Origin of the sequence: uncultured Microbulbifer sp., from assembly GCF_947504145.1 — a bacterium.
GTDB lineage: Bacteria > Pseudomonadota > Gammaproteobacteria > Pseudomonadales > Cellvibrionaceae > Microbulbifer.
In genome coordinates this window covers 287,954-343,783 of record NZ_CANNGQ010000001.1, presented here as the reverse complement: position 1 = coordinate 343,783, position 55,830 = coordinate 287,954, and the positions used below count along the sequence as shown (strand labels likewise).

The window sequence follows — 55,830 nt, the reverse complement described above, 5'->3', positions numbered from 1 at the left end:
CACCCGGACCGAGCTCACCGTCCACGCGCACCAGCATGTTCTTCATCTTTTTCTGGATCAGACACTGGGTGGCCATCACATGCTCCACCTCTGAGGTACCGATCCCGTGGGCCAAAGCACCCAGCGCACCGTGAGTAGATGTGTGGGAATCGCCACACACCACGGTCATGCCCGGCAGGGTGACGCCGGTCTCCGGGCCGATCACATGCACAATGCCTTGGCCCGGGTCATTGATGCCGAATTCGACAATGCCAAACTCATTGCAGTTCTCGTCGAGAGTCTGCACCTGAATACGGGACACTTCGTCGCGGATACCCGCAATACCGCCGGCGCGCTCGGCGGCATCGGACGGCACATTGTGGTCCGGGGTGGCCACCACGGAATCCGTGCGCCACGGTTTGCGGCCAGCCAGACGTAGCCCTTCAAAGGCCTGAGGAGAGGTCACTTCGTGAATCAGGTGGCGATCGATATAGATCAGTGCGGTGCCGTCATCGCGGCTTTTGACCAGATGGTCTTCCCAGAGCTTGTCATAAAGCGTCTGTTTTTTTGTTTCAGGGTGTCCCATTGCCCCATCTCCTCTATGGATAACATGCCGGAGTCTAGGGGGGGCATTGAATAACATCAATTTATATTTATTATATGGCGCATTCGCTTTTGGAATACCTGAAGGCGACTATCGAGAAGATCCCATGGAAATCCAGTGGCTCAAAGCCTTCCTTGCCATCGCCGAGCAAAACTCCGTCTCCGAAGCGGCAGAACAACTACACCTGACCCAACCTGCGGTCAGCAAACGCCTCGCGTCGCTGGAACAGCAGCTGGGCGCTCCCCTGTTTGATCGCATCGGCCGCAAACTTCAGCTGACCAACGCAGGCCGCGCCCTCCTGCCCCGGGCACGCCACATCCTTAATGAAGTGAGCGATGCGCAACGGGAACTGCGCAGCCTTGGCGAGACTATCGGTGGCAGCCTGCGTATCGCCACCAGCCACCATGTGGGCCTGCACCACCTGCCGCCGGTACTGCGAGAATTCAGCAATCTTTACCCGGATGTGGCCCTGGATATCGACTTTCTGGATTCCGAGCAGGCCTACGAGGCACTGATGGCCGGCGAATATGAACTGGCAGTGGTCACCCTCGCGCTCAAGGATTACCCGAACCTCAACGCCCAGATCATCTGGCCCGACCCCTGTGTGGTGGTGGCCGCGCCGGACCACCCCCTGGCGCAGATGCCAGAGCTGGACCTGCCCGCCCTGGCACGCTACCCAGCCATCCTGCCGGATCTCAATACCTACACCGGGCGCCTGATCAAGCGCGAGTTCGACGCCCACGGGCTCAAGCTGACCGCCAAACTGGCCACCAACTTCCTCGAGACCATCAAGATGATGGCGGGGGTTGGGTTGGGCTGGAGCGTGCTGCCAAAGACCCTGATCGACGACAGCCTGGCCGAACTACCCATGCCCCAGCTCAGTATCGTGCGCAATCTGGGCATCATCTATCACCGCAACCGCACCCTCAGCAATGCGGCCAATGCACTGCAGCAACTGCTTTTCAAGGAGGCCCGGGGCCTGTAAGCGTGAAGAGACGGTGCGAACAGGTCGCAAATTCACGAATCCGGTCAGGGAAATTTCACAGAAAACAGGTAGAATCCGCCGCAGAATCCAACGGGAGAGACTCCAAAAATGAAAAAAATTACTCTGGCGCTCTGCGCCGCACTGGCGTCGGCTTCTGCCAGCGCAGACACTATTCTCGGGTTTGATGCCACCCTGGGTGCCTGGAAACCGGCATACAGCGGCGCGGTAGGTGTAGATAACTTCAACGTGGACGAATTTTCCCTCGCCGAAGACAACGCCACCTTTATACAGGCTGCACTCGAGCACCCGGTTCCGGTGATTCCGAATATCCTGGTAGCCCACAGCAAGATTGAAACCAATGGCACCGCCATGCTGAGCGAGAGCGTGACCTTCGGTGACGAGACCTTCGTGATTGGCTCCGAAATCACCGGTGATATCAATCTGACCCACACCGACGCGACCCTTTATTACGAGATCCTCGATAACTGGGTGAATCTGGACCTGGGCCTGACCGCCCGTCAGTACAGCGGCGAAATGTCGGTAACCAGTGACTTCCAGTCTGAGAACATCGAACTCTCTGGCGTACTGCCGATGGTTTACGGCGTAGCCCGCTTCGACCTGCCCTTTACCGGCTGGTCCATCATCGCCCAGGGCAACGGCACCAGCTATAACGGCGACCGCCACACCGACCTGACCGCCAAGATTCGCTGGGACTTCGTACCCGCACTGGACTTCGCGATTGAAGCCGGTTACCGCGCCATGACACTGGATGTGCAAGAGCTGGACGCCTTCCAGACCGATCTGGAAATCAAAGGCCCTTACCTGGGTCTGAACCTGCACCTGTAATCAGCGGATTACGTACAGGCACAAAAAAGGCGGAGCGCTTTCGGCACTCCGCCTTTTTTGTATTCAAATTGACACTCTGATTATTCAGACACGCCCGCAGGAATCTTCAACCCAAATTCCACATCGCCATTCTGTGCGCGCTGGCGCATCACATGGTCAATCAGCACCAGCGCCATCATCGCCTCGGCAATCGGCGTTGCGCGGATGCCCACACAGGGATCGTGACGCCCCTTGGTCACCACTTCAATAGGTTTACCATTGGTGTCCAGGCTCTTGCCGGGGATGCGCAGGCTGGAAGTGGGCTTCAGGGCAATATGCGCGATCAGCTCCTGGCCGCTGGAAATACCACCCAGTACGCCGCCGGCGTTGTTCGACTGGAAGCCCGCTTCAGTAATTTCGTCGCGGTGCTCGGTGCCCTTCTGCTCCACCGAACCAAACCCCGCACCGATTTCCACGCCTTTTACCGCATTGATGCTCATCAGTGCGTGCGCCAGGTCTGCGTCCAGGCGATCAAAAATCGGCTCGCCAAGCCCTGCAGGCACACCGCTCGCATGTACAGAAATGCGCGCGCCGATGGAGTTACCCTCTTTGATGAGCGCCTGCATGTAGGCTTCCATTTCCGGTACTTTGTCGGCATCGGGACAAAAGAAGGGATTTTCGCTGACTTGAGACCAGTCCAGCTTTTCGATTTTGATCGGGCCCAGCTGAGACAGGTAACCGCGCACTTCAATGCCAAACTGCTGCTTGAGCCACTTCTTGGCAATGGCACCGGCGGCAACGCGCATAGCGGTTTCCCGCGCAGAAGAGCGGCCACCGCCGCGGTAGTCGCGCAGGCCGTATTTGGCCCAATAGGTGTAATCGGCGTGGGCGGGGCGAATTTGCTCCGCGATATTGGCGTAGTCTTTGGAGCGCTGATCGGTGTTTTCGATCAGCAGGCCAATGGGAGTTCCGGTGGTCTTACCTTCGAAAACACCGGACAAGATTTTCACCTCATCGGCTTCGCGGCGCTGAGTGGTATAACGGGAGGTACCGGGCTTGCGGCGATCCAGTTCCAGCTGGATCTCTTCCGCAGTAATTTCCAGTCCCGGAGGGCAACCATCGACGATACAGCCCAGCGCTTGGCCGTGGCTTTCGCCAAATGTGGTGACACAGAACAGCTTGCCAAATGTATTGCCCGACATATCCGGTATTCCCTACCCCAGTGAATTATTCGATGAAAGGCGCGCATTATAGAGGAATCTCTATCCGCGCGCTCCGGATTCAAACGCTCACCTCAAACATGGGCCGGCAGGCCAGCAGCTCTTCGCGGGTCAGCACAAATACGCCGTGCCCGCCCTCTTCCAGCTCCGGCCAGAAAAACGGCACCTGCGGATAGGCCTCTTCCAGCGCCTCCCAGCTATTGCCCACTTCGCACACCAGAATACCCTCTGGCTGCAGGTGGTCCGGCGCCTCCAGAAGCAGGCGGCGGGTGAAGTCGAGGCCGTCGTCACCGGAGCCCAGGGCCAGGCCCGGTTCCGCACGGTACTCGGCCGGCATTTCCGCCAGATCCCGGGCATCGACATAGGGTGGGTTGCTGACGATCAGGTCGTAACTGCAGCCTTCGAGCTCAGCAAACAAGTCGGATTGCACCGCACGCACTTCGTCGTTCAGCTGATGGCGGTTGATATTGATCTGCGCCACGTCGATGGCATCCGCGGAAATATCACTGAGATCAACCCGTGCACCAGGGAAAGTGTCTGCGCAGGCGATGCCGATGCAGCCACTGCCGCAACAGAGGTCGAGAACGGCCAGAGGCTCCTGCTGCAGCCAGGGCTCAAACCGGTGACGGATCAGCTCACCAATGGGAGAACGCGGCACCAGCACCCGCTCGTCGACATAAAACGGCAGGTCACAGAACCAGGCTTCGTTGGTGAGGTAGGGGGCGGGCAGGCGTTTATCGATACGCTTTTCCAGCACAGCCATGACCTGACGGCGCTCATCCAGGGTCAGCCGGGCGTGTAGAATTTCCGGTTTGCTGTCCACCGGCAGGTGCAGGGCGTGAGTGACCAGCAGGACCGCTTCGTCCCAGGCGTTATCGGTTCCGTGACCAAACCAAAGGTTTTCGTCATTAAAGCGGCTCGTCCCCCAGCGCACATAGTCCAGAACTGTGTGCAGTTCGTGCAGGTTGGACTCGCGTTTCTCTATCATTGACCTGTTTCCTCGAATTTTGGCGCTTTACTACCGCCACGCAAAGCCTTAGGGTAGCGCACCCTCCGGAGTCTCCGTGACTCCTCTGTGCCGCCGGGCAACCGGCGATATCGACGCCCCGCCACCATCAGTGCCTGTGTGCCTGGCGAGCTGGCAACGCTATGTTAGTCCCGGGGCGAGACGTTGGAAGCTGACAGACATGAAAGAACAATACGCGCAAATTATTGAAGCCATCGGTGAAGACCTGGAACGCCCGGGCCTGAAAGATACCCCCCTGCGCGCCGCCAAGGCGATGCAGTATCTCACTCGCGGCTATCAACAGACCCTGGACGAAGTGGTCAACGATGCCCTTTTCCCCTCCACCTGCAGCGAGATGGTGCTGGTAAAAGACATCGAGCTCTACTCCCTGTGCGAACACCACTTGCTGCCGTTTATCGGCAAAGCCCATGTGGCTTACATTCCTGACGGCAAGGTATTGGGCCTGTCCAAGGTGGCGCGCATTGTAGACATGTTTGCCCGCCGTTTGCAGATTCAGGAACAACTAACGGTGCAAATTGCGGAAACCATCAAGCAGGTCACCGGTGCCGCCGGCGTGGGCGTAATCATCGAAGCCAAGCACATGTGCATGATGATGCGCGGTGTGGAGAAGCAGAATTCAGTGATGAAAACCTCCGCCATGTTGGGCTCGTTCCGCAGCCAGCAGGCCACCCGCAATGAGTTCCTGTCCCTGATCCGCTAATCATTAACCGTTAGCGTTTCACAACGCGAGGAGAGTCCGGCCATGCCGCATCTGGTGATTGAATATTCTCAAAAACTGGAAGACAGCATTTCCATTTCTGCACTGGTCAGCAACGGCCAGCAGGCAATGAGTGACACCGGGCTTTTCAATGCCAGTGCGATCAAGACCCGCGCCCTGCCCTGCCGGGATTTCGTGCTCGGCAAGAGCCACGAAGGCTCCAGCAATCTGTTTATCCACGCAGAAGTGCGCATTCTGGAAGGCCGCACGGTGCAGCAGAAAGAAGATCTGAGTGCGGCCATTTTCAACTATCTGTGCGAGGCCGCGCCCGAGGTTCCGGAAATTTCGGTGGAAGTGCGGGATATGGAAAAAGCCAGCTACTCCAAGCGCATCCCATTCTGACAGCCACCTGATAGCGCTTACTCGGCTTCGCTGAGATACGGCAAAAACCAATGGGCGATCGCTTCCGCGCTTTCTTCCATATGCAGGTGGTGCCCGCCGGGAAACTCACGCAGCTCGATACCCGGGTGCTGCTCGGCCACCGGGCGGATCCGCTCGATCATTCCCTGAATACCATCCTTACCGAGCGCCAGCCGAATCGGCATGACGGCACGATCCAGGAACGCCTGCACCTGGCCCTCATTCAACTTTGCCAGTGAACTGGCCAGCAACTGCGGGTCATTGCTCCAGGTAAACCCGTCCCCAACGCGGCGTACACCACGCTCTACCAGCCGGCGAGCCGCATCATCACTGAGCTTGAACAACCCGTTCTTACGCGCAGCGGTCGCCACCTCCAGGGAGTCGAACACTTTGGACTTGCGCGCGTGGTAGCGGGCGCGCTGCTCGATGCCCTTGCGCAGGGTTTCCGGCGCCTCCGCATCGGTTGTTGGTGGCGGCACCAGACCATCGATGAGCGCCAGACGCTTTACCCGCTCGGGAAAGGTGGCGGCGGCAATGGTGGCAATTACCGCGCCGCGGGAGTGCGCGAGCATCGAAAATTTCTCCCAGCCCAGCGCGTCGGCCATTCCCAGCACATCTTCGATTTCGGTCCACACGGTGTAATTGGCATCCCGGTGACGATGATAACTCTGCCCGTGACCGGCGAGATCGACCGCCACCAGATTAAGTTCGCTCAGGAACGGCGCCATGGCGTCAAAGCTGGCACAGTTATCCAGCCAGCCGTGCAGCGCCAACACAGGTACACCATCGGGATTGCCCCACTGGCGCGCGGCAATGGTATTGCCCTGAATATCGAGGGTGATGTCGCGGAAAACGGGATGGAGGGAATCGCTCATGTGGAATACGGCTTGGTCAGTCTGGAGCAAAGATGCTGACAGTGACCGGCTGCCGCCTCAATGGCCACAGGAGCCAGATTTAGTGGCCAGTGCTTTCGGCAACCGCGCACACAACCCGTCCTGAAACAAACGGCCAACTGCCAGCCACACCAGCTAGGGCTTATGCTGCAGCCACTCCAGCTCTGCGCAGTCGAGTGCCCACACTTCATCGGCTTTGACACACGCGAGGCTGGCGGTCCCCATCGGGTGTTCATCCCCGCTGCCGCAGAGACCGTTGACCAGGCTGCCAACCTGCGGCTGATGACCGACCAGCATCAGTGGGAATATGGACTCTTCCGCTTCTGCGATCGCTTCCAGCAATGTGCTCACCGGAGTGTCCCCGGTCAGCAGCTCCTGTACCTCCACGTCCAAACCGAAGGTCTCCGCCACAATTTTGGCCGTCTGCCGGGTTCGTACAAAGGGGCTGGCCCAGAGAGTTTTCACCTGCGCCAGTTCAGAGGCGCGCTCCCTGCACACGGCCGCTACTTCCGCGCGCCCCTCATCGGTCAACGCCCGGGTTTCGTCACTTTTACTGAAAGGCTCAGCGTGGCCGTGACGCATGACAAACAACAGCACTACCGTCTCCCGTCAAAGAATTGCAGCCGACTAAAAGGTGATCAATTACTTTTTATCGCCAGAGGGCTTACTTTCATCGTCTGCGGAAGCGGTTTCCGTTTCCTTCGCTGCCCCGTCTTCAGGCGCGGCCGCGCCAGTGTCTGAGCCCAGCTCGATAACACGGTCTTCTTCAGCTTTTTCTTTGTCGGCCTTTGCCGCCTTTTTGCGCTTGGCCGGCTTTTCCACTTTTTCGCTGGAATCCGCTACCGCGGGGTCGGCGCCTTGATCGGGCTCGGCGACTATGTCCTCAACCTCTTCGACCACATCAGCGGCCTCAGCTTCCGCAGCCGCCACCGCCTCCTCCGCACTGATAATTTCACCATCGATCTCTTCAGCACTTTCGTAGGTGGAGAGATCTTCCTCTTCGGATTCTGGCCATTCGGAAAATGGGAACGGCTTTTCCTCGGAGTTGTAGATCAGGAACTGCAACGACTGGTAGATATAGGAGGCAATCTGGTCGCCAAGACGGCGCAGGTTATCGTTGGCACTGCCGGTAAAAATAGCGAACAGGAATTGGGCGATGACCACCGCCAGCATGACAAAGCCAGCAATTTCCAGTAACACGGCAAACAGCACCATATAAATCAGGCGCAACCACTGGTTGGAGGAGGTCAGGTTCTGTTTCAGTTCTTCATTGCTCATTGGGCGATCACCAGTCCGTTGTTGGGCACCACAAAATAGAAATGGCCGGCAGGCGCCGGCCGGGCGAATCTCAGGGTTGTGGCCATTCCGCAAACGGGAATGGCTTCTCTTCACTGTTATAAATCAGGAACTGCAGGATCTGATAAATATAGGATGCAATCTGGTTGCCGAGTTGGCGAAGGTTGTCGTTCGGGCCGCCAGAAATAATGGTAAATAGAAACTGCAGCACGATGGTCGCCAGCATGACCACACCAGCTACCTCGAGCAGAATCACAAACAACACCATAAATAACAGCCGCAGCCAGTGGTCGGTGGAGGCGAGATTGTGCTTGATCTGTTCGTTATTCATTGCAGGTCCTAAAAGGAGTGTTCACGGTTTGGCCGAATAAGCCACATCAAAGGTCTGCTCGCCAGACATCAGCTCGCGAATGACCATGGGTATCGGGGTACCTTCAAATAATATGGCGTGAATAGCGGAAACCAAGGGCATATAGACGCCCAATTCATCGGCTTTGGCCTTAATCAGACGAACGGTATTCACCCCTTCCGCCACCTGGCCGATTTCCGTCACCGCTTCTTCAAGCTTTCTTCCCTTGCCCACCAGGTATCCCACCCGGTAGTTGCGGCTGAGATCCGACGAACAGGTAAGAATCAGGTCGCCAACTCCGGCGAGGCCGATAAAGGTCATCGGGTCCGCACCGATGGCTTCGGCAAAGCGCATCATTTCTGCCAGGGCGCGGGTAATCAACAGGCTGGTGGTATTTTGACCACGGCCCAGCGCCACAGCCATACCGGTGACGATGGCGTAGATATTTTTCAACGCGCCGGCCAGTTCAACGCCGAACACGTCGTTGCTGGAGTAAACACGGAAGGTTTCCGAGTGCAGCACTTTCTGAATGGTGCTGCACAGGGATTCGTCTTCACTGGCAATCACCGTAGCGGTGTAGTGGGCGGCGACGACTTCCTTGGCGAAATTGGGGCCACTCAGCACCCCCACGCGCATACCGTCGGTTTCTTCCCGCAGGATATCGCTCATCAGGTGGAACTGGTCGTGCTCGATGCCCTTGGTAAGCGAAATCAGCATGGTTCCCGGTGCCAGTACCGGTGCGGCGCGGTGCACCACTTCGCGGAACGACTTGCTTGGAATGGCCACAAACACGATCTGGCAGCCACGCACGGCCTGCTCCAGGTCGGCGGTGACATTCAGGTCCGGATGCAGCGCTACGCCAGGTAAGTAGTACTGGTTTTCGCCCTGTGCCATACAGGCAGCCGCGCGCTCGGGGTCACGCATCCACTGCCGGGTATCGTGGCCGTTGCCGGCAACAATATTGGCGATCGCGGTGCCAAAGCTACCGCCGCCGAGAATGGCGATGGAGTGACGGGGTTCTGAGGCGCTTGAGGGTACGTCTGTTGAGGTCATAACGCTCTGTAAATTTTGCTGTGCAGCGGGGGATTATACGGAGCCTGGTAGCAAGGCCCAACGACCGGGCGAGAATTTGGTCATTTTTGCCAAGTTCACCAGCAACTGTCGTCTTTTGACGACCTATTCGCGCAAAAAACCGGCAAGGAAATAATATAGCTCAGGCTGGGATCTGCGCGAGCGCGCAACAGTATCAACTGGAAAAAGAGCAGCGCTTCCCGGCGGCACAAAGCCGCCGGGAACACGGTTAGGCACTCGGGCGCTTAGCGGTTGAGCTCCAACAGCAGTGCGTTCAGACGGCGCACATAGTCCGCCGGATCCGCCAGCTGGTTGCCCGCTGCCAGATTGGCCTGGTCCATCAGAATATTGGTGAGGTCCGCAAAGCGGTCTTCGTCCTGCTCCTGATCCAATCGCTGTACCAGCGGGTGGCTCGGGTTCAGCTCGAAAATTGGCTTGCCTTCCGGCAGGGACTGTCCCGCCTGCTCCAGGATACGGCGCATCTGCAGCCCCATATCGTTGTCACTGGCCACCAGACACGCGGGAGAGTCCACCAGGCGCGTGGTTGCGCGCACATCTTCCACCCGCGCTTCCAGCACTTCCTTGACCCGCTCAACCAGCGCGCCAGATTCCTTCTCGACCTTTTCGCGCTCTGCCTTGTCGTCATCATTTTCGGCTTCACCCAGGTCCAGCGCGCCTTTGGCCACGTCCTGGAACTGCTTGCCGTCGAACTCCTGCATATGGCCAACAAACCACTCGTCCACCTGATCGGTGAGCAGCAGCACTTCGATGCCTTTTTTGCGGAAGACTTCCAGGTAGGGGGAAGACTTGGCGGTAGCGAAGTTGTCCGCACACACGTAATAGATGTGCTTCTGACCATCTTTCATACGACCGACATAGCTTTCCAGAGACTGGTCCTGCTTGTCGCTGTCGGTGTAAGTGGTGGAGAAGCGCAGCAGCTTGGCAATTTTCTCTTTATTGGAGAAATCTTCCGCCGGGCCTTCTTTCATTACCGAGCCAAACAGGTCCCAGAACTGCTGATACTGATCCGCGTCTTTCTTCGCCAGCTTGTCCAGCATATCCAGCACACGCTTGGTTAGTGCGCTCTTGATCGCGTCGGTGTTCTGGTCTTTCTGCAGGATCTCGCGGGATACGTTCAGCGGCAGATCATTGGAGTCCAGCACACCTTTCACAAAGCGCAGATACAGCGGCAGGAACTGCTCGGCGTCATCCATGATGAAGGTGCGTTGCACATACAGTTTGAGGCCGCGGGCGGCGTCGCGCTGATACAGGTCAAACGGCGCGCGGGCCGGGATATACAGCAGGCTGGTGTAATCCAGCTTGCCTTCGACACGGTTGTGGCTCCAGGTGAGCGGATCTTCAAAATCGTGGGAGATGTGCTTGTAGAACTCTTTGTACTCTTCGGATTTCACCTCGGAGCGCGGGCGGGTCCACAGGGCCTGGGCGGCGTTGACCGCTTCAAATTCTGGCGCCTTTTCCTCACTCTTCTCTTCATCATCACCAGCAGGTGCTTCCTGCTTCAGCATCTCCACCGGGATGGCGATGTGATCGGAGTACTTTTTGATGATGGAGCGCAGGCGCCAGTCGTCGGCGAACTCTTTGGCGTCGTCTTTCAGGTGCAGCACCACGCGGGTACCACGGCTCGGCCACTCGACGTTTTCCACCGAGTACTCGGCCTCGCCGCTGCACTCCCAGTGCACGCCCTGGCTGGCATCGCTGCCGGCGCGACGGGTAAAGACATCCACCTTGTCGGCAACAATGAACGCGGAGTAGAAACCGACCCCGAACTGACCAATCAGGTGCGCATCTTTCTTCTGGTCGCCGCTGAGGTTCTGCATGAAATTGGCGGTGCCGGAGCGGGCGATGGTGCCGAGGTTCTCGATTACCTCATCGCGGCTCATGCCGATGCCGTTATCACTGATGGTGAGGGTGCCGGCGTCCTTGTCGAATTCGATGCGAATACGCAGGTCCGGGTCTTCCGCCAGCAGTTCCGGCTTGGAGAGGGCTTCAAAACGCAGCTTGTCGGCGGCGTCGGATGCGTTGGATACCAGCTCGCGCAGGAAAATCTCCTTATTGGAGTACAGCGAGTGGATCATCAGGTGCAGCAGCTGCTTGGCTTCTGTCTGGAAGCCGTGGTTCTCTTTATGCGCCTCTACTGTCATGGATCGGTTCTCCCCTTTAAAAATCAACTACAGCGATCAAGTTCAGGAGAGCAGATATTGGGCCTCAGCGAGCCAATTCAAGCGCTAATCGAGGCCCGTTTGCAGGGAGAAGAATATTGGCGAGGAGCGGCGGCTACTTTTTCGCCGCTGCAGCAATGGCCTGTACCAGCTTTCCGCGGCCAGTAATGTCGGCAATAAAGTTGCCGGTGAGGTCCGAAATTACGCGCGACTCAGCGTTCATCAGTATGACGATACCCACTTTGCGCTTTTCCGAATAGGCAATGGCGGCGCGGAACCCGGCTACCCAGCCACCGTGGAAAATAATGCGATCATCACCCACGGAATACAGGCGCCAGCCAAGTCCGTAACCGGCGTGGTCAATGTAGTCACGCCAGATCCGATGGCGCAGATGGCGGCGGGTTTCCACCCGCTCGGTGGTCAGGTCGGTAATCACGTCCTGAGACAGCACATCCGGGAAATAGCCCATCTGTGCCTTCAGCCACTGCCCCATATCACTGATGCTGGCATTCACGCCCGCCGCCGGTGCCGCCAGGTAGTATTCCTTCTCCACCTTTACCGGGCGCCAGCCGCGACCGGTCTGTACATGGGGAGCCGCGCGGTTGCTGGCCGCCATAAAGTTCTCCCACCCCAGGGAGGCGTCTTCCATCTCCAGGGGGGCGAAGAAACGGTCTTTCAGCTGACGGCTGTAGGGCACACCGGTGGCCTTTTGGATCACGTCTTCAATCAGGCTGAACAGTACGTTCTGGTAGCCGTAGCACTTGCCCGGTTTGCAGTGGGGGTCGATGGTGGCAAACATCGGCAGGATCTTGGACAGGGGCCGATTGTCTTCCAGGTAATTGTCGTAGGCGTTGGGGGTCAGGCCAGACGAATGGCTCAACAGATGCTGCACCTGCAGCTGCATGGACAACGCCGGGGTCTTGAAGCTGAGCTGAGGCACGTAGCGCACCACCTTGTCGGCCCAACTGAATTTTTGCTCGTGTTCCAGCACCGCGGCCATGCTGGCGGCAAAAGTCTTGGAGACAGAGGCAAGGCGGAACACCGTATGTGAGGTGATTTTCTCGTGCTTGCCCTTTACCCGGACACCGTAGGTGTTCATGGCAACAATCTGGTCGTGATCGACAATCACATAGGCGGCACCGGGAATACCCTGCTGCTTCAGCAGCTGGCGGAAATAGCGGTCAAACTCTTTGGCGCTGGCTTCAACATCCTTGCTGATGGCCCTGGAGCCCTCGCGCGCCGACTTTTCTGCACGCCCCGGGTCTGCAGCCACCTGACTGGCGGCGACCAGCGAGCCCAGCATGAGAAGCGGCAAAAACACAGCCCGGAGGCTTCGGTTACTGTTGAAAATGCCCTGAATCACCGTGAAAACACCATGTGCCGTACTGCAGACTACCTCGACAACCACTGCCCGCGGCGGGCAACAGCTCAGCCGAATATTTGTGGGGAACCTGTGTTAAGACTAGCAGCCCCGGAAAAAATTCTTGGCGATCAGGCCTTTTTCATCGAGCGAGAAAACGCCATAAACCCCGCACTGTGATCACTTTATCGCCAGCACTCGCAAGCGGTACCCAGTGACCGGGCAGGCATTGTAATAAAACTGGTACAAACGCGCACATTAGAGGATTTGGGGTACGAATACACCTACCCCGCACGTGCCTTTCAGGCATAAAAAAACCGCCTTGCGGCGGTTTTCGTGGCTGGGGGCGATTTCACCCCCAACCAGGCAAGAAGCCAGACAAAGCCTTACAGCTTGTCGGAGTTCTCGCTCAGGTAAGCAGCAACGCCTTCCGGGGACGCGTTCATGCCTTTATCACCTTCCTGCCAGCCAGCCGGGCAAACTTCACCGTGCTCCTGGTGGAACGCCAGCGCGTCAACCATGCGCAGCATTTCGTCTACGTTACGGCCCAGCGGCAGATCGTTCACTACCTGGTGACGAACAACGCCTTCTTCGTCGATCAGGAAGGAACCGCGGAAAGCGACACCCGCGTCGGCTTCTACGTCGTAAGCCTGGCAGATTTCGTGCTTGGTGTCGGCAACCAGGGTGTACTTGACCGGACCGATGCCGCCCTCGTTTACCGGGGTGTTGCGCCAGGCGTTGTGGGAGAACTGGGAATCGATGGAAACACCAATAACCTCAACACCGCGCTTCTGGAACTCTTCCAGACGGTGGTCAAAAGCGATCAGCTCAGACGGGCATACGAAAGTGAAGTCCAGCGGGTAGAAGAAAATTACCGCCTTCTTGCCCTTGATGGTTTCCGCCAGGTTGTAAGTGTCAACAATCTCGCCAGTACCCAGTACTGCCGCTGCAGTGAAATCCGGAGCGGGCTTGCCTACTAATACGGCCATGAGAACCTCCTCAATGAGATAGATGGTTTAGGTTGGATGTGTTCAATTTATAACCTTCGGCTATAAATCAATAAAAGCTTGATAGGGGGCCGCTATGATACACAGGCACCTATTCCAGTCCCATTAAATTTTTATATAAAGGCAATAGCAGGCACCACACCACAAACTTCGGTGCAAACCCGTTCGCATACCAGCTCGCTACCCACTTCCAGCAGGCGAGCGACGGCCCCTATCAGCTACCCAGCCAAGCCTCTAGAACCAAGCAGTCACAAATCGGCCTGCCAGGCACACATCCGCTTACTAGACTATTTACTGAGCGGCCGAATAATCTTATTGACACTTATTCTCATTACCAATAAGATCACACATCCGCTTGATTGAAGAGCTTATTTGCGCCAGGGTCTCCCGCGATGTACGTATGTATCTGTAAAGGCATCACCGACAGCCAGATCAAGGAAGCCGTTTACGATGGCTCCACTTCCGTGAAAGCCCTGCGCCGCCATCTGGGTGTTTCCTCTCAGTGCGGCCGCTGCGCCGAGCTGACCCAGGAAATCATCGACGAGACCATGACCGCCGGCGTCATGGCCAATGCCAACAGCGCCCTCTTCTATTCCGCAGGCTGAACTCACCCCGAATGCACACAGGGCACCGACCACTGCGGTGCCTGCGCTTCCTCCCGCCTCCCAGTTCATCACGCGTCTCCAACATCTTCGCCAGCTCACTGGCAAGCTCCTTCTGCTGTCCTATCTTTAAGAGCCACAGCGTGCTTTAACAGCCACCGGCGCGCTTTAAGACTTGAAGCAGGACGCAATGAAACAACAGCTGCTGCATCTGATCGAGCGACTGCGCGCCAGCTTCTGGGTAATTCCGGCAATCATGATGGCCGCGGCAATTCTTCTGTCGCAGGGATTTCTCGCTATCGATCAGCACTGGGACATCGAGCAACTGCCGGGTTTCGGCTGGCTTACCCAGCGCGATCCCGACAGCGCGCGCGCACTACTGTCGACCGTTGCCGGCTCTACGATCACCGTTGCAGGTACCGTCTTTTCCATCACCACCGTGGCCCTCACCCTCGCCTCCAATCAATTCGGCCCGCGCGTGGTGCGCAATTTCATTCGCGATCGCGGCACCCAGGTATCCCTGGGGATTTTCCTTTCCACCTTTGTATACGCACTGCTGGTCACTCGCGGTATTGATGCCAGCGAACCGGGCAACCGCCAGACCTTGTCTGTCAGTTTTGCACTGCTGCTCACGCTGATCTGCATCGCCTATCTCATCTACTTTATTCACAACGTGGCGCAGTCGATCCAGATCGACAGCATTACCGACCAGATCAATCGCGAATTTCGCTCGGCACTGGAAACCATCTACCCCGCTGAAGATTGCCGGGACCCGCGCTACCGCCGCCAGGATTTACGCGCGCTCAACCTCGGCGAAGACGCACTGTGCGTTCGCGCCCACCAGGAAGGATATGTACAGCGCATTGATCGCCAGAAACTGATCGAATGGGCAAGTGAACACCATTGCTGTATTCGCCTCGACATTCACCCGGGAGCTTTTCTTTACCACTGGGGCGTTGTCGCCCGGGTATTCAACCCGCCCCGGGACATTGACAGCCACGTAATTGCCGGGGCGATCCACGGCGCCGTCACCCTTGGGCCGCAGCCGACGGCAGAGCAGGACGTCATTTTTTCTGTCAGGCAACTTGCACAGATCGCGGTACGGGCCCTGTCACCAGGCATCAACGACCCGTTCACGGCGTACACCTGTATCGACCGGCTGATAGACGGAATCGGCATCGTGCTGCAGCGCCCGGAGCTCCCCAACTGCTTTAACGACGACGAAAACGTCCTGCGACTTGTCACCTCCGAGCTGGATTTCGATGACGTACTGGCGGCAGCACTGGATGAAATACGGGAATACGGGCGCGACAGCGGCGTGGTCATGCGCCACTTGCTGAGCGCTCTCAATGAACTTGCGGAGATCTGCACCCGCAAGGTGGATCAAAACGCAATGAAAACTCTGATACAACGCCTGAAAGAAGACTGCGAGAATGGTATCGATGATCAGTTCGATATCACCTCACTGCAAAAAAGACTGGCGGCCATGCGCAAAACCCTCGGCTGAAATCCGTGCAAAACCTTCTATTCCCGCAATACTTTGTCGCCCACCACCGTTTCGCCCAACTGCTTTTCACCCAGCCGCCCACCCATTGCGAATTAAACCCAACCAAAACAATCTAAAGCGGAATCGTTCTCGTTGTAGTTTTCGGCCTTTTTCCCGTTAATTTTCCCGCTTTTTTCCCGCATGTTCGCCGATATTCCGCGCTTGACTTGTCCATTTCCCCAACGCAAACTCCACACAATCTTGCGGCCCAGACCCTACAATTTTGATGGCGTAAGCCGGAATGTTTCCGGCACCTTCAATTTCGTATTTCAGAATTTCTGCGCCAACCATTTTTATGATTAATAAAATCCCTCACAGGACACAGCCAGCCGGCTCAAGGAGAACACCATGAAGGGCGATCCCAAAGTCATCGAACATCTGAACAAGGCACTGGGGAATGAGCTGATTGCCATCAACCAGTATTTTTTACATTCCCGCATGTTCAAGGACTGGGGCCTGAAAGAGCTGGCAGACAAGGAATACCATGAGTCCATCGACGAGATGAAACACGCCGACTGGCTGATCGAGCGGATTCTGTTTCTTGAAGGCATCCCCAATCTGCAACATCTCGGCAAACTTCTGATCGGTGAAAACACCGAGGAGATGCTCAAGTGCGACCTGAAGCTGGAGCAGAAAGCCATCCCCGACCTGCGCGACGGCATCGAGTACTGCGAATCCGTACGTGACTACGGCAGCCGCGAGCTGCTGGAAAAAATTCTCGATTCCGAAGAGGAGCACGTGGACTGGCTGGAAACCCAGCTGAGCCTGATCGACAAAGTCGGCCTGCAGAACTACCTGCAAAAGCAGATGGTCAGCGCCTCCGAAGAGTAACGCCGACAAGTTTCGGGCATAAAAAAACCGCGGTCATTGCCGCGGTTTTTTTTATTGGCCGAAGTAGAGAGTTACTCGCCTTCGCCAGCCTCTTTGGCAGCTTCTTCAATCAGCGTCTTCAGCTCACCGTTTTCATACATTTCCATGATGATGTCACAGCCACCTACCAGCTCCTGCTTGATCCACAGCTGCGGGAAGGTCGGCCAGTTGGCGTACTTCGGCAGTTCGGCGCGGATATCCGGGTTTGCCAGAATGTCCACATAGGCAAAGCGCTGGCCACAGGCCATGATTGCCTGGGATGCACGCATGGAAAAACCACACTGGGGGGCGTTGGGGCTGCCTTTCATATAAAGCAGGATGTCATTGTCGCCAATCTGCTTTTTGATGTTTTCCAGAGTATCCATAGTGGAAGCAAACCTCGGGGTTGGGAAATTTCCGGCTCCGGCGCACCGCGCCAATCCGTGTTGAAAGCGCGCATTGTACCCGATTCCCAAATCTGCGCACGCCCCTCCCCCCGGCGCCCCCAAACTACGCACCGCCTACTGGCTCCGGGCCGCCGCTGTGCTAGTATTGCCGGCTTCCCGGGGAAATTGCGGACAGAATGCGCCCACGGCGTATTTTCTGCGGTTTTCCTATTTTCGGCCCACCCACACAGGAGATAGCAAAGTGGCCAGTCCCGCATTGATGCAAAACTACGGTAACAGAACCCTGACTCTGGTCAGAGGCGAAGGCAACTACCTGTGGGACGACAGCGACCGACGTTATCTCGACGCCCTCTCCGGTATTGCTGTATGCGGCCTCGGCCACTGCCACCCGGCAGTCACCATGGCCATCCAGGAGCAGGCCAATACCCTGCTGCACGCGTCCAATCTGTACAACCTGCAGCCTCAGGAACAACTGGGCGAGAAGCTGGTGTCCCTGTCCGGCATGGACAATGTGTTTTTCTCCAATTCCGGTGCAGAGGCCAATGAGGCCGCCATCAAACTGGCGCGCAAACTCGGCAACGAGCGCAACCTGGCCTGCCCCAAGATTGTAGTGACCGAAGGTGCATTCCACGGTCGCACCCTGGCCACCCTCACCGCTACAGGTAATCCCAAGGTGCAACAGGGCTTCGCGCCCCTGCCGGAAGGCTTCCTGCGTGTACCGTTCAACGACGCTGCCGCGATCGAAAAGCTGGCGGACGAGCACGATGACATCGTGGCAATCCTGGTAGAGCCGATACAGGGCGAAGGCGGTATCCGCATTCCCGATGCCGATTATCTGCCGCGCCTGCGCAGCCTGTGCGACCAGCAGGGCTGGCTGCTCATGCTGGATGAGATCCAGACTGCCAACGGCCGCAGCGGCAAACTATTTGCCTATCAACACCACGACGGCCTATTGCCCGACGTAGTAACCACGGCCAAAGGCCTGGGCAATGGCGTCCCCATCGGCGCCTGCCTGGCCCGCGGCAAGGCGGCCACGCTGTTTACCGCCGGCGCCCACGGTTCCACCTTCGGTGGCAACCCCCTGGCCTGCCGTGCCGGCCTCGCAGTGCTGGAAACCCTGGAAAAGGAGTGGCTGATTGAACGTGCGGAGAATCTCGGCACCCAGCTGCTGGATCAACTCAATAGTGAACTGGCTGGCTGCGACCATGTAAAAGAGGTTCGCGGCCTCGGCCTGCTGATCGGCATTGAGCTCGATCGCCCCTGTGCGGAGCTGGTCGACCTGGCCCGCGCCCACGGCCTGCTGATTAATGTAACCGCCGGCAATGTGGTGCGCCTGCTGCCGCCACTGACCCTTACCGATGCCGAGTGCAGCCAGATCGCGACCACCGTCGCCTCACTGGTGCGCGATTTTGCCCAACAGGCCGCCTGATTTACGGAGGATTTATTCATGGCAGTCAGACATTTTCTTACCCTCCTGGACCTGAGCAAAGACGAGCTGCGCAGCATCATCGAGCGCGCTATCGAGCTCAAGGCCCTGCGTAACCAGGGTGTGGCCAGCGATTCATTTCGCAATAAAGTGCTGGGGATGATCTTCGAGAAATCCTCCACCCGCACCCGGGTCTCCTTTGAAGCCGGTATGGCCCAGATGGGGGGCAGCGCCCTGTTCCTGTCCCCGCGCGATACCCAACTGGGCCGCGGCGAGCCCATCGAAGACAGTGCGCGGGTCATCTCGCGTATGGTGGACATGGTGATGATCCGCACCTTCGGCCACAACGTGCTCGAGCGCTTTGCCGAATACAGTAAGGTGCCGGTGATCAACGCTCTGTCCGACAGCTACCACCCTTGCCAGCTACTGGCAGACCTGCAGACTTTTGTAGAACACCGCGGCAGCCCGGAGGGCAAAGTGGTGACCTGGGTGGGCGACGGCAACAACATGTGCCACTCCTATATCAATGCTGCCCGTCAGTACGACTTCGAGCTGCGCATTGCCTGCCCGGAGGGTTACGACCCGGACGAAAGCATCCTGGCCGCTGCCGGCGACCGCGTTTCCGTCTTCCGCAAGCCGGTGGACGCGGTGCGAGGATCCGACTGGGTTGCCACCGATGTATGGGCCTCCATGGGCCAGGAAACCGAGCAGCAGATCCGCATCAAAGCGTTTGAAGGCTTCCTGGTGGACCACGAGCTGATGAGCCACGCCAACAGCGATGCCATCTTTATGCACTGTCTGCCCGCCCACCGTGGTGAAGAAGTGAGCGGCGAACTGCTGGAAGACGAGGCCATTTCCGTGGTCTGGGACGAAGCGGAAAACCGCCTGCATGCGCAGAAAGCCCTGATGGAATTCCTGCAGGCCAACAGCAACTGACCAGCTGCACGGCACGCGAGAGTTACATCCCACAAAAAGAAGCGCCGGACGATCATCCTGCGCTTCTTTTTTGTTCACTTATTAAATAGTTGTCCACAGCTCACTGCGATCGAAATTCAGCCACACCCTGCCGCAGCCCCCTTTTTTCCCGACGCCCAAATTGACCTCCCAGTGCCCGTTTGATCAGCGAATAATCAAGTCCTCGCTGTTATTGCTCTGCTTAATTTGAGACCTGCTTACTATTAAAAAATATTCTTAAAAACGGCTGCCCCGCAAATCGCTGGTTACTTTTCATACCCGGCCAGTATTGGCGGGCGCTGGCGAGAGGAGAAATCCACGTCGACGGGTCTACCCACATATTATCCACAAGTAACCCCGAAGTTATCCGCCTTGAATTACCCCCTCAATCGCATTATCTTGTTGCTCATACGAGGTCACACCCCAATATATAGGGTTTGGGTAGTTCGAACGGACTACCATAAACGCTCGCAGAGTGCTTCAAGGAAGCCTCGCGGCCTAAAAGTAGCGGCGCACCGCGCTCAAGCCAGACCACAACATATAGTGTTTGGCCTCAACCGTACCAACTAGCTGCAACCTGCCTACAGGCAGGTACCGGGAAAGTGGATAACGGTGGATAAGTCACGCGAAGGTAATCACCGGCGTACGGTTCCACCCCGAGTTCCACAACAGGCTCCCCAGGGAGTCCACAGGGAGAGAGTCCCCGAGCACAGGGCGGCATCTTCGTTCAGACGCAGTATCAAGCAGTACCCCACAAGAGTTACCCGAGCGGAGCCCAGGCTTCGCCGTTACTGCTTGTGTCGATTTATTGCGCGTACTGACCTGGACTGGTCGTCTGCCGTGCCCCCGGCGTTAGGCAAGTGTGATGTTGCATGTACGGCAAACAGAATTTTCGGCCACAAGCCGGTTTACTCAATTTTTTATCGCAAAAATCAAAGCAAAACCAAAGCAAGTCGACCAGACGCGCGCGCAAACTTTACGGAGAAATTCATGCACACAGAGACAGGGCGCTCCCAGTCTGTGCCAAACGGCACTACCAAGGAATCGGTAACAGACCAGGCCAGCAGCAATACCTCACTGGCCGCCACTGCCCCCGGTCAGATCCGCGTCATCAAGCGCAACGGTACCGTAGTACCTTACGCGGACAGCAAAATCTCCGTCGCCGTCACCAAGGCGTTTCTCGCCGTTGAAGGCGGTACCGCCGCGGCCTCCAGCCGCATCCACGAGCGCGTGGCCGACCTGGTCTCCCAGATCAGCGCCACCTTCGCGCGCCGCATGCCTTCCGGTGGCACCATTCATATTGAAGAAATTCAGGACCAGGTCGAACTGGAACTGATGCGCGCCGGCGAACACAAAATTGCCCGCGACTACGTCCTCTACCGCGAAGAGCACGCCCGCCTGCGCGCCGAGAAAGACAAAGAAAAGCCCGCAGTGGTCGAGTCCACCGACACCCACCCAAACATTCGTGTAAAGCTCGAAGACGGCTCCCTGGTACCGCTGAACATGGAGCGCCTGCGCACCATCGTCGGCGAAGCCTGTGAAGGCCTTACCGATGTGGACAGCAGCCTGATCCTGAACGAAGCGCTGAAAAACCTGTACGACGGCGTTTCCGAAACCGACATCAATACCGCACTGGTCATCACCGCGCGCACCCTGGTTGAGCAAGAGCCCAACTACACCTACGCCACCGCCTTCCTGCTGCTGGACAAGCTGCGCGCTGAAGCTCTGCGTTTCCTGGGCGTGGCCGAGTCCGCCACCCAGAAAGAAATGGAAACCCTCTACAAGCCGGCCCTCGCCGCCTACGTAGAAAAAGGCATCGAGCTGGAGCTGCTCGACCCGGCACTGGCCAGCTTCGATCTGGAAAAACTGGGCGAGTCCATCAAGCCTGAGTGCGATCACCAGTTCACCTACCTCGGCCTGCAGACCCTGTACGACCGCTACTTCCTGCACTCCGAGGAAGTCCGCTTCGAACTGCCGCAGCTGTTCTTCATGCGCGTTGCCATGGGCCTCGCCATCAATGAAGACAAGCCGAACGAACGCGCCATCGAGTTCTACGAACTGCTGAGCTCTTTCGATTACATGAGCTCGACCCCGACCCTGTTCAACGCCGGTACTCTGCGTCCGCAGCTGTCCTCCTGCTACCTGACCACCGTGCCGGATGACCTGCACGGTATCTACGGTGCCATTCAGGACAACGCCATGCTGTCCAAATGGGCCGGCGGCCTGGGTAATGACTGGACCCCCGTACGCAGCCTGGGTTCTTACATCAAAGGTACCAACGGCAAATCCCAGGGTGTTGTGCCCTTCCTGAAAGTGGCCAACGACACCGCCGTAGCCGTCAACCAGGGCGGCAAGCGCAAGGGCGCCGTGTGTGCCTACCTGGAAACCTGGCACCTGGACATCGAGGAATTCCTCGAGCTGCGCAAAAACACCGGTGACGACCGTCGCCGTACCCACGACATGAACACCGCCAACTGGGTGCCGGACCTGTTCATGAAGCGTGTGTTTGAAGACAAAGAGTGGACCCTCTTCTCCCCGGCAGACTGCCCGGACCTGCACGACCTGTTCGGCGATGCCTTTGAAGCGCGCTTCACCCACTACGAAAAGCTGGCCGCCGAAGGCAAGCTGAAGCTGCACAAAAAAGTGCGCGCGCTCGATCTGTGGCGCAAGATGCTGGGCATGCTGTTTGAAACCGGCCACCCGTGGATCACCTTCAAGGACGCCTGCAACCTGCGCAGCCCGCAGCAGCACGCCGGTGTAGTACACAGCTCCAACCTGTGCACCGAGATCACCCTGAACACCAAAGCGAACGACGAAATCGCCGTATGTAACCTGGGCTCCGTAAACCTGTCACAGCACATCGGCGAAGACGGCAAGCTGGATACCGGCAAGCTGGCCAGCACCGTAAAAACCGCCGTGCGCATGCTCGATAACGTTATCGACATCAACTATTACTCTGTGGAAACCGCGCGTCAGTCCAACATGCGCCACCGTCCGGTGGGCCTGGGCCTGATGGGCTTCCAGGACGCGCTGTACAAAGCCGGCATCTCCTACTCCAGCGATGAAGCCGTCGCCTTCGCCGACACCACCATGGAAGCGATCAGCTACCACGCCATCTCCACCTCCAGTGACCTGGCGGCAGAGCGCGGCAGCTACGGCAGCTACGAAGGCTCCCTGTGGAGCCAGGGCATCCTGCCGATCGACTCCATCGAAATTCTGGCCAAGAACCGCGGCGAGCAGTTTATCGACCAGGACACCAGCAGCACGCTGGACTGGGATGTGGTACGCGAGAAGGTTTCCAGCCAGGGCATGCGTAACTCCAACGTCATGGCAATTGCGCCGACCGCGACCATCGCCAACATTACCGGCGTATCCCAGTCCATCGAGCCCACGTACCAGAACCTGTACGTGAAATCGAACCTGTCTGGCGAATTCACCGTAGTGAACCCCTACCTGGTACACGACCTGAAAGCCCGCGGCCTGTGGGACAAGGTGATGGTCAACGACCTCAAGTACTACGAAGGTTCTGTACAGAAGATCGACCGCGTGCCGGACGACCTCAAAGCCAAGTACGCCACCGCGTTTGAAGTAGAACCGCGCTGGATCGTCGACGCCGCCAGCCGCCGCCAGAAGTGGATCGATCAGGCCCAGTCCCTGAACCTCTACATCGCCGGCGCCAACGGCAAGAAACTGGACCTGACCTACCGCATGGCCTGGTACCGCGGTTTGAAAACCACCTACTACCTGCGCGCCCTGGCCGCCACCAGCACGGAGAAATCCACCGTGACCAGCGGCACCCTGAACGCAGTAAGCTCCGGTGGCGCACCCGCCGCCAGCGCCGCACCCCAGGCAGAGCCCGCCCCGGCCGCCGTGCCGCAGGCCTGCTCGCTGGACGACCCGGATTGCGAAGCCTGTCAATAAAAGTGACCAGTAACAGGTTACTGGGAATTTAAAGACTCTCGGGGGAGAGCAATCGCGCAACGCAGTGAGCAATTACCGCAGAGCGCAACCAAGACCATAAGCGCCGCCCCGGCACCGGGCCAAAGCTCAGCAGAGCAGAAACCCGGGCCGGGCGCAGGTCGCCCAAGACACACTTTCGACCACCTGTGCCCATGAACACCTACCCGCACAGCGCGTCACACAGAACACATAAGGGGAACTCATGCTGAGCTGGGACGATATCGACACACAAGCCAAGCAAGAATCCAAAAAGTCCGAACCGCAACCGATGCCGGGTGCGCTGCAATCCGAGCAGCAGGCAGTCACCGAACCCAGCGCAGCCTACGAATCAGGCAGCGCCAGCAGTGCCCCGGCATCGACCGCGGCCCAGGCCGGCTCCTCTTCTGCATTGGAAGCCGCCCGCGCCGCCGTTACCGATCTGGACCCGGCCCCGGGCCTGGAAGAACTGGAAATGGGTGCTGCCCGTATTGAAGTTGACGAGAAGCGCATCATCAATTGCCGCGCCGACCTCAACCAGCTGGTACCGTTCAAATACGACTGGGCCTGGCAGAAATACCTCGACGGCTGTGCCAACCACTGGATGCCGCAAGAAGTGAACATGAACAAAGACGTGTCCATGTGGAAAGACCCCGACGGTCTGACCGAGGACGAGCGTCGCATCGTGGAATACTCCCTGGGTTACTTCTCCACCGCTGACTCCCTGGTAGCCAACAACCTGGTACTGGCCATCTACCGCCACATCACCAATCCAGAGTGCCGCCAGTACATCCTGCGTCAGTCCTTTGAAGAAGCCATCCACACCCACGCCTACCAGTACTGTGTAGAGTCTCTGGGCATGGACGAAGGCGAAGTCTTCAACATGTACCGCGAAGTCCCGAGCGTCGCCAAAAAAGCCGCCTGGAGCCTCGCGCACACCGGCTCCATCAGCGATCCCAACTTCAAAACCGGCACCCCGGAGACCGACCAGGAACTGCTGCGCAACCTGATCGCCTTCTACGCCGTCACCGAAGGGATCTTCTTCTACTGTGGCTTCACCCAGATCCTGTCCATGGGTCGCCGCAACAAAATGACCGGCGTTGCTGAGCAGTTCCAGTACATCCTGCGCGATGAGTCCATGCACCTGAACTTTGGTATCGACGTCATCAACCAGATCAAACTGGAAAACCCACACCTGTGGACCGAAAAATTCCAGCAGGAAGTCACCCAGATGGTTCTGGAGGGTATGGAACTCGAAGTGGCCTACGCCCGCGACACCATGCCCCGCGGCGTACTCGGCATGAATGCCGCGATGATGGAAGAATACCTCCACTTCATCGCCAACCGCCGCCTCAGCCAGCTCGGCCTCAAAGAACAGTTCCCCGGCGCCCAGAACCCCTTCCCCTGGATGTCCGAAATCATGGACCTGCGCAAAGAGAAGAACTTCTTCGAAACGCGGGTCATCGAATACCAGACCGGTGGTGCACTGCAGTGGTAACGCACTGAGAACACATCGACTGTAGAAAAGGAATTACTACAAGAAAGAGTCGCTCACAGGATGAGAGGTATTGAAGCGGGCGAAAGCCCGCTTTTTTTATGTCAACCGGTTACGAGATAAGAACAAGCCAATGCTCTACCTACTAATTGCCCTTGCCATCGGCATCCTTATCGTCGGCCCACAGCTATGGGTACGCTACGTGCTCTGGCGACACTCCACCGAAATCGGCGATATGCCCGGCTCCGGCGCCGAGCTGGCCAGGCACCTGATTGAGCGCTACGAACTCGAGGGCGTAAAGGTGATCGAGGCCGGCAAGGATCAGAACTACTACTCGCCGTCGGAGAAAATCGTCGCACTCAGTCCGGAGGTTTACCACGGCAAGTCGGTGACTGCGGTAGCGGTGGCCGCTCATGAGGTTGGCCATGCGATACAGTTCTGCCGGGAAGAGCCGGTCTCCAAATTGCGGGATAAGTATCTGGGCAGGGCCGGCCAAATACAGAAAGTGGGTGGTTATATCCTGGTCGCCGCACCCATTCTCACCCTGCTGATTAAATCACCGGTCCTCTTCCTGTGGATTGGTATTATCGCGGTGATTACCATGCTCGCGTCCGCGCTCATGTATGTGGCGATACTGCCGGAAGAGTACGATGCGAGCTTCAACAAGGCCCTGCCGATACTCCGGGAGGGCTACCTGCCGGAGCACCTGTTAAGCAAAGCACACAGTGTGTTGAAGGCCTGCGCCCTCACCTACGTGGCTGGTGCATTGCTGGATGTACTCCGACTATGGCGCTGGATAAGATTTTTGCGATGAGCGCTTTCGGGCAAAAGCACCCCAGCGTTCTACCTCCCCTAAAATAAAGAATTTGTACAATCCGAATGTTCAGAATTGCCGCCCTCTTGTTCGCCGCCCTCCTCGCACTGCCGGTCTACGCCGATCAAACGGTAGCTAGGAAAAGCCATCTATTCGAGGTGAAGAACACCGAAATATTCACGATCGAGTCAAAGGTTCTCGGACGCAAATACGATATTTATATCAAGGTGCCTTCGGGGTACTTCGATGAAGAGCACAATAAGGCGTCCTATCCGGTTCTGTACCTAAACGATGCGCCACATACCTTCAAGGTTGCCACCGGGGTCACGCATTTCAAGAGCATGAACCGGGCCATTGTCGTAGGTATTGATTTTGCCCACGGAGAGAATGGGCAGTTCAGTCGGGTGCGTGACCTTACCCCCGAGCGGGATGCAACTTGGGTGAAATACACCACCGGTGGTGCGCCGGACTATTTGCAGTTTATTCGGGAAGAGCTGATCCCTTTTGTAGAGGGGAACTACCGTGCGGATCCGGCGCGACGGATCTTGTCCGGTCACTCACTGGGAGGCTCGTTTGGTGCCTGGGTCCTGCTCACGCAGCCGGAGCTGTTCTCCAGCTATATTCTGACCAGCCCCTCCCTCTGGTATAAAGATGACATCATCTTCGATTTTGAAGAGGAGTACGCGAGACACCACAAGTCACTGAACGCTAACCTGTTCATCGCCACCGGTGACCTGGAAACCGCAGAAAATGGTATGCGCAACGATATGGTCGACGGCCACCAGCGTTTTCTCAAACGCCTGCGGGCGCGCAATTATCAGGGGCTCAATGTTAAAGATGAGGTCGTCATCGGTACCGATCACGAATCCACTTTTCCTGTGGGACTGACAAAAGGTCTTCGCTGGATTTACCAGGACTTATGGTAGCGATGCTAGAACCGAACATTCGGATCCGCATACCGCAAGCAGCTGGACACGGGAGACACCGCTAGCATGACCACACCGGCCGAAATCAAAACCGCCCTTATCGGCTACGGCTTTTCTGCGACGACTTTTCACCTGCCGTTTATCCTGAACCTGCCGCCGTTCCGCTTCACTGCGGTCAGTACCTCCAAGGGCGAGCAGGTGCAACAGCAGTACCCGGAGGTCGAGGTCTATGCCGATGCGGAGACATTGCTGACCCGATGCGATGCCGACTTGGTGATTATTACCGCCCCCAACGAAGCGCACTTTGCACTGGCCAAACTTGCCCTCGAGCAAGGCAAGCATGTGGTGCTGGAAAAGCCCTTCGTTACCCGCGTCAAGCAGGGCGAGGAGCTGATCGCGCTGGCGGAGAGACAGCAGCGATTACTGAGCATCTACCACAACCGACGCTGGGATGGTGACTTCCTCACGGTACAGAAGCTTATTGCCGATGGCCGACTGGGTGCGGTGCGCTATTTTGAAAGCCATTTCGACCGCTTCCGGCCCGAGGTGCGCAAGCGCTGGCGCGAGTCCGATGTGGAGGGTGGCGGTATCCTGTTTGACCTGGGGCCACATATGCTCGACCAGGTGCTACAACTATTTGGACCACCCACCGCAATCACAGCTCAGGTACAGACCCTGCGGCCAAAGGCGGAAGTGGATGATTTTTTCCACCTGACCCTGCACTACCCGGATCACCTGGCGGTACTGCGCAGCAGCCCCTTCTGCGCGGCGCCGAACCTGCGCTTTGAAGTACAGGGCGAGGCTGGGAGTTTTATCAAACACGGTCTGGACCCACAGGAAGATCGCCTCAAATCCGGCGTGTTTCCGCAGTCCACAGACTGGGCGCAGGAGGTCCCCGAGCAATACGGTCAGTTGCACACGGCCGACGGAGTTTCCACAGTCTCAACGGAAACCGGCGGCTACCAGCGTTATTATCACCAGCTGGCAGGTGCCATTCTGGATGGCGGCGATGTGCCGGTAAGCGCGGAGCAGGCCCTGTGGAATATCCGCCTGATTCACATGGCGCGACAAAGCGCTGCCACTGGCAAAACGATCCCGGTCTATAGCGGCGAATAAGGATCCATAGGTAAAATCCCCGATCCATCCGTCATACAACGAACCATCTAAACAAGCGGTTTTTATGCGACCTTTCAAAACACAGTTCACCCTATCCCGAGATTACCTTGCCGAATGTTTTGATCAGTCGCTGCCCCATGGAAAAGCTGCCAAACCCAATTACCTCCTTCCAGCCCTGTTACTGGCTGTAGGTGCCGGATCACTGATGTTTACCGAGCAACCGAAAGTTCTGGGCTATTTTCTGGTCGCACTGGGTATTCTGGAGCTGCTGCATATTCGATTCCGGCGGGCGTGGTGGCTGGCGCGGCAGAAGCTGGGGAAAAGTGCCAATGCCGAAGTGACATTGACGATTGATGACGATGGGATAACAACCAACAGTGCCCACGCACAATCAACACTCTTGTGGTCTGATATCGAGCGCGTCATTGAAACCGATTTAGGGCTGATTCTGGTTGCCAAATCCGGCGGTCGGCAGTATCTGTCTAAATCCTTATTTAGTGCCGAGCTGGTACGCGAGATTATTGCAAAGACACAATAATTTCAGGCTACATTTCATTTAATCGCCCGCCCACAACAGGAATCATCCAGGGATGGAGAATATGCAAAAATTAACCGGCCGCTGCCTGTGCGAGGCCATTGAATACGAAATCACCGGAGAGCTCGGCCCGATTTTCAATTGCCATTGCTCCAAGTGCCGCCGCTGGCATGGCGCAGCGTTCAGAACCCGGGCTACCATCCAGTCCAGCCAGTTCAAGTGGCTCAAGGGCGAAGAGCTTTTATCGGGCTACCACTCCTCTGAAAACACGGTAAAAACCTTCTGCTCCATTTGCGGTTCCAGCCTGATCAGCACCTACGATGAGAGCCCGGACAAAATTGGCATCCCGTTAGGCGGCCTGGATCAGGCGCCGAATAATAAAATTGAGGGGCATTTCTTCGTGGGCTCCAAATCCCCCTGGTTTGAGATAACCGACGACCTCCCCCAACACGATGAATTTCCGGGCTCTCACGCAAAGGTGCGGGAAACCAGCGTGGATAAGTAACCGAGGTATTTCATGGCGCGAATACAAAAAATTCACCGCAGTTTCTGGGGAACGCGACCTTTGACTTCAAGGGCGATTCTCTTCCTCCTGAAGCCATGGGCCATTCGCCATTTCCCTCGCCAAACGCGGCGCGTTCCACAGGCTCGGCAGAATGATCAGTGACACCGGCACCGCGGTTACCACAATAAATTTCTGCAGGGCGCCGACACCGCCTTCGCCAATACTGATTAAAATCGCCGCACAACTGCCCATCATGACACCCCAGAAAATCCGTGTTGCAGCAGGAGGATGCTCCTCGCCGGTCATTACGACGGATATGCTGTACGTCATGGAATCACCGGTGGTCGCGACAAAAATCGTTGTCAGTATCAGGAATAGAATCGATAGCAGAGTGCCCCAGGGTAATGCCTGCGTAGTGGCTAACAGGGCGGCGGGAAGATTCATCCCTTCAAACGGCTTGGAGATGACACCCGGGCTTTGAATCTCGAGAAAAATACCTGTGCCGCCAACGATGGTGAACCAGAAGCAGGTAACCAGTGGCGCCACCAGAGCAATCACAAAAATCAGCTCTCGCACCGTGCGACCACGAGAAATTCGCGCTACGAAGAGTGCCATGATCGGGCCATAGCCGATAAACCAGCCCCAGAAAAATACCGTCCACCAGTCCAGCCATTGGGTATCTGCGCGGAACGTTGCCATGGGGAAGAAGTTGCCGATATAGGTACCCATCCCCTCGACAAAACTGTCCGCGATAAATGCTGTTGGCCCCACGAGCAGAATGAATGCCATCAGCACCACGGCCAGCACCACATTGAAGCGACTGAGAATCTGGATTCCCCGATCCACCCCCGTGACCGCACTGATGGTGTAGATCGCGACCAGGCCGATAATGACGCAAAGCTGCGTCGTAAAACTGTCGCTAATCCCAAATAATTCATGCAAGCCAAAGCTTACCTGCAAACCCAGGAAGCCTATGGGGCCTACAGTACCCGCCACTACGGCGATGACACAGCAGGCATCTACCAGCGCGCCGCCGACACCATGGAGAATACGTTCACCGAAAACCGGATAGAGCAACGTACGCGGCTTCAGGGGAAGCCCTCGATCATAATGCAGCACCATCAATACAATACTCGTGAGGCACCCAAGGATTGCCCACGCCAAAAAACCCCAATGCATATAGCTCTGTGCCAGTGCATTAGTGGCCTGCGCAAATACCTCATCCTGCTCACCGAACAATGGTGGCGGCGAAAGAAATTGGGCGATGGGCTCGGCGGCGGCCCAAAAGACACCGCCGCCGGCAAGCAGCGTACACATGATGATGGCTACCCATTTGAAGGTAGACATTTCCGGAGCATCCAGATTGCCCAGGCGCACTTCCCCGCTGCGGCTTATCGCGACATAGAGTGCAATGAGAAACGTGGCCAGCATGAGCACTTGCCAGTATGCGCCAAACAAGGATGTGGACCATTGAAAGCTGCTTTGGACCCACTGCGCAGTCAGCTCCAGGTCCCACAGGGATAAACCCACAAACGCGAGAATAAGCCCACCACTTATGGCGAAAACAGGCAGATCTACGTTGCCGAAAAGTGATCTAAAGAATGTGCGCATAGAGCTGGCTTCTGGACAGAAAGAAAAGCTGCGGCGGCGACAACTGCGCCGGGTGTTACTACAGCTTAGCAGGGCAAGCCCACGCGCATTGGGGTGCCAAAGTGCCTTGTAACCACCCGGATATCTCAGCCAGCTGGGGGGCTACTATCGGAAGCGGACACACTGTTCACGGGTGACTCCTCTGGTGCGACCAGGCTAACCACCTGCCACCCCTCTTTCAGTTCGAACCCATGGGAAACCGTATTGATATGGATCTTCCCTTTCGGATCCACCGCGTAGAGCCGCGTGGCGCGACTGCCGTAGGTTTCTTTGTAATCTTCCAATGTGAACTCTTCGGTTAGCCCGGTGGTGCGAATGGTTGCCCCCTTCGCGACCAGGCTGGCGAGACGGCCATAGGTTGCGTTTTCAGAGAAGAGTTCCAGCTTCTTCGCGTAGTCTTCCGATACCTGATGACTTGCCCTGCCCGCTTGCGCGCCCTCACTCAACCCGAGGACGGTACCATCGCCCAGTACATGCTCGAAGTGGTAGGTCACCAAAGGATTGAGCTGTCGGTAAGGAGAGAGCACCAGCACCTTGCCAGTGGTGGACAGGTCCATGGTCAGGCTGGCGTGCTCTGAAATCGGATTGCCGTAATAGGTGGGAATGTTTTCCATACGCGCCTGGCGGATAGTGTCCCAGTTGGTGTCAGCAATTCGAACGGGCACCTCTTTATTGATCAGGTCTTTCGCCAGCATGCGCGCAAACTTGCCGCCGCCAAAAATCAGAAACCCGTTCGGATAGGGAGCACGTACATCCAGCAGTTTGGCAACGCTTTTGGACGTCAGGCTCTGGATAACGACGGTGCCAATGATGACGAGAAACACCATCGGCACCAGCAGCTCGGATTTAGGAATCCCGAAGGACTCCATTTTCAGGGCAAATAATGCGGAGACGGCGGCGGCCACGATACCGCGCGGCGCAATCCAGCTGAGCATAGTGAGCTCCCGCCAGTTCAGCCCGGATCCAGGGGAGGACAGGAATACAGACAGCGGCCGGGCGATATACATGATCGCCGCCAACACGAGCACCGCACCCCAGCCCAATTGGGCCAGCGTATACAGTTCCAACCGAGCGGCCAACAGAATAAACAGTGCGGAAATCAGCAGTACGCTGAGGGTTTCCTTGAACTCGAGAATGTCATCGACATCCAGGCCTTTCATATTCGCCATCCAGATCCCCATCACGGTCACCGTGAGTAATCCGGATTCGTGTGCCATCAGATCAGAGGCGGCATAGGCGCCGAGCATCAACGTCAGCACCGCGGTATTGCGCAGGTAATGTGGCACCCAGTTTTTGCGCAATAGGGTTCCGAGGAAATAGCCCATCAGGGCGCCAAGGCCAAAACCGATGACGACGACTTTCAGCAATAACACCAGTGAATGTTCAAATGGGTTTTGTGCGGCCACGATGTATTCGTACACCAGTACTGCGAGCAGAGCACCGATAGGATCGATGACGATACCTTCCCAGCGCAGAATGTTCGATATACGGGTGTTCGGGCGCACCGTGCGCAACATGGGCACGATCACCGTGGGCCCGGTAACGGTGACAATAGCACCAAACAACGCGGCCAATTGCATGGGCATGCCGAGTACATAGTAAGCAGCAGGCGTGGCGATCAGCCAGGTCACTAGAGCGCCGATGGTACACAGATTGCGCACCATGGTGCCATGCCCTGCCAGGTCAGACAGCTTGAGGGTAAGCGCACCCTCAAACAGGATGATGGCAACTGCCAGTGACACCAGTGGAAACAGCAGATCACCAAACAGGGCATCAGGGTCCAGCACACCGGTCAGAGGCCCTAGCGTGAGGCCTGCCAATAGCAGGGGCAAGATAGCCGGCAGCTTGAGCCGGAAGGCCAGGTACTGACACGCAATCGAGACAATCCCGACCGCTACGAGCATGGCCATTGGGTTTGCGATAATTTGTTCCATAGTGATGAGTGCCGGCCCGGTTACTGCTGAAATTGAATTGCCTGCCATGCTCCCACAAAATCATGCCAAACGCGGCGTCTATTTCGATGCCGGCACGTGCTTCCGGCAAAAAGAGCGTTTACCCTAAATGCATCTTTCCATTTACAGGGTCTAACAGATGGAGTTTTTAATACTACTGATCTTTGTTGTCGCGATACTCGTCTTGCCATTGAAAATGGCGGCGGCGATGTTGGGAGCACGCAATACAGGAGTATTTTCCTGCCTGTTTGCATTGCTTCTCGCGGTGATAATCCAGCACTTTGTCGGCGGGCTTATCCCCGGGGTCACCGAGGAATGGGGAATTCTGATCACCATTCCGCTCGCGGCCATCGCCTACATGCTGGTGCTGGGCACGGGGTTCTTCAAGGGTATTTTGATTGCGCTGGTGCAAGGATTACTCACTATTGGCCTCACATTGCTATTGGGCGGGGTAATGACAGCCCTGTAACCAACTAGGCTGTCATTTACAGAGCGGGAGTAGATAGGGTTTGTGTTCTATTTCTCTGCCGGTGCACTGACACACACCAGCCCCAGTACGTCACCGGGCTCCCCACGAAAGGTATCGAGGAAATGGCAGTTTCCCACGGTGGTGGGCGACGGCACATAGGAGTGCCCCATATAAACGCCATCGATCCCTGCAACTGAAAACGGGGAGAACCGCTCGGCGGGAATCCTGCTCAGGCGCCCAAGCCCTTCGAGAAATGCCTGCTTGTGTTCCGGTACCGCCCGCTTGCTTTCACCGGGACCAATCAACTCCTGGTACAGGCGAGTAATTAGCCCCCTGCGCCACAACAGAGGCTGCGCAACGGCATGCACAGCGCGATCAATCAGCGATGCACCCCGCTCCCAGCGTTCGTCGATAGTCCGCAGTAATTGCTTGACCTCAAGCCAGCTGCTGTCCGGCACATCCGCATGCACCAGGCCGATGGCGCCTTCAGCAGTGGCAATTTCCATGGCCCAGGGCCACTGGCGCACCTTTTCCGCCAACTGCTGCTGCCTGCTTCGGGGCAGCTCGTAAAACCATTCCCCGCCATTGGCAAAATGCAGGCGAATATCGGCAGGGTCTTCGAACCCCGCGATCATCATGGCTTCGTGATTGCCAAGGACGCTGAAGTACACTTGCTGGTCGATCATATCCACCAGCGCAGCACTGTCAGGACCGCGATCCACAAGATCTCCGACGCAGAACAGCCGGTCCCGCGCCGGGTCAAAATCCACGCCGTCAAGCTGGGTCATCAACTGCTGGTAATAACCGTGTACATCTCCGACAACAAAATCGCGTCCCTCAGTATTCTGACCAATGGTCCAATAAACTGACATAGGTATCCGTACTTCCAATTCCCGTATACTGTGAACACTAGCATGCAGAACCCGGACCAAACCGGAGCCTGCAATGGCCGCACTGACCGCGGCCAAATCAAACGCTCCCGTGCACGGGACATGTATGAACATGAGGGCAAGCCATGAACGCCGAAGAACTACAGGCCATTATTGATCTGGATTGCGAAGCCCGCTACGAATACTTTCTGGATGTTACCGGGGAAGAGCGGGAGATCTGGATTCTGATCAATAGCGATGAGCATTTCCTGAAACTACATTCGGAGGATCAGGGCGGCTTCGAGTACCTCCCCGTCTGGCCCACCACCGAGTTCGCCGAAGCCTATGCGGCCAACGATAGCGACCTGCAGCCCAAAAATATTCCCCTGCCTCAGTTCCTGAACCGCTGGTTGCCAGGGCTAAAAAAAGACGGAATTGAAATCGGGGTATTCCCCGGCTCGGATAAAAGTATCTGGATCACCGAAGCCACAGATCTGGAGCAGGACCTGCGTGAAGAGCTGAACCGGTTCTGATTACCGGGGCTTAACCTGGGACAGACTCTTCCGCTTCTGTCCCAGCCAGCTGGCCAGACCTTCGGCAATAAAAAAAGTACTGATTGCGGCCGTGGTTTTTTGCCATGTAGAGAGCGGTATCGGCATTTTCAATAAGGCTTTCAGGATTGGCCGGGTAATCCCCTTCCACGGTGGTACCGCCAATACTGGCGGTAATCAATAGCAGATCGTCTGGCCTACCCTCGTGAGGAAGGGCGCTCTCGCGAATCGCGCTCTGCAGCCGCTCCACAACCACAGCCAGCTGTGTTTTATCCGTATTCGGCAGCAACAGCGCAAACTCTTCACCACCATAGCGCGCCAGCAATTCCCCACTGCGCTGAATACAGCCAGCAATGGCATCACTGACCAGTCGCAGACAATGATCACCGGAGACGTGCCCATAGTGGTCGTTATAGGCCTTGAAGTGATCGATATCCAGCAGTAGCAACGACATCGGGTGGTCGTGGCGCGCCGCCCGATCCAGCTCTTTTTGCAACGTTTCGTCGAAGTGGCGCCGATTCGCGAGCCCGGTCAGGCCGTCTTTTTCCGAAAGCTCCCGCAAGCGGAGATTGAGCTCTATCGACTGCACAATGGATCGGTAAACCGGTGCCGAAGCCAGCAGAATCACTACACCATATACAAACAATGCGGCGGCGAGGATTTGCATGCGCTCACTGCCATCCAACAGCAGCAACACGGTACCCGGCACCACAACCGGAACAAAGAACGACAACAGGGTCTTGGGGTGTGCTGCGTAACCCACGACCGCGCATGCGCTCAGCCCCATCACCCACAGGCACACAACGGACAAAAGAAACGGGTCGCCAGCCGGGACAAACGCAAACCAGGCCACCCCGTAGAGACTTCCCTGCAGTGCCGCCATGGCGGCAAAGTAAAACCCCCAGCGTTCGCACTGCGCGATTTCTTTCTCGTGTCGACGGTAATGAAAGTACAGAGGAACCCTGGCGACAGACACCAGGATCAAGACGGCCAACCACACCAGCAGCAGTACAGAAGAAGCGACATCCCAGAAATTAGCGACCAGCAATGTACCTGCGATCGGGTGGCTTACAGCAAGCGTCCAGGTATGCTTGTAAACACTGGCTATTTTTTGTGCTCTAACCTGTTGCTGGAGGCTGGGGTTTTGCGCGGTCATTTTGATTGTTTTTCTGGAGCTAGGCGCGAATTGTCTTGATCTTGTGGCGATAGATCAAGTTCTGGAGGGACATTCGCTGTTACCGCAAGGCATAAAAAAAGCCCCGGGCTTTCGCCAGGGGCTTTTTAGATATGGCGGTGAGGGAGGGATTCGAACCCAAGTTACAGCCCGTTTGTAGCCGTATACGACTGTGAAAACATCAGTTTACGTCAACAAACCCTTGTAGTCCCGTGTACAACCCTGCCCCATTTGCCCCAATTTTGCCCCAAGTGAGGGAGGGGTCGATGGGCCGCAGGCCTTATCTGGCGTGAAAATTGGGGCAAACACGAGGGCAGGCCTATGCGGATTCTATTGCGGAGAGCGGGAAGGTTTACCGGTGAGTGGTAGCGCCGGCCCACTCCCCCAAAATAATGCCACTTACTGTCAGACGGTGGGCCGGCAGTGCCCGCTTGCCCAGGGCAGGCAGACAGGGATAGTTTGGCGTCAAATTAAACCGCAGGCAAGCAATGGGGGTGCCGCACCCCGAACCGAAACCGCCTGGCGCGGCCACTGGCGCAGCGCACGGTTCCGATCCCGGTCGGATGCCCTCACAGGGGACTGGTGGGGTGCGGCAGGGGCAGTATAACTGCCTATGCTGGCTCGGTTTGGGCCATCTCCTCATGGGGCTTCAGCGCTCCCAGTTCTCTGCCCCATGCCTCCAGATCGATGTGCTGCGCAATAACGGTGTTCAGGTTCTGATCCACGCAGTAGTAATCGCCCAAGTCGCTGTGCCACTGTGAGCTTTCGGCGCATTTGCATACCTCCTCCAGCTTATCCTCTAGGCGACGGTTGATCCGGCGCAATAGTGCCCGCTCTGAAACTTGAACCTTCATCATCTGGTTCCCCAATTGATCGTCAATTCCATGGCCGCGGGCTGTGCAGCGGACTCGGGCACGGGGATAGATATGGTTTTCCCCAGCGACTTCACTTGTACATGCTGTGGCTCCCGGTTGCGGCGGATTTCAATCTGCTGGCCTCGCTCACGGGGTTTCATTGCCTTGGGTCGGCAATGCCGCTGCAGCGCCTTTCGGCGGTTCCGTTCAATATCTCGTTTGATGGTCATGCCCCACTCCTTCGGGTTGTTATTGGAACCTAGAAGTTACCGGGGAAATGGGCAGGTGGGAATATGGGCAGATGGGCACGCGTTGATAGGCGTGCCAGTTTCTCACGGTAGAAACTGGCAATCCGACACAAACTGACAATCAGCGAGTGGAAGGCCCCTCGCTCGCATAGCGCGGCCTGTTCAGTGTATCAGTGCCGGTATTTATCCAGCTCCCGCCGCAGTCGCGCATTCTCGTAACGCAGGCGATTCAATTCCCGGCTCTTTTCCGCGTCGGAACCGCTCGACCTATTTTGGTGGGGCGGTGCCTTCCCTTCACGAACGCTTTTCGGTGGACGGCTCCGTCTGCCCATGCGGCCTCCCTGACTGGCTGTGGTGGGGTTTCGGGGTAGGATAGCGCAATGGTACTGGATGGGCACCACCTGGCCATTGAATCAAACCCGCCGCGTGTCCAGTGCCCCCCCATCGATTACCTGAATATCCGGACGCGCCACCGTCAGCCCTTTCCCGTGCACTTCCGGTGCCCCAATAAAAATCACCCGCTCTGCGCTCCCCAGTGCCGTGGGATCGAATATCGACCATTTCCGCTTGCCACCACCCCAGCGCCGTAGAAAGCCGTATGGGGTGCCCTGTGCGCGTTCGAGCAGTGCCTTCCGAAACCGTCCCACGTCCGCCGGGTCTTGCACCTGAACCCAACAGTGCCACCCAGCCGGCCCGGCTGGTTTGCCATCGAACAGAATGCGGCCGCTGGTGGATGGGGAAACCACCTTGCCCGCAGCGCTGAACCCGGGAATCAATCGACCCATGGCCGCAAGCCATTCACCTGCGGTGGTGTACTGCAGGTGGGCAGGCATATTCGCTGGGCGGTCGTAGTCGAAGAGAACCCAACTGCTTTGCGTGAAATTGTCCTTTGTGCGGGTCAGGCCGTCAGGGGCGGTGGCCAGTTTCTTTTGTGACACCAGCCGAAACGATGGCCGGTCAGCATAGCCGCCGATCAGGATGGCATTGGGATCGGTGCCGGCATCGCGCAAGACCGCCCCGAAGGCCGCCGGGGTGGGTACCTCCAGGGTGGCGGCCTTGCCGTCCGCGAGTGGCAGTGGTGGGTGTTTTTCGAGGGTGCCGCAGGGCTTGCGGCTTACTCGCTTATTGAGCGCATAGCGCGAACAGACCAGGGTGATGCGTAGCATGGCGTATCTCGATACTTCATTTGCCATCCTTGGGTTTTTGCCAGCGCTTTTCCGCGCGCCTGGCGTTGGCTTCGTATTCGGGGCGAATCCACAATGCGACTTTCTTCAAACCGTGCTTTCCCTGCCGCTCCCGGTACCGGCGCGCACGTTCGGCGCCTGTCTTGTCTTTCGGTTCCATTCCGCTCCCATAAAAAAGCCCGTGCTAGTGTGGGCTATTGCTTCCTGACGACTTGGGTGCAGTATACATCGTTACGCGTAACGATTGGTCTTTGATCACATTTGTTTGTGTCCACCGGGGCGAGCGTAGTCGCTAACCACGGCCGCGTGTCACACCATAGGTGGTTTCCAATGCGCGGCTTACCCGGCCACCGCCGGAAAGAATGTCACGGGCAATCTGGTTGACCGTGATTTCGATATTGCCCGCTTCATCGGAGGTGGCGGTCGCTACGGTACCGGGCGCGTTGTTGTTCACCGTGACATGCACGTCAGCCTTCACACCTAGGTCGCCATCACTGCCGCGGCGTAGGGGTAGGATCGCCTCGGGGCCGGCCTCGCCAGCAATACCCATGCGGTTGCCCGCCAGGCCAAACATAGTCGGGCCGGAAATCACTCCACCATGGGCGAACGGCAGTATCTGGCCGTGATTGAATGCGTTGCCGTGGGCTGATCCGGTGATACCAAAGAAGCTCCCCAGGCTGGAACCTTTGATCAATTGCAACGCTTGAAATTGAATCACCATTTTGGCGATATCCTGAATCACGCTGTTGGCAAAATCTTTAAAGGCAAACTTTCCGCTGGTGGCAAATTCAATCAGCGAATCTGCAAAACTCGACACGCTGGACTGCAGCACACCGCCAACCGCGTGGGCCAGTGACTCGCTTGCCTGTGCGCCATCGGCCGCGGTCTTATCCATCTGAACGCGGAGTTTCTCCATTGTCTGCGTGGCTTCTTCCTGTGTGATCAGACCCGCGGCCACTGACTCGTTGAGTGTGTTTTGCGCCTCATTCCAGCGCTGCAAATTGGCGACCAGGGGATCAACTTCCGCCTTTAGCGAAGCCAGTCGGGATTTCAGCGCTTCGAAACGGGCAGCCGCTTCGGCGTTCTGTGCATTTTGCCGTTTAATGTCCTCCTCAACTTCGCGCGCCACATCGAGGAAATCCTTCCATTCCTTGGACGCCTCAAACAGTCGGTCTTTCAGTGTGCCCAGCCATTGATTGTACTCATCACGGGTAATCTTGCCCTCGGCAAGCAACTTGTTTAGGAGTTCAGCGCTATCATTGAATTCCTGCATAGAGCGATATGCAGGGTCTAAAGACCGCTTTAGCGATTCGAACTTCGAATCAAGTTCTTCGAGTTCCTGTGTCGTGGTTGGTGGCGGTGCCAACGCGTCAATCGCGGCTTTTACCTGGTCTGCGTATTCCTTCATTGCGCCGCTAAGGCGGGCAACTTTCTTGGCTACGGTATCGGCGGCGGTATTGCCCGTCAGAATCATCTCACTCATGTACCGCGACTGTTCCGAATACTTTTCATTGATTTCTGTTAAGCGTTTTTTCAGGTTGTCCCAACGAACCGCATCCCCACCTTGCGCAACGGCAGACATCAGAGTCCCGACCGTCTCCAAACCGGCCGCCATCATGTTCATCAGCTGCATGGCGCCATTCCAGATGCGCCGCATCGGCCCCTCTACCCATGCGGCAAAATCGAGGAAAGCGCCTCCAACAGTGGTTTTGAATTTTTTCTTTATGTCAGCCCAGATATCGTTCAACCGCTCCGCCGTGGCCGTCTGTTCAGTGTTGAACGCCCCCATTTTTTTATTGGTTTCATCCACCGTTTGTTGAAGCACCTCGGCGCCTTCACCAAATACGCGGACGAGTTCAGAATTTCGGGTACCAAAGGCTGCTGACGCGATTGCAAGTTTATCGGTCTCATCCTTCGCGCCGGAAATGGCGTTGGCCAATGCACCAAGCGCCTCAGATTGGTTTTTTGCGTTAACAATATTTTTCAACGCTAATGGGTTAATTCGGCCCAAAGAGGACGCTAGCGAACCTGTGCCCGCCCTTGCTTCACCCACGCGCACAGCGAACCCACGCAGCGCAGTATTAAGTTGTTCGGTACTGATTCCAGCGCGTTCGCTGATATGTTCTAGCGCCTGTAATTCTTGAACGGAAATGCCGACCGTTCGCGCCATCTTGGCGAGCTGGTCGGTGGCGTCGAGAAAACTTTTAATTGTGGAGGTGCTAAGTGCTAACCCGGTGAAGGCACTAGCTGCACGGGCAAAATTCGCAAAACTGCGTTGTGCGCGCGCCATTCGCTGATCAAGTTGCCGCACATTGCGCTGCAGGCGTTCTGTAGCGGTGGCGCTTTGACGCATCGACTGGTTGAAGCTGGCAGTCTTCGCCGTCAGGGCGACCTGTAGTAATCCGAAAGCGCTCATTTTTTGGGTCTCCTCACGGGAACGCCACGGGACTTGCGATCTTCCCTTTCGGCTACCTGGTTGATGGCGTCGAGCATTTCCTGTTCCATTTCTCTGAGAACACCAGGAGCGTGCCGGTTGAACGAATCCCGAAACCAGGGGTTGAAAGGTGTTCCCGGTCGGTTGGTTTTCATTTCCAGCGTGTTGTAGTAATAGCGCCAACGAACGCCGACGATGCGAATGCGTTTCCCGCGGAGGCGACGAGTTCCAAGGTCTTTGACTAAGTTGCGCGAAACCCTCGGGGCATCTTTCCGCATTAACCGGCTTAATTTTGTTGCTGACCTGGCTACGGCCCGACCATAGATTTGGTTGCTTGCCTGGCGTGTGAAATTCTGCAACATCTCATCGATGTAACCGAGATTCGATTCAACTTTTAACTGGTCGGACACCGCCACCTCCTTTGCTCAAGAGCTGATCGAATTATTTGGGCGGGTCACCGGTGCGGGTGGTTTGTGCACGGCGGCGATCCACATATTCGGAAATCGCCCGCCAGGTTTGCACGTTCACAGGCTCCTGGCGGTTCAGAATGGTCTGTTCGCCTGCAATTTCGACCGCCCACGCAACACCCTGTTTATCGTGCAGGATGCGCCAGTTTGAGCCGGCGACGATTTCCTGAATTTCATCAAACGCGGTCACGGTCGAAATTCTCAAACGATTCATTGAATTCTGACGGCAGCGGCTGGGGTTGCCAGGTCAATAGGCGGTACAGGGCTTGCCCGCTACTGTCGCCCCGGTCCGGCGGTGTGAATGTGTGTAGGGTCGCCTCCGCGGTCACCGGGTGATCGAATCGAATGGTCTGCGCCACATTGGCCCGCCCCAATGGCAACAATTGGGTGCCCTCGATCTGCCGGCCCAGGTTTCCGAAGTGGGCGAGCAATACGCCGGTCTGCACTACTTCGCCCATATCCTGCGCTACCTGTTTCGCGGCAAAGGCCACCGCGCCGTCACCGACAAACGATTGCGTCAGTAGCACCGACAGGCGCACCGCACGATTGAAGTTTTCCGAGTCGTCGCTGTGCGCTTGCTGCAGTATTTCGTGGTCCTCGGGGGCCAGCGGCTGGCACATCGTCAGCAGTGTCCAGGGTTGCCACAAAATTCGGCTGGCAATCTTGACGGCATGTTCTTCGGCGTGATGCAGGATTTCACCAATGGGGCCGGCGGCGGTGCAGGCGGTATCGATTTCGGGGTCACCGGTTGGCTGGTAGGCACACAGGCCGCCGCGGTCGTCCAACAGGATATGCAGCACGTCGCCCTTGATGGGGGCCAGCGCGGTCCGCACCAGGCCGTGGCAGAGTTCGTGCACGAGTAGCGCTACGGTTTGTTTGTTCATGGTGGGTGCCCTCATTAGCGGCCAACAAATATCGAGCGGCCTTGTTGTAGTTTTTGAAAGTCGATGCGCTCGCCGGCAACACTTTGGCGAATCGCGCAGTACCGGGCGTGCGCCTTGCGGTTGAGCCGGTCCAATGTATCCAGCGGTAAAATTTTTTCGGCCGGTACCAGATCATGGTCGGCCAGCGTATAGACCGATTTGCAGAACCGACGCCAACCCACATATCCGAGCGCTTTTTGAAGTTCCACGACCGCCAAGCCAGCGATCAGCGCATCTTCCAGAGAACAGTTCGCCGCCTCGAAGATTTGAACATCGCCATCGGATAGCTCACCGACAGCAACCAGAGATTCAATCGACTTTTCCCGAATAGCGAAACCAACCGCATCCGGCTTGCGCGCGATGGCAGGCGCCAGCGCACCGGCGCCGCGGCAAAAGTTGTCCAGGTTGTCGGGCAGACCGGTCAAATACTCAGCACCGAGCGCACCACCCATTTCGCGCAAGCCGTCCATATCAACGGCAAGGTACGTGCTTGCTTTTTCGAATGCTTGCTGGCGGTCGAAGCCCAGGCGACCAGCGCAACGGGCCAGAAATGCCAGGTCCGCGACCGCGTGCTGAACTTCGTGCTGGATAACGTCATTTTTGGTCATCGTGGCACCCCCAGGATTTACAGAATTCAGGCGGGGTGCCGCGCACCACCTTTGAACGGTGGTTCAGGCTTTTCGCGCAATAGTTGGAAATGTTTTTTCGATGGCGGGCGAGTTGCAGCAGGGCGATTTGTGGCAAAACAACACTGTCATGGGTGACCGTTTCCAGTTGTCTCATAACTGGCCGAATGGCGTCATCGATGGCCTTGCGTGTATCGGCGCGCTCGTCTTTGATGACGATTGCCACCGCATCTAAAACACCTTTGCGCGCGTCGGCAATCGCCTTTTTGGTCCACTCGTGCCAGGGGCGGCCGGGGTTGTCGGTGTCTTTCATCATGCACCCCGCGCATTTTGGGCTTTGAAGGTTTCGATATGCTGTGTGGCCTCGCGGAAACTGCGGGATTTGAAAGTTTCCCAATCCTCGCCCGATGCGCGTTCAACGATGAGTTCCGTCACCAGTTCGTTTTCGTAAAACCATTCGTGACGCTGGGCGGAGGCCGATTTGATATTGGGATTATTCGTCGTGAAATCTTCAAGGCGCCATCGCGCCTTGCGAATCAGTACGCTCATTTGAGGTTCCCCGCCAGTTTCGCCAAATCCGATTCGGCTTTACGCAACGCCGTTTGCTGTTTCGCTGCCTGTTTGATCCTGGTGCGCTTGCTGGCGGATGCCCGATCCAGTTCACGCAACAGGTCGCACTGGCGGGCAATCACGGACGCGTGACGATTTGGTGAGTGCAGTGGTTCCCACGGATCAAGACTGGCAACCGAAAAATCGTCCATTTGGAAAAAATCGACTTTTCCCACCCAGTTCGGGGGCAGTAGGTCGTCGATTTCCCAGCCTTCTTTCTCAATCGCGTTAAGTAGTGCCCCCATTTTGTAAACACGAGACAAGGCCGCGCCAAAAAGACGTCGGTTGGCTTCCTGTGCGCGTTCATGGCGGCTGGTGGCGGTTTCGAGTTCTGACAGCAGTTCATCGCGCAGCTCGATCAATTCTCGCTGCACTTCGGCCAGGTCGACCGCTTCCAGTGCATCGCCGCCGGCTGATTTGAGAGCTTGAACCGTTTCGTAAAGGGACCGGCATTCGGTCACCAGCGGGTGGTCGCATACGTCCGAATCGATATCGAGGCTGCCGGAAAGGGCTTTCACGGCATTGATCGCCGCGAGTGTTTTCCGTTGAAGCGCTTCGATGAGCGTTTGGGCGTGTTTGGGGAAGGTCGCGCAATAGAGCGCTGCTTGGAAGGCGGCCTGGCTGTCTGCATCCTTGCGGGCGAAATCCGCGATGCGTTCGGCGCAGAGCCGGCGGTAATCTTCGAGGGGCTTGGAAACTGCGCGCCGATGTATTTCCACGCGACAGTCGCCAAGTTGAGCCGAATCCATGGCTAACATTTTGGTTCCTCCTGGCCGGCGATCAAACGTTGATCCCGACTTGGCTGGTTGTTTGTACAACTGTACACCCAGACAGGCTGGATGCAAACCCAGTGACGACTCCCCGAAAAGCCGTCCTCCGCGCACCGCCAACACACCGCCGCTAACCCAACGCCACCAGGTCGCGTTCTGCGCCATCCTCGCGTAAAGTAGGTCGCACCCAGGCTAACCCCTTAGTGGCTACATTACCCGCGCGCACGCGCGCGCGTGGGGGGCTTAAACGGCCCGCAAAAAAGTGAGATAGCACACCCAAACGACTTTAGCGACCGGTCGCAACGGCTCGACGATTCTTTCTCATTCCCCCCCCACCCCGCACAGGCAGCCCCCAGGGACGGTTTGCCTGTGTTGGCAATACGCCTGATTGGGTCGGGACGATCAATCACTGGTGGGCGTTGTGGTGGGTCTGGTGGGGGTTCTGTGCTGGTGGTATGTGGCACGTTCGCTACCCAAATCCGACCCCGGGGTCGGATTTGGGGAATCTATGTGCTGCAAGGTATCGAGAAGCATCACGTCGCTGAGTTGCTGATCGATGAGTTTGAGGATTTTCTTGGCCGGTTTGTCGAGCGGCAGCGTAGAGATTTCCATGGGTAATTCCCTCCCTGGAATGGTGATGAAAAACAGCAGAAAAACAGTGAAAAACTGGGATGATTTAAATGCCAGCACAGAGCAGCCGAAAATTGCCCTTGGAAGCCCAATCAGCCCATCTGGGGGCGGGGTGGGGGGCAAGATACAGGTAGGGCCCCTTCGATGGGGCTTCGAAGCCCCTTCCAATGGTTGATTCCTGTACGCATTGATCACTTCCTGTCCGCACACTTTTCGATCAGGTTGGTGGACACTAACCCTGAACCCCTCTCCAAATCTAGCTCGTTTTATTTGGCGACAAGGGGCTTCGAAGGGGCTTCGAAGGGGCATCATTTCGCGGGCATCAGATTCAACATGGCGTGTATTGTCACAACCGCTCGATGAGGAAGCGACCGCCAAAAGGGGTTTGGGTTTGGCGCGTTTTTGTAATTTTCTCGGCGTCACTTTTGGCCACTCTTTTTGGCAATAATTAGGAGCCTTTTATGCTGCCCTGCGCACCATCGGGCGACCTCCTGAGTGGGTTCAATTGCAGGCTGGGTTTTCCATGGCCAAGTGAGGCCGTTAAGCTGGTGACCGGTCAATTTGTTGGCCTCAGCAAACCTCTCAAACCGCTTGCGACACAGGTGGTAGGCATACCCCGATCTGTGGTCGTTCAGGCGGCACCAGCCCATCACCTGCAAGTAGTGGCGCTTCAGCTCCTGCAGGGTTTCACCCGTAGCGGCTGGTGCAGCCTCCTCGCCGTACACCCCCAGCCGGCCATCCACAATCACCACACCGGATTCCGGTTTGGGCCTATCAAGCCCACAGGCGGGGCACACAAAGACTTCCCGGCTCATTACATGGCTGCACTCCGCATTCGCGCACACAACGCCTGCAGGGGACTCTGAGCGGCTGCTACTGTTTGCGGGCTTATCACCCCCATCGAGGTCAGGCACCACGAAATCCACCGGCAGGCCGTGCTGGACCACATTGCCGGCATGGTCCAGCACAATGCAGTCGTCTTTCCCATCGGCGCGGCGAATACCCCTACCCAACTGCTGGATATGCAACGACAAAGACTTGGTAGGCCGCGCCAGAATCAAACAGGAAGCCGTGGGCACATCGAACCCGATTGCCAGCACCCCCACGGATGACAACACCCGAATCTGGCCTTTCCGGAAGGCCGCTATCAGAATCTCCCGCTCCTCCACCGGGGTACGGTCTTCGATGTGAGCGGCCTCGATATCAGCCGCTAGAAACTGGTCGACGATCTCGCGGCTGTGGGCCTTGTTCACCGCAAAGCAAAGCGTCTGCCGGCCTTCTGCGCGCTGTTGCCAGGTGCCCACAATGTCACCCACAAGGGTCTTCTGCCGCATGGCCAAACCCAGCTCGTTAACCTTGTAATCGCGCCCGTTCACGGTGTTGCCCACCGGGACAGCCGAAAGCATCTCCTGCAGTGCCGCAGCGCCAGGGCAGTAGGCCAGGGCCGGCACCAGAAACCCCTGCTCCGTCAGCCACTCAACAGAAGGCCCACGCACCAGACTGGAAAAGTATTTGCCCATGCCCTGGCGCATCGGCGTTGCCGACAGCCCGATGAAGGGCAGCGCATTCCAGAGGCGCATCAGCTCAATGTGCCCCTCGTGCAGAATGTGCGCCTCATCGATCACCACAAAATCGATCCAGTCGATACGCCGGTGCATCTCACGGCGGCTGAACGTCTGGATGCTGGCCACAACAAGGTCATCGTGCGGGCTGTAAGCCGTGTTTTCGCCCTGCAACACCCCCACCCGCAAGCCAATACTCTCAAAGTGTCGGCACGCCTGCCGTACCAGCTCCTGCAGGTGCACGATGAATAACAATTTTTTGCCGCGTTGTGCTGCGCGTAGAGCAAGCTCACCGGCAACCACGGTCTTACCGCCACCGGTGGCCAGCGCCAGCACCTGCCGCTTGTGCCCGTTCCGAAGCCCTTCACGCAGCTCACCAATTAAATCCTGTTGAAACGGGTGCAATGTAATTTCAGCCATGAATTTTCCCTCCCTCGAAAACCCTGGTGCAGAACTGATCTGCATCACCCAGCAACTGGATCACGTCCCGAATGTTTCGGTTCGCGCAGTTCGCGTGCTTGCAGTGAAATCCCGGCCAAGAACCGTCAGACTCAAAGATCACCACGTCAGAACCATTTTCAGGCGACGGGGTGGAGTGGGATTCACTCCAGGGGCAGCGTACAAAGTGCATGTTTTCCGGACCGGCGGTGACATACATTCCCCGCGACTGAAACCAGCTCACCACATCGAGACTCGCGTAATCTCCCGCGCCCATTAGTGGCTTGCGCTCCTGCGAGCTGAATGTGGGTTTGGTGGTTGTCTGCTGCTCTTTGCGGGCAAGCAGCTCGACCACACTGTTTACCCGCTTTGCGGGTACTTGTGGCCAACTGGATGGGATGCTGATCTGACTTTGCCGGTGGGGCCGCTCCGCTGTCGGTGTACCCTTGCGCTTGATCGAGCCGTACAACGTACCGATGCGGCCAGGATTGCGAACGGCAATATCAAAGTTCACCAGCTCATCGGAGTACCGCTCCGCCAGCCCGCGATAAAGGGTCGAAAGTTTTTTCGCAGCAATGGGAGTAGCCAACAGCGTGCAGCGGTACACCAGGTGATAACCATTCCCGCTCATGGCGATTGCAGGAATGGGCCAGCCACACAAAGTCAGGTATTTCTTTACCGACAGTGCGCGATCCAAGGATGCGGCCAGTTCGGCATCCGTTGAGGCGGTTCCCGGCTTGCGTACCGGGTCGAAGTCAAACAGCAGTCGTGAATACCGGTCTACATCCGCATTCTTCAGCGGGCCTTGTGGCGCCCGGGGAATGTGCTGCTGTGAAATAAACAGATTGCCTTGCCGGCATCGTTGCTGTGCGGCGCGGTATAGACTTTCAGGGTCGTCGTGCCAGGTGGACTGCCATCGACCGCCCAATTGGTGGCGCAGCTCAATGATAGGATTGTCCCGAAAGCACCAGTGCAGGTATTCCAGTGTGGTGGCGACGCGGATCATTGTGCGACCTCCTCGGCACCCAAAAACGGATAACTTTGCAGGAACTCATCGACCAGCGGACTACTGGGCAAGCTCTTGATGTGCTGCCGGGCCTCTTTTATCCGCTTGTCTTTGTACGGAATCGGGTTGTCGGGGCCTTGCTTCCATCGGTACTGACCTTCACAAGATGCCAACACCCAAACGATGTGCGCATTGGGGTCCCAGCGAATTAGCCTTACCACCTCAAGGTCGCCAAGGATCGCAAATACGTCATGCACCGGGATTTTTGTGTGGGCTGCCATCGATTCAGGCAGGATGCAGTACAGCCCGGTTGGATGGCTTTCGGGGGCGCTCTCAAGATACCAGTAGAGGACAAGGTGCCTGTAACCCCTTTCCGTTAGCCGGTAATAGTCGTTGTTCCATCGATTGGGATGGAATGAATGATACTTGCGCACAGTGTGCTCTCCCTGTCATGGGCAAGCCGGTGCGATCTTCATATACTACGATCACCGGTTCTTACGCTTGCCCGCGTAGCTCCAAAAATCGGTCATGCCCCAGCCGCGCCCACGACTGGGGCATTTTTTTAAAACGGAATGTCATCGTTCGGATTGGTTTGGGAAAGCTGCCCAGGCTGTTGTGGTGCCTGTTGCGGCGCTGGCTGTTGCGGTCGTTGTGACTGCATCGGAGGTTGCGCCTGTTGGGCTGGCGGGTTGGTCTGGTATTCCGTATTGGGAGTAGCCACGACCGGCTCCATGTGAATACCTTGCACCGGTTGCCCGCGGTAAGTGGTTGGTCTTGCGCTGATCTCTACCTGCCGATTTACCCAGTGGTCAGTGTCATGGCCAAACGCGCCCGCCAATCGCTGACCGTTGGTCTGATTTATCGTCACGCGAATACTCTCGCCCGTATCAAGCCGGCGGAAAGTACCAACCGGCTTCAGCTGCTGATCCCGCCCCACTGGTTCCATTTCTACCTGCAGAACACTGACCCGCACCGGGACCGGAAAATCTGCAGCCTTTGCGAAACTGCTTTTAAATGCTTGTGAAATATCCATTTCAAAACTCCATTTTTTAGGCAAAAGAATCCCGTCAGCAAAAAGCCGATAATTTTTTGACGGGCTGGAAAATTCGGTTACTTGTTGGCGGCTTTACGTCGAGCCTTTTCCGAGTCCAGCTGCAGCCTGGCCCGGACTTCAGCGCTAACGCTACGGTAGTTGTCAGCGGCCGCCTTTCGAAGCTCCCTGGCCTGCACTGGGTGCAGTCGAACCTGAACTGCTGTGCTGCTCATTGGCTTACCTCCTGCTTTGTTGCCGCATCTCCATACCCCAACTGATGACGAATCTCGGCAGCAATAGAACGGCCGGTCCGTTCTGCTTGCCGCTTAAGACGCCGCTTATCGTCCGCCGTCAGGTATACGGATACCGCGATCAATGGTGGTGCTTTCTTGCGCCTTCCCATGGCTCCCTCCCAGTAATGTTGACGTAAACACGTTTATTTTTGGCTTTTACGTCAGTGTTTGACAAAACATACAACGCATGGCAGATTTGCGTCAACAGTTTCTAATGAAGTATTTCTAGTGATGAAAAAAATGCAGCCAGAAAGCAAGACAGCCTCTGACCTTCGGGTGTATTGGCTCGACTACCTGCTGATGCTTGCGGAGCCTCAGAGCCTGCAAACTGAGGACAGCGCTGCCGGTGTTGCCGCCACAATCCGTAACAGGAAGCTGTTACGGCTCACGGACAAGTTGGCGAAAGCTCTACCTGAACAGGTTTCGGAGGCAAACATGCACGGGGAGCTGCGCAAGCTGTCCCGGGCACTGGCAGAAATCATTCTCGGGCAGCGGGATACCCTCGAAGAGTGTCTGCCCGGCTCTGTCTTCGACCGGCTTTCGTCAGCAGATTTCGTAACCGGTGATACAGGCCTGGGGGCGGCTATGCTGACAAATTGGCTAGGGGATCACCCCCTCAGAAAAGTGGTGGAATTTAGTGATGAGCAACTGGTGGAGGTTGATCGCGGCGATCCGATTTGGACGCAGTTCTATCGCCCGGCAATGGATTTTCTGAAAGCCCCATTCAATTGCTCTGAATGTGCCTGGTGCGGCGCCGTTATGAGGACTGGCATTCGCCGGCGCGTCACCTGCTCTACAACCTGCCGGCAACGGCTTTACGAAGAGAAAAACCATGGAAAGGACGAAATCAAGAAAACAGGAAGTTAGAACCGCATCAGTGGGGGTGGTGCCGGCACGATGGGTGCGCGGCAAGTTGTTGCCCGCAATTTTTGGGTTCACAGAGGATGCCGTTGAGTACTACAGGCTCAAGGGTGCATGGATGGAAGGGAAGCACTTCAAAAAAGACCCAGCCAACCGGCTGGTATACAACATCGAGGAAATTTCGAAGTGGCTAGAAAGCTAGAGGGCAAGCTCCCCACGGGGGTGGAGTTTCATGGCGCATCACTGCGCATTTGGTTCATGTACAAGGGGCGCCGCTGCAAGGAGACGATCACCAATGTAGTGACGCCAGGCAACATCAAACACTGCGCATCTTTGCGGGACGTGATTGTTGCTGAAATCAAGCAGGGAACATTCAATTACCGGAAGCATTTCCCCGACAGCCCAAGGGTGCTGGATGCCTGCGGAAACACCGGCAGCAATTTGAATGTAACGCTGGCAGAAAAACTTGATGAGCATTTGGCCGACGCCAAGATGCGCAAGGCCCGCAAAACCTGGCAGGCGGACGGGAGCCGCTATCAGCATCTGCTGGACTACTTCACGGAGTCCTGTCGTGTGCGGGATATCAGCAAGCGGGATGCCGACAAGTTCATTGCGCATCTACTCGCCGGCGGGGTGTCTCCCAAAACTGTCAGCAACATCACGCCGATTCTACGCTGGGTGCTGAGAACGGCATTCGAGGATGGTGTACTGGCGGAGAATGTGGCCGACCGCATTACCGATCCAGGTGCCAACGAAACCGATAACCCAGCAAGACGCCGAAAGAACCCCTTCACGCTGAAGGAGCTATCCCTACTGGAACGGCTCCGCCCCAGCGACCCAGATGTGGATTTCTTCCTGTTCAATTGCTGGACTGGTCTTAGCGTATCCGAAGCCATGGCCCTTGGCTGGAATGATCTGGAAAACGCAGGGAAGACAGGCAAGCTCCGAATCCGTCGCGCGCTGGTGGACCTCGAATATCGCGTCCCGAAGGAAACACACCGCAACCGCACCATTGAGCTGAACCAAAAAGCTGCCGATCTGCTGAAAGCGCAAATGGAGCGCACCCGACTACTGCCACCAATCGATGTGCAGGTGACCCAGCGCAACAATGTGCAACGCATGTGGGAGCCAGTCCAGTTCATTTGGCGGGTCAACCGCAGCGGAGGCCCCTGGGGCAAAACGTCGATACAGCGCGCAATCAAACGACTCTGCCTGAAGGCTGGTGTCGACCCAAGATCAGCGAATCAGTGCCGCCACACGTTCGCCAGTCAAATGTTGACCATGCGTGTCCCACAGGAAGTCATCGCCCGGCAAATGGGGCACAGGGATACAGAGATGCTGAAGAAGCATTACGGGGAATGGATTGAAGCGGATGAAACGGGGAATGCTTCGGAAATGAACCGGGCGATTGCGGCCCGGCTGGGGCAAAACAGCTAATGCAATGATTCGCGGTTTTGCCCCATTTTTGCCCCATTCTGGGACAAATTTCCGAAAATGCCTTTAAAATCAAAGGCTTAGATGGCGGTGAGGGAGGGATTCGAACCCTCGATACGTTGCCGTATACACACTTTCCAGGCGTGCTCCTTCAGCCACTCGGACACCTCACCAAATTGTCTTGCTAATCAGTGACATACGTCCCGATCAGCGAGCGCGAACTTTACAGAAAGGCGACGACCGGTGCAAGTGTATTTCAGAATTTTCCCGCCAGCCGCGCCAGTTTGGGGCGCCTATTCCCCAGTCCAGTCCGCGAAGAAGTCTTCCACTGCCAATTCTGGGGCGGGGCGCGGGGGCTTCTGGGGGCTTCCCATATAAATGAAGCCACTGACCTCTTCGTTTTCCGCCAGGCCCAACGCTTCAGCGACAGACTGGTTCTCAGCGAGCGCCCCGGTGCGCCAGTAGGCACCGACGCCCTGGGCAAAGGCGGCAGTAATCATGGCCTGTACGGCACCGGCGGTGGACATGCGCTGCTCGTTATGGGGCACCTTCGGGTGCTCCTGCAGACGCGTGATGGCAACGACAATCAAAGGGGCCCGCAGTGGCATGGCGAGTGTGCGCTCACGCTGGGCTTCGCTCAGGGGCTCGCCGGCCTCGCTGGCCCGGAGGTAGATCTCCCCCATGCGCTTGCGCGCTTCCCCTTCAACCACCAGGAAACGCCACGGGCGCAGGTTGCCGTGGTCGGCGGCACGCAATGCGGCGCGAAAAATGGCATCCCGTTGCTGACTATCTGGGGCGGGTTCGGTCAAGCCGCCTACGGACACCCGGTTGTGCAGTGCGTCTAACGCATCCATGTATTTCCTCCCAATTCTGCCAGTACATATTAACGCCCCAAATGGGGAGGGGGATTCTACCGTAAAACCGAGAGGCGCCATTGTGGTACGGGCGTACACACTAGGACTACATCCTCATTAGCCGTCGCATTCAGCGCAACATGAGGGTAAACTTTGCGCCTGTCAGTGATCCATGCCTCGTTATAACCAAAAACCTTGAGGCTCTGTTGTACATCTGCCATCCGGCAAAGTAACCGTACACCAGTAATTGACGGGGACGAGAAAAAAACAAAATGCTCCCGGATCAATACCGTTACCGATAAGACCCAGCTTTCATGCAGAACCAGTCAGAAGAAACCAGCAGCCGCCCGCAAGATTCCAGGTACCCGCTCTATTTCCGCGCCCTGATCTGTTTTGCCGCTTCCGGCACGCTCCTGAACAGCATCAGCTGGTCGGCGCTTTCCTCTAAAGACACCCTGCTGCAGCTTGCCATGGCTGCGCTTCTGCTGGGTTACATACCAATTGCCTATCAGATTGCGCGCCGCAGTATTCCTGAAAATACCCAACAGGTCCGCCGCTGGCTCTCATTCACCGACGCACTGCTGATCGGTATGGCGATGGCCCTGTCGAATTTCAGCCTGCTGCCCAGTTTGCTATTCCTCACCATGGTGCAATTCAACGCCCTGACTCAGGGTGGCGGGCGCTGCTGGTTTGAACACAATACCGCGATGCTGCTCGGAGTGGGGGTTGGCTACCTGGTGCACCGCCCTGCCCTGGTGGTCAATGCGGACCTCAATATCAGTGCCGCAAGCCTGATCGGCGTTTTCACCTATTTCTGCTGCTACGCCTTCTATACCCACAAGCAGATATCCACGCTGAAGGAAAATAATCAACAGCTGCAGAAAGAGCAGCGCATCGCCAACCTGGCCAGCTACAAGCTCTCCCGCTATTTGCCAAAACGCCTGTGGCGAGCAGTGACCACCGGTAGGGAAAAAGAGATTGTCACCGAGCGCAAACTGCTCACGGTGTTCTTCTCCGACATCAAAGATTTCAGCCAGCTGACGGAAGAAATGGAAGCGGAAACGCTGACCCGCCTGCTGAATAATTACCTGACCGAGATGTCCCGCATCGTCGCGCACTACGGCGGAACCATCGACAAATTCATCGGCGACGCAGTGATGGTGGTGTTCGGGGACGATCAGAGCAAAGGCCCCAAATCCGATGCCCTGCGCTGTGTGGCTATGGCGCTGGCAATGCGCAAACGGGTGCGCGAGATGATGCAGGAGTGGTACGACCAGGGCATCTCCCATCCATTGCAGATCCGTATGGGTATCAATACCGGTTACTGTACCGTCGGTGTATTCGGCACCGCCGACCACCAGACCTACACCGTGATGGGCACCCACGTGAATCTGGCGGCCCGCCTGGAAAGCGCGGCAGAACCCGGCGAAGTGCTGATCAGTCACGAGACCTGGGCAATGATCAAACAGACGGTCATGTGCCGTGACAAAGGCCACGTGACGGTGAAAGGCTTCAGCACACCGGTAAAGGTCTACTCGGTCACCGACCTGCGCAAAAACCTGGGCGGACAACAGAGCTACCTGGAAGAGCACGCCCCCGGTTTTGCTATGCACCTGGACCTGGAAAAAGTGCGCAATTACGACAAGGAAAAGGTCCTCCAGGCACTGCAGAAGGCACAGGCCCGCCTGAAGAGCAAGGTTATTATCTAGTTCCGGAAGATCGTCGGCAGATCGTCTTACTCTGGTAACCGCGGACTTTATTCTCTTCCTTCTCTATGACCGATACTCATGCAATACCCGAGCTGACCGAGCAGCTGTACCGCGAGCTGCGCCAGTGCGCGCGCCGCATCCTGGCTGGCCAATACGGCAACCTGACTCTCCAGACTACAGACATAGTCCACGAAGCCTGCATCCGCCTGATTGAATCCCCCACCCAATACCAGTCCAAAGCCCACGTGTACCGCTGTGCCGCCAAGGCCATGCGCCACCTGCTGATCGATCATGCGAGATCCAAATCCGCGCAAAAGCGCAATGGAAAGCATCTACGCACAATCTGGGGGGATGATCTGCTTGGAGATATCGACATCAATTTGGGCCTGCTCACCATCGACAAAACACTGACCGAAATGGCATCGATCAGCGAGCGCCTGGAAAGCATCGCCGAACTCCACTACCTGGCCGGCTTTACCCAGGCTAAGATCGCCGAACTCTTATCCCTGAGCGTGGCAACGGTAGAGCGGGAACTGAAGTTTGCGCGGACCTTTTTGACAGACCGGCTGCAACACAGTCATGCGTGATGCCAGTGAACTGATCAGCATCAAGCAACTGTTTGATGCCTGTGAACCACTCAGCCAGGCAGAGCGGGAAACCGCTCTCGCCGAATGCGCCCTCGACAAGCCACTCATCGACGAGGTGCGGCGCCTGCTCACCATTTCCGATAACGAAAACCCAGAGCAGCAGCACACCAACATTATCGGCCAGCAACTGCAGGGCCTCACCCAGAACCTGAGCCAGGACCAGCGGCTCGGTATCTATCGGGTGGAACGGGAAATCGGCCGCGGCGGTATGGGCATTGTTTTTCTGGCCCACCGGGACGATGGCAGCTATCAACAGCAGGTGGCGGTCAAAATCGCCCCCAGCTTTGCCAGCGAAGCAGAGCTGAAACACTTCCACCGCGAGCGACAGGTTCTCGCGCAGTTGCAACATCCCAATATTGCCATGTTGCTCGACGGCGGCGCCACGCCGGAACAGCGCCCTTACCTGGTAATGGAGTACATTCAGGGTGCTGCAATTACCGACTACTGCGACCAGCAGCAGCTGGGCTTACAGAGGCGCCTAACCCTGTTTCTGGCGGTCTGCGACGCGGTGAGTTTTGCCCACAACCACCTGGTCATCCACCGGGATATAAAACCGGAAAATGTCCTGGTGACTCCCGCCGGGCAGGTAAAGCTGCTGGACTTTGGTGTCAGTAAAATTCTGCACAGCGAGCAAAAGTCCCACCATACCACCCGGCTCTCCGGGCTCACGCCCGCCTACGCCAGCCCGGAACAGCTCGCCGGCAAGGCAACCTCGACCGCCACCGATGTCTATGGCCTCGGCACCCTGCTCTACGAGCTGCTGTCGGGCAGCTCCCCGCATCCCGGGGGCGACCGATCCACCGAGCAACTCATTCGAGCCATTTGCGAAGACGAGCCCGCCCCTGTCAGCAAGGCGGCCGCCCGGAGCGGCTTTCGAACCAAGGCCAATGCACTCAAGGGGGACATCGACAATATCGTCGCCAAATCCCTGCGCAAGGAGCCTCAGAACCGCTACGCCAGCGTCAGTGAGTTACAACGGGATATCGAGCGCTACCTGACTGGAGAACCGGTACAGGCCACCGCAGCGGGATTCCTGTATCGCAGCGGTAAACTCGTTCGTCGCTACCCCGTTGCGTCCCTGCTCACACTGACAGTGCTACTGACGATTACCGGCGGGCTGGCTGCCACTGCGTACCTGGCCAACAAGCTGGCACTGGAAAGGGACAACCTGCTCACTGCCAAAGCTGAAACCGAGCGGCAGGCGCATACCGCGCAGCGCGTAACGCAAATGCTGACGGATATGTTTGATGCCGCCTCTCCCGCCAGGGCGCAGGGACACACTGTGAATGTTGAGCAGCTGCTGAATAGCGCCGTCCAGAAAACCCGGACATCCCTGAACGAGGACCCTGCCGTCAAGTCACAGCTTATCGAGACACTTGCGCTGGTGAAATTCAATACAGGGAAATACCGGGATGCGGTGGAGCTCCAAAAGGAAGCGCTGGCACTGATACCAGATCCTGCATTTACGGAAGCAGCACCTGAGCAGCGTCAGAAAATCGCATATACGCAAGCCGAATCTTTGATCCGGCTCGGTCATTTCCTGAGCATTTTAGGCGAAT

General features: G+C 57.0%; 59 protein-coding genes and 1 tRNA gene (2 of these 60 only partly in view). 24 read left to right on the top strand and 36 right to left on the bottom strand.

Features of this window, described 5'->3' with window-relative positions; translation table 11 throughout:
• Positions 1–565, bottom strand: the beginning of a protein-coding gene (gene leuC / locus Q1A74_RS01580) for a 3-isopropylmalate dehydratase large subunit (RefSeq protein ID WP_299591778.1). Its footprint begins 890 nt before the window's first position; the window shows 565 of its 1,455 coding nt (coding positions 1–565); it begins with the start codon at positions 563–565; its stop codon lies beyond the left edge, outside the window.
• 124 nt (positions 566–689) lie between these two features.
• Between leuC and Q1A74_RS01575 the strand changes: the two genes are divergently transcribed.
• On the top strand, positions 690–1,568 hold the full coding sequence (locus Q1A74_RS01575) for a LysR family transcriptional regulator (protein WP_299591776.1): 879 nt from the start codon (positions 690–692) through the stop codon (positions 1,566–1,568).
• A 108-nt stretch (positions 1,569–1,676) separates the two neighbouring features.
• Entirely contained in the window at positions 1,677–2,414 is a 738-nt protein-coding gene (locus Q1A74_RS01570; protein WP_299591775.1) for a TIGR04219 family outer membrane beta-barrel protein, read from the top strand.
• Positions 2,415–2,494: 80 nt separating this feature from the next.
• Here Q1A74_RS01570 and aroC read toward each other — a convergent pair whose 3' ends face one another.
• Positions 2,495–3,595, bottom strand: a complete 1,101-nt coding sequence (aroC, locus tag Q1A74_RS01565) for a chorismate synthase (RefSeq protein ID WP_299591773.1) — start codon at positions 3,593–3,595, stop codon at positions 2,495–2,497.
• A 79-nt stretch (positions 3,596–3,674) separates the two neighbouring features.
• A complete protein-coding gene (prmB, locus tag Q1A74_RS01560; protein ID WP_299591771.1) occupies positions 3,675–4,601 on the bottom strand; it encodes a 50S ribosomal protein L3 N(5)-glutamine methyltransferase in 927 nt (308 codons plus the stop codon).
• A 199-nt stretch (positions 4,602–4,800) separates the two neighbouring features.
• Here prmB and folE point away from each other — a divergent pair, with 199 nt between their 5' ends.
• Together folE and Q1A74_RS01550 are read left to right on the top strand one after the other, a co-directional pair.
• Complete coding sequence (folE, locus tag Q1A74_RS01555) at positions 4,801–5,340, top strand: GTP cyclohydrolase I FolE (protein WP_299591769.1); 540 nt, start codon at positions 4,801–4,803, stop codon at positions 5,338–5,340.
• A 42-nt stretch (positions 5,341–5,382) separates the two neighbouring features.
• Entirely contained in the window at positions 5,383–5,739 is a 357-nt protein-coding gene (locus tag Q1A74_RS01550) for a 5-carboxymethyl-2-hydroxymuconate Delta-isomerase (RefSeq protein WP_299591767.1), read from the top strand.
• 17 nt (positions 5,740–5,756) lie between these two features.
• On the opposite strand, the gene Q1A74_RS01545 is transcribed toward Q1A74_RS01550, so the two are convergent.
• The 8 genes from Q1A74_RS01545 to Q1A74_RS01510 form a co-directional block, all read right to left on the bottom strand.
• Positions 5,757–6,632 carry an alpha/beta hydrolase gene (locus tag Q1A74_RS01545; protein WP_299591765.1) on the bottom strand — a complete coding sequence of 292 codons (876 nt, stop codon included), beginning with the start codon at positions 6,630–6,632 and terminating at the stop codon, positions 5,757–5,759.
• A gap of 153 nt (positions 6,633–6,785) precedes the next feature.
• The gene (gene sixA, locus Q1A74_RS01540) at positions 6,786–7,247 is read right to left on the bottom strand and encodes a phosphohistidine phosphatase SixA (RefSeq protein WP_299591763.1); all 462 of its coding nucleotides are present in this window, start codon (positions 7,245–7,247) and stop codon (positions 6,786–6,788) included.
• A 45-nt stretch (positions 7,248–7,292) separates the two neighbouring features.
• Entirely contained in the window at positions 7,293–7,928 is a 636-nt protein-coding gene (locus tag Q1A74_RS01535; protein WP_299591761.1) for a DUF4389 domain-containing protein, read from the bottom strand.
• A gap of 70 nt (positions 7,929–7,998) precedes the next feature.
• The gene (locus Q1A74_RS01530) at positions 7,999–8,277 is read right to left on the bottom strand and encodes a DUF4389 domain-containing protein (RefSeq protein ID WP_299591759.1); all 279 of its coding nucleotides are present in this window, start codon (positions 8,275–8,277) and stop codon (positions 7,999–8,001) included.
• Positions 8,278–8,298: 21 nt separating this feature from the next.
• On the bottom strand, positions 8,299–9,348 hold the full coding sequence (locus Q1A74_RS01525) for an NAD(P)H-dependent glycerol-3-phosphate dehydrogenase (protein ID WP_299591757.1): 1,050 nt from the start codon (positions 9,346–9,348) through the stop codon (positions 8,299–8,301).
• 263 nt (positions 9,349–9,611) lie between these two features.
• The gene (gene htpG / locus Q1A74_RS01520) at positions 9,612–11,528 is read right to left on the bottom strand and encodes a molecular chaperone HtpG (RefSeq protein ID WP_299591755.1); all 1,917 of its coding nucleotides are present in this window, start codon (positions 11,526–11,528) and stop codon (positions 9,612–9,614) included.
• Positions 11,529–11,661: 133 nt separating this feature from the next.
• A complete protein-coding gene (locus Q1A74_RS01515; RefSeq protein WP_299591753.1) occupies positions 11,662–12,861 on the bottom strand; it encodes a serine hydrolase in 1,200 nt (399 codons plus the stop codon).
• A 431-nt stretch (positions 12,862–13,292) separates the two neighbouring features.
• The gene (locus tag Q1A74_RS01510; protein ID WP_299591751.1) at positions 13,293–13,895 is read right to left on the bottom strand and encodes a peroxiredoxin; all 603 of its coding nucleotides are present in this window, start codon (positions 13,893–13,895) and stop codon (positions 13,293–13,295) included.
• 410 nt (positions 13,896–14,305) lie between these two features.
• On the opposite strand from Q1A74_RS01510, the gene Q1A74_RS01505 reads away from it, so the two are divergent.
• The 3 genes from Q1A74_RS01505 (at position 14,306) to bfr (ending at position 16,892) form a co-directional block, all read left to right on the top strand.
• Positions 14,306–14,518: a bacterioferritin-associated ferredoxin gene (locus Q1A74_RS01505; RefSeq protein WP_226702436.1), complete on the top strand. Its 213-nt coding sequence runs from the start codon at positions 14,306–14,308 to the stop codon at positions 14,516–14,518.
• Positions 14,519–14,705: 187 nt separating this feature from the next.
• Positions 14,706–16,022: a DUF2254 domain-containing protein gene (locus tag Q1A74_RS01500; protein ID WP_299591748.1), complete on the top strand. Its 1,317-nt coding sequence runs from the start codon at positions 14,706–14,708 to the stop codon at positions 16,020–16,022.
• A gap of 387 nt (positions 16,023–16,409) precedes the next feature.
• A complete protein-coding gene (gene bfr, locus Q1A74_RS01495; RefSeq protein ID WP_299591746.1) occupies positions 16,410–16,892 on the top strand; it encodes a bacterioferritin in 483 nt (160 codons plus the stop codon).
• A 71-nt stretch (positions 16,893–16,963) separates the two neighbouring features.
• On the opposite strand, the gene grxD is transcribed toward bfr, so the two are convergent.
• A complete protein-coding gene (grxD, locus tag Q1A74_RS01490; protein ID WP_299591744.1) occupies positions 16,964–17,296 on the bottom strand; it encodes a Grx4 family monothiol glutaredoxin in 333 nt (110 codons plus the stop codon).
• Positions 17,297–17,558: 262 nt separating this feature from the next.
• Between grxD and Q1A74_RS01485 the strand changes: the two genes are divergently transcribed.
• From Q1A74_RS01485 to Q1A74_RS01445, 9 genes are all read left to right on the top strand, one after another.
• Positions 17,559–18,746 (top strand): aspartate aminotransferase family protein, encoded by a 1,188-nt coding sequence (locus Q1A74_RS01485; protein ID WP_299591742.1) that lies wholly within the window; start codon positions 17,559–17,561, stop codon positions 18,744–18,746.
• Between the two features lie 18 nt (positions 18,747–18,764).
• Positions 18,765–19,679 (top strand): ornithine carbamoyltransferase, encoded by a 915-nt coding sequence (gene argF, locus Q1A74_RS01480; RefSeq protein WP_299591739.1) that lies wholly within the window; start codon positions 18,765–18,767, stop codon positions 19,677–19,679.
• Between the two features lie 1,008 nt (positions 19,680–20,687).
• Positions 20,688–23,618: a ribonucleoside-diphosphate reductase subunit alpha gene (locus Q1A74_RS01475; protein ID WP_299591737.1), complete on the top strand. Its 2,931-nt coding sequence runs from the start codon at positions 20,688–20,690 to the stop codon at positions 23,616–23,618.
• 241 nt (positions 23,619–23,859) lie between these two features.
• Positions 23,860–25,131: a ribonucleotide-diphosphate reductase subunit beta gene (locus Q1A74_RS01470; RefSeq protein ID WP_299591735.1), complete on the top strand. Its 1,272-nt coding sequence runs from the start codon at positions 23,860–23,862 to the stop codon at positions 25,129–25,131.
• A gap of 130 nt (positions 25,132–25,261) precedes the next feature.
• The gene (locus tag Q1A74_RS01465) at positions 25,262–25,942 is read left to right on the top strand and encodes a zinc metallopeptidase (RefSeq protein WP_299591733.1); all 681 of its coding nucleotides are present in this window, start codon (positions 25,262–25,264) and stop codon (positions 25,940–25,942) included.
• A 65-nt stretch (positions 25,943–26,007) separates the two neighbouring features.
• Entirely contained in the window at positions 26,008–26,868 is an 861-nt protein-coding gene (locus tag Q1A74_RS01460) for an alpha/beta hydrolase-fold protein (protein WP_299591731.1), read from the top strand.
• A 66-nt stretch (positions 26,869–26,934) separates the two neighbouring features.
• The gene (locus Q1A74_RS01455; RefSeq protein WP_299591729.1) at positions 26,935–27,984 is read left to right on the top strand and encodes an oxidoreductase; all 1,050 of its coding nucleotides are present in this window, start codon (positions 26,935–26,937) and stop codon (positions 27,982–27,984) included.
• Positions 27,985–28,189: 205 nt separating this feature from the next.
• Positions 28,190–28,522: a YcxB family protein gene (locus Q1A74_RS01450; protein ID WP_299591727.1), complete on the top strand. Its 333-nt coding sequence runs from the start codon at positions 28,190–28,192 to the stop codon at positions 28,520–28,522.
• A gap of 61 nt (positions 28,523–28,583) precedes the next feature.
• Positions 28,584–29,024 (top strand): GFA family protein, encoded by a 441-nt coding sequence (locus Q1A74_RS01445; RefSeq protein WP_299591725.1) that lies wholly within the window; start codon positions 28,584–28,586, stop codon positions 29,022–29,024.
• A 66-nt stretch (positions 29,025–29,090) separates the two neighbouring features.
• On the opposite strand, the gene Q1A74_RS01440 is transcribed toward Q1A74_RS01445, so the two are convergent.
• Entirely contained in the window at positions 29,091–30,635 is a 1,545-nt protein-coding gene (locus Q1A74_RS01440; RefSeq protein ID WP_299591723.1) for a BCCT family transporter, read from the bottom strand.
• 125 nt (positions 30,636–30,760) lie between these two features.
• Complete coding sequence (locus tag Q1A74_RS01435) at positions 30,761–32,608, bottom strand: sodium:proton antiporter (protein WP_299591721.1); 1,848 nt, start codon at positions 32,606–32,608, stop codon at positions 30,761–30,763.
• 157 nt (positions 32,609–32,765) lie between these two features.
• On the opposite strand from Q1A74_RS01435, the gene Q1A74_RS01430 reads away from it, so the two are divergent.
• Positions 32,766–33,095: a hypothetical protein gene (locus tag Q1A74_RS01430; RefSeq protein WP_299591719.1), complete on the top strand. Its 330-nt coding sequence runs from the start codon at positions 32,766–32,768 to the stop codon at positions 33,093–33,095.
• A 47-nt stretch (positions 33,096–33,142) separates the two neighbouring features.
• Here Q1A74_RS01430 and Q1A74_RS01425 read toward each other — a convergent pair whose 3' ends face one another.
• Positions 33,143–33,967, bottom strand: coding sequence for a metallophosphoesterase (locus Q1A74_RS01425; protein ID WP_299591717.1), 825 nt, complete (start codon positions 33,965–33,967; stop codon positions 33,143–33,145).
• Between the two features lie 143 nt (positions 33,968–34,110).
• On the opposite strand from Q1A74_RS01425, the gene Q1A74_RS01420 reads away from it, so the two are divergent.
• Positions 34,111–34,497 carry a DUF2750 domain-containing protein gene (locus Q1A74_RS01420; protein ID WP_299591715.1) on the top strand — a complete coding sequence of 129 codons (387 nt, stop codon included), beginning with the start codon at positions 34,111–34,113 and terminating at the stop codon, positions 34,495–34,497.
• 10 nt (positions 34,498–34,507) lie between these two features.
• Here Q1A74_RS01420 and Q1A74_RS01415 read toward each other — a convergent pair whose 3' ends face one another.
• From Q1A74_RS01415 to Q1A74_RS01325, 19 genes are all read right to left on the bottom strand, one after another.
• Complete coding sequence (locus tag Q1A74_RS01415) at positions 34,508–35,671, bottom strand: GGDEF domain-containing protein (RefSeq protein WP_299591713.1); 1,164 nt, start codon at positions 35,669–35,671, stop codon at positions 34,508–34,510.
• A gap of 629 nt (positions 35,672–36,300) precedes the next feature.
• Positions 36,301–36,543 (bottom strand): hypothetical protein, encoded by a 243-nt coding sequence (locus tag Q1A74_RS01410; RefSeq protein ID WP_299591711.1) that lies wholly within the window; start codon positions 36,541–36,543, stop codon positions 36,301–36,303.
• The gene (locus Q1A74_RS01405) at positions 36,543–36,773 is read right to left on the bottom strand and encodes a hypothetical protein (protein ID WP_299591709.1); all 231 of its coding nucleotides are present in this window, start codon (positions 36,771–36,773) and stop codon (positions 36,543–36,545) included. Before Q1A74_RS01405 ends, Q1A74_RS01410 begins: the two co-directional genes overlap by 1 nt.
• A 431-nt stretch (positions 36,774–37,204) precedes the next feature.
• Positions 37,205–37,957 carry a hypothetical protein gene (locus Q1A74_RS01400; RefSeq protein WP_299591707.1) on the bottom strand — a complete coding sequence of 251 codons (753 nt, stop codon included), beginning with the start codon at positions 37,955–37,957 and terminating at the stop codon, positions 37,205–37,207.
• 16 nt (positions 37,958–37,973) lie between these two features.
• Positions 37,974–38,135, bottom strand: a complete 162-nt coding sequence (locus Q1A74_RS01395; protein WP_299591705.1) for a hypothetical protein — start codon at positions 38,133–38,135, stop codon at positions 37,974–37,976.
• A gap of 132 nt (positions 38,136–38,267) precedes the next feature.
• Positions 38,268–40,391: a phage tail tape measure C-terminal domain-containing protein gene (locus Q1A74_RS01390; RefSeq protein ID WP_299591703.1), complete on the bottom strand. Its 2,124-nt coding sequence runs from the start codon at positions 40,389–40,391 to the stop codon at positions 38,268–38,270.
• Positions 40,388–40,819, bottom strand: a complete 432-nt coding sequence (locus Q1A74_RS01385) for a hypothetical protein (RefSeq protein ID WP_299591701.1) — start codon at positions 40,817–40,819, stop codon at positions 40,388–40,390. The genes Q1A74_RS01390 and Q1A74_RS01385 overlap by 4 nt, the downstream gene beginning before the upstream one ends.
• Positions 40,820–40,850: 31 nt before the next feature.
• The gene (locus tag Q1A74_RS01380; protein WP_299591699.1) at positions 40,851–41,066 is read right to left on the bottom strand and encodes a hypothetical protein; all 216 of its coding nucleotides are present in this window, start codon (positions 41,064–41,066) and stop codon (positions 40,851–40,853) included.
• Entirely contained in the window at positions 41,053–41,760 is a 708-nt protein-coding gene (locus Q1A74_RS01375; RefSeq protein WP_299591697.1) for a hypothetical protein, read from the bottom strand. Before Q1A74_RS01375 ends, Q1A74_RS01380 begins: the two co-directional genes overlap by 14 nt.
• A 14-nt stretch (positions 41,761–41,774) precedes the next feature.
• The gene (locus Q1A74_RS01370; RefSeq protein WP_299591695.1) at positions 41,775–42,407 is read right to left on the bottom strand and encodes a hypothetical protein; all 633 of its coding nucleotides are present in this window, start codon (positions 42,405–42,407) and stop codon (positions 41,775–41,777) included.
• Complete coding sequence (locus Q1A74_RS01365; RefSeq protein ID WP_299591692.1) at positions 42,394–42,738, bottom strand: hypothetical protein; 345 nt, start codon at positions 42,736–42,738, stop codon at positions 42,394–42,396. Before Q1A74_RS01365 ends, Q1A74_RS01370 begins: the two co-directional genes overlap by 14 nt.
• Positions 42,738–42,974: a hypothetical protein gene (locus tag Q1A74_RS01360; protein WP_299591690.1), complete on the bottom strand. Its 237-nt coding sequence runs from the start codon at positions 42,972–42,974 to the stop codon at positions 42,738–42,740. The genes Q1A74_RS01365 and Q1A74_RS01360 overlap by 1 nt, the downstream gene beginning before the upstream one ends.
• Positions 42,971–43,792: a hypothetical protein gene (locus Q1A74_RS01355; protein ID WP_299591688.1), complete on the bottom strand. Its 822-nt coding sequence runs from the start codon at positions 43,790–43,792 to the stop codon at positions 42,971–42,973. The genes Q1A74_RS01360 and Q1A74_RS01355 overlap by 4 nt, the downstream gene beginning before the upstream one ends.
• 414 nt (positions 43,793–44,206) lie before the next feature.
• On the bottom strand, positions 44,207–44,416 hold the full coding sequence (locus tag Q1A74_RS01350; protein ID WP_299591686.1) for a hypothetical protein: 210 nt from the start codon (positions 44,414–44,416) through the stop codon (positions 44,207–44,209).
• Between the two features lie 437 nt (positions 44,417–44,853).
• Entirely contained in the window at positions 44,854–46,416 is a 1,563-nt protein-coding gene (locus Q1A74_RS01345; RefSeq protein WP_299591683.1) for a DEAD/DEAH box helicase, read from the bottom strand.
• On the bottom strand, positions 46,409–47,440 hold the full coding sequence (locus Q1A74_RS01340) for a hypothetical protein (RefSeq protein WP_299591680.1): 1,032 nt from the start codon (positions 47,438–47,440) through the stop codon (positions 46,409–46,411). Before Q1A74_RS01340 ends, Q1A74_RS01345 begins: the two co-directional genes overlap by 8 nt.
• Complete coding sequence (locus Q1A74_RS01335) at positions 47,437–47,874, bottom strand: hypothetical protein (protein ID WP_299591676.1); 438 nt, start codon at positions 47,872–47,874, stop codon at positions 47,437–47,439. The genes Q1A74_RS01340 and Q1A74_RS01335 overlap by 4 nt, the downstream gene beginning before the upstream one ends.
• 128 nt (positions 47,875–48,002) lie before the next feature.
• Positions 48,003–48,473, bottom strand: a complete 471-nt coding sequence (locus Q1A74_RS01330) for a hypothetical protein (RefSeq protein WP_299591673.1) — start codon at positions 48,471–48,473, stop codon at positions 48,003–48,005.
• Between the two features lie 77 nt (positions 48,474–48,550).
• The gene (locus tag Q1A74_RS01325; RefSeq protein ID WP_299591670.1) at positions 48,551–48,706 is read right to left on the bottom strand and encodes a hypothetical protein; all 156 of its coding nucleotides are present in this window, start codon (positions 48,704–48,706) and stop codon (positions 48,551–48,553) included.
• 291 nt (positions 48,707–48,997) lie between these two features.
• On the opposite strand from Q1A74_RS01325, the gene Q1A74_RS01320 reads away from it, so the two are divergent.
• From Q1A74_RS01320 to Q1A74_RS01315, 3 genes are read left to right on the top strand one after another with little or no spacing between them, the layout of a single operon-like run.
• Entirely contained in the window at positions 48,998–49,633 is a 636-nt protein-coding gene (locus tag Q1A74_RS01320) for a hypothetical protein (RefSeq protein WP_299591667.1), read from the top strand.
• On the top strand, positions 49,599–49,829 hold the full coding sequence (gene xisR / locus Q1A74_RS18415) for an excisionase family protein (RefSeq protein ID WP_367275345.1): 231 nt from the start codon (positions 49,599–49,601) through the stop codon (positions 49,827–49,829). Before Q1A74_RS01320 ends, xisR begins: the two co-directional genes overlap by 35 nt.
• Positions 49,742–51,064, top strand: a complete 1,323-nt coding sequence (locus tag Q1A74_RS01315; RefSeq protein ID WP_299591664.1) for a site-specific integrase — start codon at positions 49,742–49,744, stop codon at positions 51,062–51,064. Before xisR ends, Q1A74_RS01315 begins: the two co-directional genes overlap by 88 nt.
• An 82-nt stretch (positions 51,065–51,146) precedes the next feature.
• On the opposite strand, the gene Q1A74_RS01310 is transcribed toward Q1A74_RS01315, so the two are convergent.
• Positions 51,147–51,234: transfer RNA gene (locus Q1A74_RS01310), tRNA-Ser, on the bottom strand.
• Positions 51,235–51,354: 120 nt separating this feature from the next.
• Positions 51,355–51,915 (bottom strand): nitroreductase family protein, encoded by a 561-nt coding sequence (locus Q1A74_RS01305; protein WP_299591661.1) that lies wholly within the window; start codon positions 51,913–51,915, stop codon positions 51,355–51,357.
• A gap of 314 nt (positions 51,916–52,229) precedes the next feature.
• On the opposite strand from Q1A74_RS01305, the gene Q1A74_RS01300 reads away from it, so the two are divergent.
• The 3 genes from Q1A74_RS01300 to Q1A74_RS01290 all read left to right on the top strand — a co-directional run.
• Complete coding sequence (locus Q1A74_RS01300; protein WP_299591658.1) at positions 52,230–53,624, top strand: adenylate/guanylate cyclase domain-containing protein; 1,395 nt, start codon at positions 52,230–52,232, stop codon at positions 53,622–53,624.
• A 65-nt stretch (positions 53,625–53,689) separates the two neighbouring features.
• Positions 53,690–54,211, top strand: coding sequence for an ECF-type sigma factor (locus Q1A74_RS01295; protein ID WP_299591656.1), 522 nt, complete (start codon positions 53,690–53,692; stop codon positions 54,209–54,211).
• A protein-coding gene (locus tag Q1A74_RS01290) for a serine/threonine-protein kinase (protein ID WP_299591653.1) crosses the window boundary here: on the top strand, positions 54,204–55,830 show its 5' portion. It continues 1,166 nt past the right edge of the window; the window shows 1,627 of its 2,793 coding nt (coding positions 1–1,627); the start codon lies at positions 54,204–54,206; the stop codon falls past the right edge of the window. The genes Q1A74_RS01295 and Q1A74_RS01290 overlap by 8 nt, the downstream gene beginning before the upstream one ends.

Bases quoted from the DNA above. Each gene is read 5' to 3' on its own strand.
- Q1A74_RS01575 (WP_299591776.1), top strand. From the start codon at position 690: ATGGAAATCCAGTGGCTCAAAGCCTTCCTTGCCATCGCCGAGCAAAAC.
- Q1A74_RS01570 (WP_299591775.1), top strand. From the start codon at position 1,677: ATGAAAAAAATTACTCTGGCGCTCTGCGCCGCACTGGCGTCGGCTTCT.
- aroC (WP_299591773.1), bottom strand. From the start codon at position 3,595: ATGTCGGGCAATACATTTGGCAAGCTGTTCTGTGTCACCACATTTGGC.
- prmB (WP_299591771.1), bottom strand. From the start codon at position 4,601: ATGATAGAGAAACGCGAGTCCAACCTGCACGAACTGCACACAGTTCTG.
- folE (WP_299591769.1), top strand. From the start codon at position 4,801: ATGAAAGAACAATACGCGCAAATTATTGAAGCCATCGGTGAAGACCTG.
- Q1A74_RS01550 (WP_299591767.1), top strand. From the start codon at position 5,383: ATGCCGCATCTGGTGATTGAATATTCTCAAAAACTGGAAGACAGCATT.
- Q1A74_RS01545 (WP_299591765.1), bottom strand. From the start codon at position 6,632: ATGAGCGATTCCCTCCATCCCGTTTTCCGCGACATCACCCTCGATATT.
- Q1A74_RS01535 (WP_299591761.1), bottom strand. From the start codon at position 7,928: ATGAGCAATGAAGAACTGAAACAGAACCTGACCTCCTCCAACCAGTGG.
- Q1A74_RS01530 (WP_299591759.1), bottom strand. From the start codon at position 8,277: ATGAATAACGAACAGATCAAGCACAATCTCGCCTCCACCGACCACTGG.
- Q1A74_RS01525 (WP_299591757.1), bottom strand. From the start codon at position 9,348: ATGACCTCAACAGACGTACCCTCAAGCGCCTCAGAACCCCGTCACTCC.
- htpG (WP_299591755.1), bottom strand. From the start codon at position 11,528: ATGACAGTAGAGGCGCATAAAGAGAACCACGGCTTCCAGACAGAAGCC.
- Q1A74_RS01510 (WP_299591751.1), bottom strand. From the start codon at position 13,895: ATGGCCGTATTAGTAGGCAAGCCCGCTCCGGATTTCACTGCAGCGGCA.
- Q1A74_RS01505 (WP_226702436.1), top strand. From the start codon at position 14,306: ATGTACGTATGTATCTGTAAAGGCATCACCGACAGCCAGATCAAGGAA.
- Q1A74_RS01500 (WP_299591748.1), top strand. From the start codon at position 14,706: ATGAAACAACAGCTGCTGCATCTGATCGAGCGACTGCGCGCCAGCTTC.
- bfr (WP_299591746.1), top strand. From the start codon at position 16,410: ATGAAGGGCGATCCCAAAGTCATCGAACATCTGAACAAGGCACTGGGG.
- grxD (WP_299591744.1), bottom strand. From the start codon at position 17,296: ATGGATACTCTGGAAAACATCAAAAAGCAGATTGGCGACAATGACATC.
- argF (WP_299591739.1), top strand. From the start codon at position 18,765: ATGGCAGTCAGACATTTTCTTACCCTCCTGGACCTGAGCAAAGACGAG.
- Q1A74_RS01475 (WP_299591737.1), top strand. From the start codon at position 20,688: ATGCACACAGAGACAGGGCGCTCCCAGTCTGTGCCAAACGGCACTACC.
- Q1A74_RS01470 (WP_299591735.1), top strand. From the start codon at position 23,860: ATGCTGAGCTGGGACGATATCGACACACAAGCCAAGCAAGAATCCAAA.
- Q1A74_RS01465 (WP_299591733.1), top strand. From the start codon at position 25,262: ATGCTCTACCTACTAATTGCCCTTGCCATCGGCATCCTTATCGTCGGC.
- Q1A74_RS01460 (WP_299591731.1), top strand. From the start codon at position 26,008: ATGTTCAGAATTGCCGCCCTCTTGTTCGCCGCCCTCCTCGCACTGCCG.
- Q1A74_RS01455 (WP_299591729.1), top strand. From the start codon at position 26,935: ATGACCACACCGGCCGAAATCAAAACCGCCCTTATCGGCTACGGCTTT.
- Q1A74_RS01450 (WP_299591727.1), top strand. From the start codon at position 28,190: ATGTTTACCGAGCAACCGAAAGTTCTGGGCTATTTTCTGGTCGCACTG.
- Q1A74_RS01445 (WP_299591725.1), top strand. From the start codon at position 28,584: ATGCAAAAATTAACCGGCCGCTGCCTGTGCGAGGCCATTGAATACGAA.
- Q1A74_RS01440 (WP_299591723.1), bottom strand. From the start codon at position 30,635: ATGCGCACATTCTTTAGATCACTTTTCGGCAACGTAGATCTGCCTGTT.
- Q1A74_RS01435 (WP_299591721.1), bottom strand. From the start codon at position 32,608: ATGGAACAAATTATCGCAAACCCAATGGCCATGCTCGTAGCGGTCGGG.
- Q1A74_RS01430 (WP_299591719.1), top strand. From the start codon at position 32,766: ATGGAGTTTTTAATACTACTGATCTTTGTTGTCGCGATACTCGTCTTG.
- Q1A74_RS01425 (WP_299591717.1), bottom strand. From the start codon at position 33,967: ATGTCAGTTTATTGGACCATTGGTCAGAATACTGAGGGACGCGATTTT.
- Q1A74_RS01420 (WP_299591715.1), top strand. From the start codon at position 34,111: ATGAACGCCGAAGAACTACAGGCCATTATTGATCTGGATTGCGAAGCC.
- Q1A74_RS01415 (WP_299591713.1), bottom strand. From the start codon at position 35,671: ATGACCGCGCAAAACCCCAGCCTCCAGCAACAGGTTAGAGCACAAAAA.
- Q1A74_RS01410 (WP_299591711.1), bottom strand. From the start codon at position 36,543: ATGAAGGTTCAAGTTTCAGAGCGGGCACTATTGCGCCGGATCAACCGT.
- Q1A74_RS01405 (WP_299591709.1), bottom strand. From the start codon at position 36,773: ATGACCATCAAACGAGATATTGAACGGAACCGCCGAAAGGCGCTGCAG.
- Q1A74_RS01400 (WP_299591707.1), bottom strand. From the start codon at position 37,957: ATGCTACGCATCACCCTGGTCTGTTCGCGCTATGCGCTCAATAAGCGA.
- Q1A74_RS01395 (WP_299591705.1), bottom strand. From the start codon at position 38,135: ATGGAACCGAAAGACAAGACAGGCGCCGAACGTGCGCGCCGGTACCGG.
- Q1A74_RS01390 (WP_299591703.1), bottom strand. From the start codon at position 40,391: ATGAGCGCTTTCGGATTACTACAGGTCGCCCTGACGGCGAAGACTGCC.
- Q1A74_RS01375 (WP_299591697.1), bottom strand. From the start codon at position 41,760: ATGAACAAACAAACCGTAGCGCTACTCGTGCACGAACTCTGCCACGGC.
- Q1A74_RS01370 (WP_299591695.1), bottom strand. From the start codon at position 42,407: ATGACCAAAAATGACGTTATCCAGCACGAAGTTCAGCACGCGGTCGCG.
- Q1A74_RS01365 (WP_299591692.1), bottom strand. From the start codon at position 42,738: ATGAAAGACACCGACAACCCCGGCCGCCCCTGGCACGAGTGGACCAAA.
- Q1A74_RS01360 (WP_299591690.1), bottom strand. From the start codon at position 42,974: ATGAGCGTACTGATTCGCAAGGCGCGATGGCGCCTTGAAGATTTCACG.
- Q1A74_RS01355 (WP_299591688.1), bottom strand. From the start codon at position 43,792: ATGTTAGCCATGGATTCGGCTCAACTTGGCGACTGTCGCGTGGAAATA.
- Q1A74_RS01350 (WP_299591686.1), bottom strand. From the start codon at position 44,416: ATGGAAATCTCTACGCTGCCGCTCGACAAACCGGCCAAGAAAATCCTC.
- Q1A74_RS01345 (WP_299591683.1), bottom strand. From the start codon at position 46,416: ATGGCTGAAATTACATTGCACCCGTTTCAACAGGATTTAATTGGTGAG.
- Q1A74_RS01340 (WP_299591680.1), bottom strand. From the start codon at position 47,440: ATGATCCGCGTCGCCACCACACTGGAATACCTGCACTGGTGCTTTCGG.
- Q1A74_RS01330 (WP_299591673.1), bottom strand. From the start codon at position 48,473: ATGGATATTTCACAAGCATTTAAAAGCAGTTTCGCAAAGGCTGCAGAT.
- Q1A74_RS01325 (WP_299591670.1), bottom strand. From the start codon at position 48,706: ATGAGCAGCACAGCAGTTCAGGTTCGACTGCACCCAGTGCAGGCCAGG.
- Q1A74_RS01320 (WP_299591667.1), top strand. From the start codon at position 48,998: ATGAAAAAAATGCAGCCAGAAAGCAAGACAGCCTCTGACCTTCGGGTG.
- xisR (WP_367275345.1), top strand. From the start codon at position 49,599: ATGGAAAGGACGAAATCAAGAAAACAGGAAGTTAGAACCGCATCAGTG.
- Q1A74_RS01315 (WP_299591664.1), top strand. From the start codon at position 49,742: ATGGATGGAAGGGAAGCACTTCAAAAAAGACCCAGCCAACCGGCTGGT.
- Q1A74_RS01305 (WP_299591661.1), bottom strand. From the start codon at position 51,915: ATGGATGCGTTAGACGCACTGCACAACCGGGTGTCCGTAGGCGGCTTG.
- Q1A74_RS01300 (WP_299591658.1), top strand. From the start codon at position 52,230: ATGCAGAACCAGTCAGAAGAAACCAGCAGCCGCCCGCAAGATTCCAGG.
- Q1A74_RS01295 (WP_299591656.1), top strand. From the start codon at position 53,690: ATGACCGATACTCATGCAATACCCGAGCTGACCGAGCAGCTGTACCGC.